Consider the following 57671-nt stretch of genomic DNA (forward strand, 5'->3'; position numbering starts at 1 on the left):
CCGGTAACCGCAGAGCATCGATAATCCAACCGGTCAGGGCGCCATACAGCGCGCCCAGCGCCAGCACAATAATGAAGGCCAGTCCGGGGGGAATGCCATATTCTCCAATCATTTTCGCCAGCAGTACGCCGGTAAACGCAATTGTCGACCCAACCGACAAATCAATACCGCCGGAGAGGATCACAAAGATCATTCCCACCGCCACAATCCCCAAAAACGCGTTATCCGTTAGCAGATCGCCAATGACCCGCGTGGAGGCAAAGCCCGGATATTGGCTCAGACAGTACAGGTAACCGGCAATGAAAACCAAGATAGTAAACGCCAACGGCAAATTACGTTTCAGCATTAGTGACGCCTCCGCAACATCGACAGCGACATCCGCGGCGACTGCACCATTAGAACCAGCAGCACCACAATCGCTTTCACGACCAGGTTGAATTCGGGCTGATAGCCGGAAAGCAAGATACCGGTATTCATGCCCTGAAGAATGAGCACCCCCACCAGCGATAGCAGCAAATGAAAACGGCCGCCCAACAGCGAGCCGCCGCCGATAACCACGGCTAATATGGCGTCCAGCTCCAGCCGCAGGCCGGCATTATTAGCATCCGCCCCCTGAATGTCGGCGGTAATGATAATACCGGCCGCGGCGGCACACAGCATATACACTACCATCAGCACCAGACGGGTATTGACCCCCGCGTTATGCACCGAACGGATGTTGATGCCGGCCGCCTCGATAAACAGCCCCAGCGCGGTTTTGCGGGTCAGCACCCATAACAACAACAGCATGGCGACGGCGATGATCATCGGTACCGGTAACCATAACAGCGCCCCGTGGCCGATTTTGCCAAACGCCGCATTATCGAAGGTCACGATTTGGCCTTCGGTAATCAGTTGCGCCACACCGCGGCCGGCAACCATCAGAATCAGCGTGGCGACGATGGGTTGCATCCCAAGTACGGCGATGAGAAAACCGTTCCAGAGCCCGCACGCGACCCCGGCGACTAAGGCCGCTCCCAGCGCCACCGGTAGCGATACGTGATGATCGATAAGCGTCGCCGCCACCGCCCCGGCGATTGCCATGACCGCCCCGACGGACAGGTCAATACCGCCGGTGGCGATAACCAGCGTCATGCCCAGCGCCAGAAGAGCCACCGGCGCGCCGCGATTGATGATGTCGATTACGCTACCGAACAGTCTGCCGTCTTGAATATGCAACGAGAAAAAATGCGGCGAGACCAAACCGTCAATAATCAAGATAGCCAGCAGCGCCAGGCATTGCGTGCTGCCAGAGGGCATGCTCCAGCGTATCTGCCGCGCGCCGGCCGGCGTGGACAAGGGTTTACTGCTCAAGGGCGGCCTCCTCGGGTTGCGCGGCGATGGCCTGCATAATACCGGCGACCGAGATTTGCTGGCACGCCAACTCGGCCACGTGCCGACGATCGCGTAGGACAATGATACGATCGGCGTACCCGGCCATCTCCTCCAGTTCCGACGAGATGACCAGTAGCGCCATCCCGTCAGCGCATAACGCCTCGATGGCCCGGCTAATATCCGCATGGGCGCCAAGATCGATACCGCGGGTGGGTTCATCAAGGATTAGAAAGCGCGGCTGCGTGGCCAACCAGCGCGATAGCAGCACTTTTTGCTGATTGCCGCCGGAAAGATACTGGATCTCCTGCTCGGGGCCGGGGGTGCGGATACTCAGCAGGAGAATAAACGAATCGCTGATGCGCAGTTGCTCACGCAGCGGCAGCAGCCGGAACCAGCCGCGCTGTGCCTGTAACGCTAGAATGATATTTTCACGCACCGTGGCGGAACCGATGATGCCCTCATTTTTTCGGTCTTCCGGACAATAACCGAAACCCAAATGAGCGGTCCGGCGCGGGTTTGATAGACGAATACGTGCCGGCCAAACGGGCCTCGCCGCTGTCCGCAGGCTTAATACCAAACAGCAGTTGCGCCGTTTCGGTACGGCCGGATCCCAGCAGCCCCGCCAGACCGACGATCTCGCCGGGCCGTACCTGTAAATTAAAGGGCGCCACCGTACCGCGGCGGCCGTATTGACGAAAAGACACCAGCGGGTCCGCGCGGCTTACCGGCCGAGCGGAACGTTTCAAGTCAGCCTCGTTAAACATTTTGCCCAACATCATTTGCACCAGTTCAAGCCGCGGCAGCGTCGCGGCGTCGCGGGTGCCAACCAACTGGCCGTTGCGCAGTACGGTGATACGATTGCTGATTTGGTAAACCTGATCGAGAAAATGCGTTACAAAAATCATTCCGACGCCGCTGTCGCGTAGTTGCCGCAGTATATCAAGCAGCATCGCCACTTCATTCGCGTCCAGGCTGGCGGTGGGCTCGTCGAGGATCAACACTTGAGCGGAAAGATCGACCGCCCGGGCAATAGCCACGATTTGCTGTATCGCGCTGGAATAATTGGCCAAGGGATGGCTACATCAACTGCCAGGCCATATTGAGCCAAAATCTGCCGGGCGCGGGCATTCATTTTCCGATGTGAGACCAAACCGAAACAAACAGGCTCACGGCCGATGAATAAGTTGGCTGACACCGACAGATTCGGCAGCAGATTCACCTCTTGGTAAACGGTGCCGATACCCATCGCTTGCGCGTCGGCGGTACCCTTGGGCTCCACCGCCCGGCCGGCAAGCAGGATCTCGCCGGCCGAGCGCCGGTATACGCCGGTCAGGACCCTGTACATGATTCTGTGTAAATGCCTTTTCTCAGAAGTGACCGTCCAGGCGGTCACCGAACTTGATAATAAAGCGGCTCATTGCCATGCGCCAGTCTCTCAAAGGCATTGTCCATTTCTGTGAGGCCGCCTGTATCGCCAGCCACACCACCTTTTTCACTGCGTCGTCGGTCGGGAACACCTTGCGCTTTTTGATGGCATGCCGGATCACGCTGTTTAACGACTCGATGGCGTTGGTCGTGTAGATCACCTTGCGGATATCCGTCGGGTAGGCAAAGAACGTGGCCAGATTGGCCCAGTTTGCCTGCCAGCTTCGACTTATTTGCGGGTAGCGGATGTCCCAGGCACTGGAGAACGCTTCCAGCGCCTGCAAGCCGGCTTCTTCCGTAGGGGCCTGATAATAGCTTTCAGGTCGCGGGTGACGGCCTTGTAGTCCTTCCAGGAGACGAACCGCAGGCTGTTGCGCACCATATGCACGATACACAGCTGGAGCCGCGCTTCCGGATACACCGCGTTAATAGCGTCAGGGAAACCTTTCAGCCCGTCTACGCAGGCGATAAGGATATCGTTCAGGCCGCGGTTTTTCAGCTCTGTCAGCACGTTCAGCCAGAACTTTGCGCCTTCATTTTCGGCCAGCCACATACCTAGCAACTCTTTCTGGCCTTCGATGTTGATGCCCTGCGCCAGGAACACAGATTTGTTGATGATGCGGCTGTCCTGCCGGACTTTTAGAACGATACAGTCAAGATAAACAATGGGATAGACTGCATCCAGAGGCCGGTTTTGCCATTCGACAACCTGCTCCATGACCGCATCGGTGACCTTTGAGACCAGCGCCGGCGAGACATCGGCGTCATACAGCTCTTTGAACGCGGCGGCGATCTCGCGGGTGGTCATCCCTTTAGCGTACAACGATAAAATCTGGTTATCCATCCCGGTAATCCGGGTCTGGTTCTTCTTCACCAGTTGCGGTTCAAAGGAACCGTCACGATCGCGCGGAGTACGCAGCGCCAGCGGGCCATCGCCAGTGGTAACGGTTTTTGTGGAATAGCCGTTGCGGGCGTTGGTCCCCGGTTTAGGCTGATTTTTATCGTAGCCGAGGTGATGGGTCATTTCGGCATTGAGAGCTGCTTCGACGCTAATTTTTTTCAGCAGCCGATCGAAGTGACTGAGATCTTCAGGGGTTTTGAGATTTTTGGCCAGTTCGTTAGTCAGAGCCTGCAACTGTTTTTCGTCCATAAATTAACCTGTTTTTGATGTTGGATTGAACATATCAAAATCAGGCAAATACACAAATTTCTAAACAGGCTCCTTTTCAGCAGGCCTTTTCAACTTATTGCGCTGATTTGTTAATGAGACGACAAAACAGCGCAAGCGACATGCATAAGGGCGCTTTGTTGAATAAATCCGAAATTTGTGACGACTTCCTCCCTATCAGGGCGATTGTTACATGATGCGGACGCTGTTTGGCATTCCTAACAGTGTGATCCGGTTAAGTGTTTTAACCATTGCCATTGCCTTACCTACCTGCGCGTCATAGTCATGCAGACTCAGATGACCACCCAGAAGTGTTTTAAACCGGAACATGGCCGTTTCAGCCAGTGAACGCCGGTGATAACCTACTTTCTTTTTCCAGGTATCGTTATTGCCGCTCAGATGCTGATTTGCCACCGCATGGTTACGCTCATGGTATCGAGCTGGCCAATATTGCGCACCACTTCGCGGTGGGATAAGCGGCTTTATTTTTTTCCTCAGCAGAGCATCATGACAGTAACGCGTATCGTAAGCACTGTCAGCCGACGCTTCCCTGATTTTCCGGTGGGTTTGGTTAATCAGCCCGGGCAGCGCCTGCGCATCTGTCGTACCGCTTAGCGATAAATCGGCACAGATAATTTCATGTGTCACGCTATCTACTGCCAGATGAAGCTTGCGCCATACTCTGCGCCTCTCAGCCCCATGCTGCCTGACTTTCCATTCGCCTTCGCCGAAGACTTTCAGGCCGGTGCCATCGATGACCAGGTGTGAGATTTCGCCGCGGGTTGGCGTTTTTATGCTGATGGCGACGGTTTTTGCTCGCCGGCTAACCAGAGAGTAATCTGGGCAGCGCAGCGACAGCCCCATCAGTTTAAAAATCGAGTCAACGAAACCCTGTAACGCCCGGAGCGAAAGGTTAAACACGCGCTTTATCATCAGAACCGTGGTAATGGCCATATCGGTGTAGTGAAGCGGCCGGCCACGATGTTCAGGTGGTGTACTCTCAGTCCATGCAGCAATGGCTGACTCATCAAGCCATACTGTCAGGTCCCCCCCGCTGCCTGAGCGCATTGTTGTATGCGGGCCAGTTGGTGATTTTAAACTTTTGCTTTGCCATGGGGACCTGATGTTGAAACGAATGTAGTGATCAGAGCCGTCAGTCACCTAAAAGTTCGATTTATTCAACAAAGCCGCATAAGGGTGAAATAACCGCGCTATAAGCTGATAAACGCCTAAGCCGATTAATCATGGAAATGCTAACATTACAAAAAAGTCTATTGCATGATATATGTCAAATTCCACGACCTTGATTTAAATGGAAGCTAAACGGAAAGAGATCTTTATTTAATAGAGGCTAAGCGGGGCTTTGTTGAATAAATCGAACTTTTAGGTGACTGACGGCTCTGATCACTACATTCGTTTCAACATCAGGTCCCCATGGCAAAGCAAAAGTTTAAAATCACCAACTGGCCCGCATACAACAATGCGCTCAGGCAGCGGGGGGACCTGACAGTATGGCTTGATGAGTCAGCCATTGCTGCATGGACTGAGAGTACACCACCTGAACATCGTGGCCGGCCGCTTCACTACACCGATATGGCCATTACCACGGTTCTGATGATAAAGCGCGTGTTTAACCTTTCGCTCCGGGCGTTACAGGGTTTCGTTGACTCGATTTTTAAACTGATGGGGCTGTCGCTGCGCTGCCCAGATTACTCTCTGGTTAGCCGGCGAGCAAAAACCGTCGACATCAGCATAAAAACGCCAACCCGCGGCGAAATCTCACACCTGGTCATCGATGGCACCGGCCTGAAAGTCTTCGGCGAAGGCGAATGGAAAGTCAGGCAGCATGGGGCTGAGAGGCGCAGAGTATGGCGCAAGCTTCATCTGGCAGTAGATAGCGCGACACATGAAATTATCTGTGCCGATTTATCGCTAAGCGGTACGACAGATGCGCAGGCGCTGCCCGGGCTGATTAACCAAACCCACCGGAAAATCAGGGAAGCGTCGGCTGACAGTGCTTACGATACGCGTTACTGTCATGATGCTCTGCTGAGGAAAAAAATAAAGCCGCTTATCCCACCGCGAAGTGGTGCGCAATATTGGCTAGCTCGATACCATGAGCGTAACCATGCGGTGGCAAATCAGCATCTGAGCGGCAATAACGATACCTGGAAAAAGAAAGTAGGTTATCACCGGCGTTCACTGGCTGAAACGGCCATGTTCCGGTTTAAAACACTTCTGGGTGGTCATCTGAGTCTGCATGACTATGACGCGCAGGTAGGTGAGGCAATGGCAATGGTTAAAGCACTTAACCGGATCACACTGTTAAGAATGCCAAACTGCTGGTTCCGGTCACATCCGATCACTGATTCCGGTCGCCCGATCAGCGATTCCGATTCTGTCCGATCGCTCATCTTCTGTTCCGCCATACTCTGGAGACTTTTAGCTTCCGGGGGCATGGCATGGCACGTAAAAAGAAGAAAACGAGAACGGAAATATGCATCTATATTAATGTCTTACGTATGAAATTCGAGCAGCGTCGCTCGAATCGCACTATCGCAGCAGCGCTCGGCATAGGCTGTACTACCGTGCACGATATCCTCGGCCGATTCACGGTAGCTAACCTGGTCTGGCCATTGCCGGCGGAACTGTCCCCCGTCGACCTCGACCGCCTGCTCTATCCCGGCAAATCCGGAAAAGTTATCAATACCTTACCCAGCTGGCTTGATATCGATACCGAGTTAAGCCGCAAGGGCATGACCAAGCAGCTGCTCTGGATGGAATATCAGTCCGCCGTGGGCGGTGATGCCCTCGGTTACTCACAGTTTTGTGCACTGTTCCGTGACTGGAAAAAGAAGCAGCGGCGTTCTATGCGCATGGAGCACAAGGCTGGCGAAAAGCTCTTCATCGACTTCTGTGGCCCCACCGTACCTATCGTCAACCCTGCGACCGGTAGCGTACGCCAGGTCGCTATCTTCGTCGCTGCCATGGGCGTGTCAGGCTATGCGTATATCGAAGCCTGCGAAGGCCAGGACATGGCATCGTGGCTCAACGCCAATAGCCGCTGTCTGCACTTCATGGGTGGGGTTCCGGAGCTGATGATACCTGATAATCTGCGCAGCGCTGTCAGCACCCCTGACCGCTATGAGCCGGTCATAAACCAGAGCTACCAGGCGCTGGCAAATCACTATGAGACAGTGGTGCTACCGGCGCGCCCGAGAAAACCGAAAGACAAGGCGAAGGCAGAATCAACTGTGCAGCTGGTAGAACGCTGGGTTTTGGCCCGGTTGCGTAAACGTAGGTTCTACTCGCTGGCCGAACTCAACCAGGTGATACGAGAACTCAATCATGAGTTGAATCTGCGCCCGATGCGTCATTACGGCGGACAAAGTCGCCTTGAACGCTTCGAGCAGCTGGACAAACCGGCTCTTGGGCCTCTACCGCCCACACAATGGGAATACAGTGAGTATCTCGTTGCCCGAGTGGGACCTGATTACCACATAGACTACGGCAAAAACTGGTACTCGGTGCCGCATCCGCTGGTTGGCGAGCGCGTTGACGTCATCGCCACCCAACGGCTGGTGCAAATCCACCATAAGGGCGTCTGCGTGGCTACGCACCCTCGCAGCGATAACGCCTATAGGCACACGACTCAGGCGGCGCACATGCCGGCTAATCATAAGGGGCAGAGTCAGTGGACGCCGGAAAGGCTGTGCAGTTGGGCGCTGTCGGTGGGTGTGTGCACACTGAAAGTGGTCGAGTCCATCCAAAAGAGCAAAGCCCATCCGGAGCAGGCTTACCGCTCCGTGCTGGGGCTACTCAATCTGCAACGGCGCTATGAGACGACGCGACTGGAGAAGGCCTGCGCGCTGGCGTTGGAGAAAGGGTGCATTAACCGCTCTTTCATAGCCAACGTATTGAAACACGGTCGTGAAAGTGAGGTCACCCAGGACGGAGCCGGCGTATCAATGCTGGTTCACGAAAACCTCCGAAGTCCGGACAGTTATCACTAAGGAGAATAAATATGGATACACTGTTAATGGCTCTGCGAGAGCTGAAGTTGTCGGCAATGGTCCAGGCGTTGGAGACGCAACGCGAACTCCCGGGGAGTTATGGGGAGCTGGGGTTCGAGGAGCGATTGTCGCTGATGGTAGAAGCGGAAAATTTGCATAGAAAAAAACAACCACATATGCCGTGTGCGACGGCAATCGCAAATGCGCTTGCAGGCAAAACCGGAAGATATCCGCTATATCCCTAGCCGAGGAGTGACACCGGAACAGATGCGAGATCTGCTAGGGAGACAATATCTGAAATATCAGAAAAGCATACTTATCACGGGGCCGACAGGTACGGGCAAAACCTGGCTCAGTTGTGCGCTTGGTGAGCAGGCATGCCGGCAGCAATATAGCGTGCGTTACTGGCGAGTGGGTCGGTTGCTGGCCCATCTTCACCAGTGTCAGGTAGACGGGACCTATCTAAAACAGCTTAAGCAGTTAGAAAAAATAGAGTTACTGATCTTGGACGACGTGGGCCTAGAATCAATAAGTCCGATGCAGGCAACGATGCTGTTGGAGGTGATGGAAGATCGCTACGACAAAAGCAGCAGCATCCTGATCAGTCAACTGCCGGTGAAAAAATGGTATGGACTGATCGGACCCTGTACACGATTCTGTGTAAATGCCTTTTCTCAGAAGTGGAGCCTGTTTAGAAATTTGTGTATTTGCCTGATTTTGATATGTTCAATCCAACATCAAAAACAGGTTAATTTATGGACGAAAAACAGTTGCAGGCTCTGGCTAACGAACTGGCCAAAAATCTCAAAACCCCTGAAGATCTCAGTCACTTCGATCGGCTGCTGAAAAAAATTAGCGTCGAAGCAGCTCTCAATGCCGAAATGACCCATCACCTCGGCTACGATAAAAATCAGCCTAAACCGGGGACCAACGCCCGCAACGGCTATTCCACAAAAACCGTTACCACTGGCGATGGCCCGCTGGCGCTGCGTACTCCGCGCGATCGTGACGGTTCCTTTGAACCGCAACTGGTGAAGAAGAACCAGACCCGGATTACCGGGATGGATAACCAGATTTTATCGTTGTACGCCAAAGGGATGACCACCCGCGAGATCGCCGCCGCGTTCAAAGAGCTGTATGACGCCGATGTCTCGCCGGCGCTGGTCTCAAAGGTCACCGATGCGGTCATGGAGCAGGTTGTCGAATGGCAAAACCGGCCTCTGGATGCAGTCTATCCCATTGTTTATCTTGACTGTATCGTTCTAAAAGTCCGGCAGGACAGCTGCATCATCAACAAATCTGTGTTCCTGGCGCTGGGCATCAACATCGAAGGCCAGAAAGAGTTGCTAGGTATGTGGCTGACCGAAAATGAAGGCGCAAAGTTCTGGCTGAACGTGCTGACAGAGCTGAAAAACCGCGGCCTGAACGATATCCTTATCGCCTGCGTAGACGGGCTGAAAGGTTTCCCTGACGCTATTAACGCGGTGTATCCGGAGGCGCGGCTCCAGCTGTGTATCGTACATATGGTGCGCAACAGCCTGCGGTTCGTCTCCTGGAAGGACTACAAGGCCGTCACCCGCGACCTGAAAGCTATCTATCAGGCCCCTACGGAAGAAGCCGGCTTGCAGGCGCTGGAAGCGTTCTCCAGTGCCTGGGACATCCGCTACCCGCAAATAAGTCGAAGCTGGCAGGCAAACTGGGCCAATCTGGCCACGTTCTTTGCCTATCCAACGGACATCCGCAAGGTGATCTACACGACCAACGCCATCGAGTCGTTAAACAGCGTGATCCGGCATGCCATCAAAAAGCGCAAGGTGTTCCCGACCGACGACGCAGTGAAAAAGGTGGTGTGGCTGGCGATACAGGCATTTACACAGAATCGTGTACAGGGTCGTTTTTCGTCCATAAATTAACCTGTTTTTGATGTTGGATTGAACATATCAAAATCAGGCAAATACACAAATTTCTAAACAGGCTCTAAACAGGCTCTGTCGAATGGACCCTGTACACGATTCTGTGTAAATGCCTTTTCTCAGAAGTGACCGTCCAGGCGGTCACCGAACTCGATAATAAAGCGGCTCATTGCCATGCGCCAGTCCCTCAAAGGCATTGTCCATTTCTGTGAGGCCGCCTGTATCGCCAGCCACACCACCTTTTTCACTGCGTCGTCGGTCGGGAACACCTTGCGCTTTTTGATGGCATGCCGGATCACGCTGTTTAACGACTTGATGGCGTTGGTCGTGTAGATCACCTTGCGGATGTCCGTTGGGTAGGCAAAGAACGTGGCCAGATTGGCCCAGTTTGCCTGCCAGCTTCGACTTATTTGCGGGTAGCGGATGTCCCAGGCACTGGAGAACGCTTCCAGCGCCTGCAAGCCGGCTTCTTCCGTAGGGGCCTGATAGATAGCTTTCAGGTCGCGGGTGACGGCCTTGTAGTCCTTCCAGGAGACGAACCGCAGGCTGTTGCGCACCATATGTACGATACACAGCTGGAGCCGCGCCTCCGGATACACCGCGTTAATAGCGTCAGGGAAACCTTTCAGCCCGTCTACGCAGGCGATAAGGATATCGTTCAGGCCGCGGTTTTTCAGCTCTGTCAGCACGTTCAGCCAGAACTTTGCGCCTTCATTTTCGGCCAGCCACATACCTAGCAACTCTTTCTGGCCTTCGATGTTGATGCCCAGCGCCAGGAACACAGATTTGTTGATGATGCGGCTGTCCTGCCGGACTTTTAGAACGATACAGTCAAGATAAACAATGGGATAGACTGCATCCAGAGGCCGGTTTTGCCATTCGACAACCTGCTCCATGACCGCATCGGTGACCTTTGAGACCAGCGCCGGCGAGACATCGGCGTCATACAGCTCTTTGAACGCGGCGGCGATCTCGCGGGTGGTCATCCCTTTGGCGTACAACGATAAAATCTGGTTATCCATCCCGGTAATCCGGGTCTGGTTCTTCTTCACCAGTTGCGGTTCAAAGGAACCGTCACGATCGCGCGGAGTACGCAGCGCCAGCGGGCCATCGCCAGTGGTAACGGTTTTTGTGGAATAGCCGTTGCGGGCGTTGGTCCCCGGTTTAGGCTGATTTTTATCGTAGCCGAGGTGATGGGTCATTTCGGCATTGAGAGCTGCTTCGACGCTGATTTTTTTCAGCAGCCGATCGAAGTGACTGAGATCTTCAGGGGTTTTGAGATTTTTGGCCAGTTCGTTAGCCAGAGCCTGCAACTGTTTTTCGTCCATAAATTAACCTGTTTTTGATGTTGGATTGAACATATCAAAATCAGGCAAATACACAAATTTCTAAACAGGCTCGTCGAATGGCAAAACCGGCCTCTGGATGCAGTCTATCCCATTGTTTATCTTGACTGTATCGTTCTAAAAGTCCGGCAGGACAGCCGCATCATCAACAAATCTGTGTTCCTTGCAGATTTCGACGTATCCGATCAGCTGTTCCAGCGACATCCGATCAGTTATTCCGATATTTTCCGATCACCCATTCCAGTGATATTCGTTCACGTGTTCGCTCATCTTCTGACTCGGGTTTAGTCTATTTTTCCTGTGCTGGCTACTCCTTGCTCTTTGCGTAGTGATTCGCCTTTAAGTTCCAGTCTATAGCTGGGGTGTACTAACCGATCGAGTAACGCGTCAGCTGTCGTGGGGTTTTCTATCAGTCCATACCATTTTTTCACCGGCAGTTGACTGATCAGGATGCTGCTGCTTTTGTCGTAGCGATCTTCCATCACCTCCAACAGCATCGTTGCCTGCATCGGACTTATTGATTCTAGGCCCACGTCGTCCAAGATCAGTAACTCTATTTTTTCTAACTGCTTAAGCTGTTTTAGATAGGTCCCGTCTACCTGACACTGGTGAAGATGGGCCAGCAACCGACCCACTCGCCAGTAACGCACGCTATATTGCTGCCGGCATGCTTGCTCACCAAGCGCACAACTGAGCCAGGTTTTGCCCGTACCTGTTGGCCCCGTGATGAGTATGCTTTTCTGATATTTCAGATATTGTCCCCCTAGCAGATCTCGCATCTGTTCCGGTGTCACTCCTCGGCTAGGGATATAGCGGATATCTTCCGGTTTTGCCTGCAAGCGCATTTGCGATTGCCGTCGCAGACGGCATATGTGGTTGTTTTTTCTATGCAAATTTTCCGATTCTACCATCAGCGACAACCGCTCCTCGAACCCCAGCTCCCCATAACTCCCCGGGAGTTCGCGTTGCGTCTCCAACGCCTGGACCATTGCCGACAACTTCAGCTCTCGCAGAGCCATTAACAGTGTATCCATATTTATTCTCCTTAGTGATAACTGTCCGGACCTCGGAGGTTTTCGTGAACCAGCATTGATACGCCGGCTCCGTCCTGGGTGACCTCACTTTCACGACCGTGTTTCAATACGTTGGCTATGAAAGAGCGGTTAATGCACCCTTTCTCCAACGCCAGCGCGCAGGCCTTCTCCAGTTGCGTCGTCTCATAGCGCCGTTGCAGATTGAGTAGCCCCAGCACGGAGCGGTAAGCCTGCTCCGGATGGGCTTTGCTCTTTTGGATGGACTCGACCACTTTCAGTGTGCACACACCCACCGACAGCGCCCAACTGCACAGCCTTTCCGGCGTCCACTGACTCTGCCCCTTATGGTTAGCCGGCATGTGCGCCGCCTGAGTCGTGTGCCTATAGGCGTTATCGCTGCGAGGGTGCGTAGCCACGCAGACGCCCTTATGGTGGATTTGCACCAGCCGTTGGGTGGCGATGACGTCAACGCGCTCGCCAACCAGCGGATGCGGCACCGAGTACCAGTTTTTGCCGTAGTCTATGTGGTAATCAGGTCCCACTCGGGCAACGAGATACTCACTGTATTCCCATTGTGTGGGCGGTAGAGGCCCAAGAGCCGGTTTGTCCAGCTGCTCGAAGCGTTCAAGGCGACTTTGTCCGCCGTAATGACGCATCGGGCGCAAATTCAACTCATGATTGAGTTCTCGTATCACCTGGTTGAGTTCGGCCAGCGAGTAGAACCTACGTTTACGCAACCGGGCCAAAACCCAGCGTTCTACCAGCTGCACCGTTGATTCTGCCTTCGCCTTGTCTTTCGGTTTTCTCGGGCGCGCCGGTAGCACCACTGTCTCATAGTGATTTGCCAGCGCCTGGTAGCTCTGGTTTATGACCGGCTCATAGCGGTCAGGTGGGCTGACAGCGCTGCGCAGATTATCAGGTATCATCAGCTCCGGAACCCCACCCATGAAGTGCAGGCAGCGGCTATTGGCGTTGAGCCACGATGCCATGTCCTGGCCTTCGCAGGCTTCGATATACGCATAGCCTGACACGCCCATGGCAGCGACGAAGATAGCGACCTGGCGTACGCTACCGGTCGCAGGGTTGACGATAGGTACGGTGGGGCCACAGAAGTCGATGAAGAGCTTTTCGCCAGCCTTGTGCTCCATGCGCATGGAACGCCGCTGCTTCTTTTTCCAGTCACGGAACAGTGCACAAAACTGTGAGTAACCGAGGGCATCACCGCCCACGGCGGACTGATATTCCATCCAGAGCAGCTGCTTGGTCATGCCCTTGCGGCTTAACTCGGTATCGATATCAAGCCAGCTGGGTAAGGTATTGATAACTTTTCCGGATTTGCCGGGATAGAGCAGGCGGTCGAGGTCGACGGGGGACAGTTCCGCCGGCAATGGCCAGACCAGGTTAGCTACCGTGAATCGGCCGAGGATATCGTGCACGGTAGTACAGCCTATGCCGAGCGCTGCTGCGATAGTGCGATTCGAGCGACGCTGCTCGAATTTCATACGTAACACATTAATATAGATGCACATTTCCGTTCTCTCTTTCTTCTTTTTACGTGTCATGCCATGCCCCCGGAAGCTAAAAGTCTCCAGAGTATGGCGGAACAGAAGATGAGCGATCGGACAGAATCGGAATCGCTGATCGAGCGACCGGAATCAGTGATCGGATGAAATCAGAATTAGTGATCGGGTGAAATCGGAATCAGTGATCGGATGTGACCGGAACCAGCATTCCTGGCGCTGGGCATCAACATCGAAGGCCAGAAAGAGTTGCTAGGTATGTGGCTGGCCGAAAATGAAGGCGCAAAGTTCTGGCTGAACGTGCTGACAGAGCTGAAAAACCGCGGCCTGAACGATATCCTTATCGCCTGCGTAGACGGGCTGAAAGGTTTCCCTGACGCTATTAACGCGGTGTATCCGGAGGCGCGGCTCCAGCTGTGTATCGTGCATATGGTGCGCAACAGCCTGCGGTTCGTCTCCTGGAAGGACTACAAGGCCGTCACCCGCGACCTGAAAGCTATCTATCAGGCCCCTACGGAAGAAGCCGGCTTGCAGGCGCTGGAAGCGTTCTCCAGTGCCTGGGACATCCGCTACCCGCAAATAAGTCGAAGCGGGCAGGCAAACTGGGCCAATCTGGCCACGTTCTTTGCCTACCCAACGGACATCCGCAAGGTGATCTACACGATCAGCGCCATCGAGTCGTTAAACAGCGTGATCCGGCATGCCATCAAAAAGCGCAAGGTGTTCCCGACCGACGACGCAGTGAAAAAGGTGGTGTGGCTGGCGATACAGGCGGCCTCACAGAAATGGACAATGCCTTTGAGGGACTGGCGCATGGCAATGAGCCGCTTTATTATCGAGTTCGGTGACCGCCTGGACGGTCACTTCTGAGAAAAGGCATTTACACAGAATCCGGTACGGGCTCGCGCTGACTGGAAAATGGTGTTCAACCGCAAGCTGGTGGGCGTGTATTTAGGGCAGTTCGCCGTCACCTCTACGTTGTGGTTTTTCCTGACCTGGTTCCCAAATTATTTAACCCAGGAAAAGCATATCGCCGCCCTGACGGCAGGTTTTATGACCACCGTGCCGTTCCTGGCCGCCTTTTTCGGCGTGATTTTGTCCGGTTACTTTGCCGATCGAATGGTGCGCGCCGGAAAATCACTGGGTTTTGCCCGTAAAACGCCGATTATCTGCGGGTTGTTGCTGTCCACCTGTATCATGGGGGCGAACTATACCAACGATCCTGTCTGGATTATGGCGCTGATGGCGCTGGCCTTCTTCGGCAATGGCTTCGATTCCATCACCTGGTCGCTGGTCTCGTCTCTGGCGCCGTTACGTCTGATTGGCCTGACCGACGGCGTGTTTAATTTTGTTGGCGGTTTGGGCGGCATCACCGTACCGCTGGTCGTGGGCTATCTGGCGCAGGATTACGGTTTCGCGCCGGCGCTGATTTACATCGCCGGGGTAGCGCTGTTGGGCGCGCTCTCCTATCTGCTGCTGGTGGGCGAAGTGAAACGCGTGGGGGAAGCTTAAGAGCCGTAGTCGCCGGCCTTGATGCCGGCCTGGCGTTAAAGCCGGCCTTGATACCGGCGTGAAAGCGACGGCGGGGTCGGCGACAGGTAAGGGTATCCGGCCACGCCGTTTTTCGTTCAGGGCGCCAGCGCGGGCAGAGCGAATTTCCTCAATTCAGCCGCCGCGTCGGCAGAGGCATCAGCGGTATTTTTTGCCGAAGGCGGTCAGTTAAGCAGATGATAACTGATCGCCCAGAGCTGCGCGACGCCGCCCAGCGCGCCGTGTTTGCGCACCAGGTCGGCGATGGCGAGATGGCCGCCGCGCACGGCATAATCTATCGCGTTCAAGCCCGCCCTATCGGTGAGATAGGGGGCGATATCCCGCCGGCGCAGCAATTGTCGCACAATATGGCGATGATCATTTGCCGCCGCCGCCATGAGCGCGGTTTTGCCCCGGTCGTCAGCGGCATTGACCGCCAGCAACCGATGGGCAAGCAGTAAGGCTACCGTTTGGCGCTGTCCTTGCTCGCAGGTGGCTAACAGGGGAGTGGCGCCGCGCGCGGTGGCCAGGTCGGGCATGATGGTTGGATGCGCCAGTAACAATCGTACCAGCGCTAATGAGCCGCTATGCGCAGCCCACATAAGTGCGCTGGCGCCAGTGCGATCGCGGGCGTTGACCGGCCCAGATTATCCCGGGCGTTGAGCTCGCTTTGCGGGCAAGGCAAAAGCGCCGTGAGCGCGCTGGTGTGATCTCCCGCCGCCGCCAGTCCCAGCGCCGTCTGGCCCTGATGATCTCGGTTGTTGCGATCCAGCCGCGTGCGCGTCAGCAGTATCCTGATGACCAGGCTACGGCCATACATTGCCGCCAGGTGCAGCAGGGGACAGCCTCTGGCGTCACGCTGCGCCACCGGCATGTGGGGATGAGCGAGCAGGGCATTCACCATCCGGTACTGGCCATCAATGACCGCCTGCTGTAACACGCAATAGCCGCGCGCGTTCCGGCGCCACAATGGCGATGGCGGGGTGCTTTAGCAGCACTTCGACCGTAAGAACATGATCGGCCGTCACCGCCAGCCACAGCGCGGAAAGGCCCTCCCGGTTGACCTAATTCACGCACTTGCGGCCGTCTTGGACCAATGTTGTCACCACGCTGACGTGACCCTGCGCCGCCGCCGACACCAGTGCGTTATTGCCCTGACGGCACACCGCGCCGAGGGCGCAATCGGGACGGCGCAGAAATGCGGCGACCAGCGCGCTATCGCCTTGCAACGCCGCCTGTATCAGCATCGTGCGGCCCTGGTTATCCGCGGCGTTCGCCGTCGTCAGTTCAGGGCGAGCCAATAGCGCCTGCGCCAGCGGCAAATGGCCCAGCCGCATCACTTTCATCAGCGGCGTCTCACCGCTGCGGTCGGGGGCGTTCACATCCTGTTGTGGATGGGTCAATAGCGCAAGGATACTGTTGGTCAGCGGCGACAGACAGTCTAAAAGTTCCAGCAGCAGCGTATCGCCGTTGGCGCCGCGCAGGCGGGCGCAGGTGTCGCCAACAGCTTGGCCAGCAGGTCGTCCTCACCATTGTACATCAAAAGCGTCATCAGGCGTCTGATGCCGACGTCCGGTTCATCACCCGGGTTAATATTCAATCCGCTGCGCTGGCAAAAGCGCAGTAGCGGCAGGCCATGCTGGTCGATGAGCGCGGCGATGACGCTCATGCCGATAGCGCCGGCAGGCTTGGCGGGCGGGGGCTCGCAGATGGGGATGCGCTTGCGATACCGCAAGCAGGCTGCCGAGATCGAGTTTGGCAAAAATGAGGCTCAAAAGTTCGGGCGGTAAGGTTAGCAGCGAGGAGGATAACTCAGGACAATTGGCGCAGCCCTGAAGCCTGGCCGCCATCGGTGAAGGCGCCGGCGGCGTGGCGTCCCTTGCGTTAAACCCCCCGCTGACAACCGAAGCAATGTCCATAAACTATCCCGGCGCTCGGCCGCGCAGGGGTCAGAGGACCATCAATGCCGGAAGGGCTATCATTATTCCCGTGCGCCTGCCGCCGCGCTAAACGAAAAGTAGAATGGCGATAGGATCATCTTAGCAGACATACAAGGGAAGCGGGGTCGCAAGGCACCGGCGTGAGCCGGCTTAGTCGCCCTTGGGTGGGGTTGCGCGCTCATGCATGGTGGCTGTGCAACATGCGCGAACGGGGAGACTCCTCATCGGTATTGCTATCGCGGCGGAAGTAGTCATAGGGTAACAACACCGTGTCCAACACCGCCGAGAAGGGTAAGTCTATGGCCGCCAGTGGGCGGATGCACCAGTTACTGTCTTTGTCGCGTAAAACCTGCATACTGGCGCGGGTGCCGGGATAATAGCCCTGATAGGGGCCGGTATGCGTCATGACGCTGGAGCAGCCGCTAGTGCCCAGCACGGTGCATCCTGCTGTTACGACAAACAAGACCTTTCTTAACATAACCTGTTCCGCATCCGTTGGGTTTACACTCGCAAAGCAACCTGCTCTCAGGATCGAATGAAATTGTGCTTGAACCACCCTGATGACACAAACTGTAACAAGTTAGTGTAATGGAGATTGAATAAACCCAACGTAAATTTTACGGAAATTCCGATATTTTTTTCTTATTGCCTCTTGAAAAACCCGGCGGCGATCCCATTTTATTTACGTGACCAGAAAAGGATACGCCGTATGGGTATTCTGGTTGCTGACCTGTCCAATGGGAAGATTATTGCACCCTCGCTAAATTTTGGAGGCTTTAAGCTATGCGTAATTTCGATTTTTCACCGCTGTATCGTTCCGCCATCGGTTTCGATCGCCTGGTTAATCTGCTGGAAGCAGGCCAGGGTCAGGGCAACGGCGGTTATCCCCCTTATAATGTTGAATTGGTCAGCGAAAATCAGTACCGTATCGCCATTGCGGTCGCCGGCTTTGCCGAAAGCGAACTGGAGATTACCGCCCATGACAACCTCCTAAGGGTAAAAGGCGCTCACGCCAGCGATCAAAACGGACGCCATTATTTATACCAAGGCATTGCCGAGCGCAATTTTGAGCGTAAATTCCAATTAGCTGAACATATACAAATAAAAGGCGCTCAGTTGGCGAACGGCCTGCTGTTTATAGATTTGGAACGCGTGGTACCGGAAACCTTAAAGCCACGCCGTATTGAAATAAAATAACGCCCGACGGCCACAATCTCATACGCCCGCCCGTGTAGGGGGGGGGCTAACTCAACCCGATTGGCGGGTTGAGTGAATTATCTCGCTTCATAGAAGGAGTTAATAACATGCGTAACTATGATCTTTCTCCATTATTCCGTCAGTGGATCGGCTTTGATAAATTGGCCAGCAATATACAAGACGATTTTCAGGGGGTGAGTTATCCCCCGTACAATATTGAAAAAGGCGATGATAACCATTATCGTATTACCCTGGCGCTAGCCGGTTTTACCCAGCAGGAATTGTCGATTGAGCTGGAAGGCCCGCGCCTGACCATTAAAGGTAAACCCGCGCTGGCGGACAAAGAGGTGCATTATTTGCATCAGGGGCTGGTCTGCAAAGAATTCTCCCTCAGCTTCACGCTGGCGGAGCATATGACGGTAACCCAAGCTGATTTTACCCACGGTCTGCTTAATATCGATTTGGAGCGGCATATTCCCGAATCTTTGCAGCTGCGGCGTGTGGCCATTGGGACCTCGGCGCAGCGCCCGGCGCTACAAGATCGTACGCTGGATGCTGAATAAGCCCGAACGGACCGCGTCGTTACGCTAGCGGCGCTCCGTTGCGCAATCCCTACCGCGATTGCCATTGCGGCGCAATAAGCCCGTCAGGCGAATGACGGGCTTTTTTAATGGCGCTTTTTACCCCACCGTCTCGCGATGGGCGCGCGCCACCTCTTCCGCCAGAATGGCAATGCCGTGCTCGATTTTTTCCGCTTCCGGCACATAATTCATACGCAGGCACTGATGGCTGTGATGCCACTCTTGATCAAGCCCGGGGAAAAAGTAGTGGCCAGGCACCATCAGCACGCCGCGCTGCTTTAGGCGCTGGTAGAGCGCGTCGGTGGAGATAGGCAGATCGGGAAACCACAGCCAAAGAAATATCGCGCCTTCCGGCTTATGGATCAGGCAGCGCGCCAGCGGCGTATACAGGCGATGGCCTCATCAACGCGGCGGCGATAAAACGGCCGGTTAACCTCTTCGCACAGGCGCAGCAGATCGCCCCGCCGAATCATGCTATTGAGCATTGCCGGCCCGATGCCGCCCGGCGCCAGGCTGATAATGCCGTTGATATTTCCCAATGCCTTGATAACGGCTTCACCGGCGATGATGATACCGCCGCGCACGCCCGGTAGTCCCAGCTTGGACAGGCTCATGCACAGGATAATATTGGGATTCCACAGCGGTCGGGCGTCGGTGAAAATCAGTCCCGGGAACGGCAGTCCGTATGCGTTATCAATCAGCAACGGTACCTGATGCTGCCGCGCCAGCGCGTCCAGCTTTAGCAGTTCCTCGTCGGTAATGACGTTGCCGGTCGGATTGGTCGGCCGCGAGACGCAGATAAGGCCAATATCTTCCTTCGCCCACCTTCAGATGCTCGAAATCCACATGGTATTTAAACTGGCCTTCAGGGAGCAGGGAGAGGGTCGGTTTTGTCGCAACGAACATGTTTTCCTCAAGCCCCGCATCGCTATAACCGAGATACTCCGGCGCCAGTGGAAACAGGACCCGGCGCAGCGTGCCGTCTTCACTGAGGCCGGCGAAGAGATTGAACAAATAGAAAAAGGCGCTCTGGCTGCCGTTGGTTAGCGCGATATTGGCCGCCGTAATGGGCCAGTCGAATTCCTTGCGCAGCAGGGCGGCCAGTGAGGTCAGGAGAGTATCCTTGCCCTGCGGACCGTCATAATTGCACAGCGCCTCGCTCATTGAACCGTCGTCGAGCATCTCGCGCCAGAAGGCGTGGAAGTAGTGCTCCATCGCGGGGATCGCCGCCGCCGAGCATGATGGCGCCGGGGGTGCGCAGACCCTCGTTCATGTCGTCCATGAGTTGGGCGATACTGGAATGTTGGGTAAATTTATTGCCGAATCGGGAAAAAGTCATAGCGTTTAACTGCGGATCCTAGCGGGCCAAACTGACACCTTACCTGCTAGTGTGCCACAGGCAACCCCCTTTTTTCCTAACGGCAGCACGCTACCGCGCAAGCAGGAGCATAAAGAGACGGCGCGCGTCCGCTGGTCGGGAGGCGCGCCGTGAGCGCTCAGATAAGTTCCCGCGCCCGTAATTCGGTTTTTAGATAGGCGTAATAAATCGGCGCCGCCACCAACCCTTCCAGACCAAACGCCGCCTCGAAGATAAGCATGGCCAGCAGCAGCTCCCAGGATTTGGCATTAATACGGCTACCGACGATCTCGGCATTGAGAAAATATTCCAGCTTGTGAATCAAAATGAGGTACAGCACCATCACGCCGCCCACGCTTAAGGAGATGGAGAGCGCCGAGATGATGATCATGAAATTGGAAATAAGATTACCAATAATCGGCAGCAGGCCGAAAATAAAGGTTGCCACAATCAGCGTCTTACCCAGCGGCAGATGTACGCCGAACAGCGGGAACAGGACCAGAATCATCATGGACGTCAGCAGGGTGTTGACTAGCGATACTTTGATTTGGGCGAAGACGATATTGCGAAACGCCTGAGAAAGATAATGCAGGCGTTCCAGCAGCTGCTGCGTGAAGTAGGTATTACGACCGGACGGTTTATTGAGCGAAATCACCGCGCCGATTATGAGGCCGATGAAAATAGTAATCAGTCCGTACAAGAAAGAGCGGCCCATATTGCGGATAATGATCAAATTGGATTCGACCAGGGCGAAGAGCTGATCTTTCAGTTCTTCCGCGCTTTCGGGCAGAAATGAGGGGAGATAATCGGGTATGCGGCTTTTCACATCGGAAAAGATGCGGTTGGTTTCGGCGGTAATGTCGATACCGCGCTGAATGTCCGAGGTCAAAAAGCTTACCAGGCTCACGATCCCCAGCGTCATGGTAATGACCACAAATGCGGCAATCAGCGTCACCACTACCCAGCGGGCGCGGCCGCTGCCGACCAGGCGTTCAAACCACGGCGTCAGAGATATGATCACCTCATACGCCAGAAAGCCGGCGATAAAGCAGGGAAACAAATGTAGCGGGATGATCAGGGTGATAAAAAGAAACATCAACAGGTAAGAGGTCGCTTTCAGCCGTGTCTCACTTACGCTCATTCTTCTTTCCTTTCATTACTGGCCGGTTCCTTTGTTGCGCGTTTAGCAAATAGCATAGACGGTAATCATAGCACCGATAGCTTAAACCGCAGCGTCATCGGTTTATGCCGGGCGGTTGAAAAAATGCCGCGGTCGTCGCGGGCGGCCACCGGCCCGGCGGTTTAATCTGCCCTCGTTGCCCTGCCTGGCGGTGGCCGGCGGACGCGATGGACTTCAAACTTGCCCGCGGGGTAATGCCTGGCGACGACCGGCGCCGGCGATCCTAACGGCCGGGGATAATTTCCGGATTAACGCAATTTTTTTCCACCCGGCCGGTAAGGGCGGTGATGAGATTATTCACCGCGTCGGCGGCCATATTGTGGCGGGTCTCATGAGTGGCGGAACCAATGTGCGGCAGCGCCACGCGACATTGGGCAGGCGCAGCAGCGGTGAGGTGGCCGGCAGCGGCTCTTGCTCGAACACATCGAGTCCGGCGGCGAGAAGACTGCGGTTTTCCAGTGCCGCAATCAGCGCCGCTTCATCCACCACCGGACCGCGGCCCGCATTGATAAGGATGGCGCCGGGCTTCATTTTCGCCAGTTTGCCGGCGTCGATTAAATGGTGCGTCTGTGCCGTCAACGGTAGGATCAGGCAGACGAAATCCGATTGCGCCAGCAAGGTATCTAGATCGCAGTAGCGGGCGTCGTAGCGCTTTTCCGCCTCGGGGTGCTGATGGCGCGCATAGTAAAGCACATTCATATCGAAACCGGCGCGCGCGCTGCGCCAGCGCCATGCCGATACGGCCCATGCCCACTACGCCGAGGGTCTTATGATGGACATTGACGCCGTACCAGTTTTCGTCAATGCTGCGCTGCCATTCGCCGGCTTTGACCCGCTCGGCCGATTCGACCACCCGCCGCGCGGTGGCGAGCACCAGCGCCATCAGCGTATCCGCCACGGTATCGGTCAGAACGGTCGGGGTATGCATCAGGAGCACACCGCGCGCGCTGAGCGCCTGCACATCGAAATTGTCGTAACCCACGGAAATCGTCGAGGCGGCTTTTAGCGCCGGCATACGGTCAAGCAGCGCGCTATCCACCTTACCGTCGGCGCCGATGAGGCCCACCGCGTTCGCCAGGGTTTGCGCGTGTTGCTGCATATTGTCGTCGGTGAGCCCGTCGAACGCCGTGACGCTGAAATGCTCATCGAGACGTTGGCGTAAATCTTCCGGGATGGGTTTATACAAAATCACAGCAGGCTTCATCGAAATCTCTATTTATCAGTGATTGCCTGGTTCATTATTAATCAGCATACCACTTTTCACCGCGGGGAACAGACGCGCCGCGGAGGAGGTCAAGACGAAGCGGGTAGCGCAGGACGCCTTGCGCAGTAGCGCTAGGGGACGATAGCGGAGTCGGTTGCGGGTTCATGAGGGAGGAGGCGTGCTGCTATGCATTATGCCGCCGGCGCGCCAGTGCAGGGTGAGGATGAGATGGCCGGTTTCAGCATTGAGCCGCTGCGCAATCGGGATGAATCCGCGGCGATGATAAAATCGGCAGGCGGGGCGGTTGAGCCAGTAAACTTCCAGCGTCAGCGCGGGATAAGCCTGCTGCGCCAGCGCCATCAGCGCTCGCCCCACCCCGGCGTGCTGTTGGGCGGGCACCACGAACAGCACCCCACCACCTTGTCGCGCAATACGCTGATAAAGCCGGCGAGGACGGATTCCCGCTCCGCCACCCAGGTACGGGCGGCGGGCAGATAGTCGTCGCGTACCGACGACAGACTCTCCTGCCAATAGGAGGGCGGAATGAAAGGATGCGCGCGGGTGGTGCTTTCCAGCCACAGCGTCAGCACCGCCGGCAGATCCTGCTGGCGCATAGGCCGGATCACCATGAGATATCGGCTGGCGCGGCATATTGCCGGCGGAAGTTGATACGGGCAATGTTCCGGTGCGAATAAGGTTGCATAGACCCCCCTGCCGTTCGGCGAATAAGCGCGACGCTGGCCCTTATGGTTAAATCTGCGGCGCGTATTCGCAGTTGTTGCCGGATCCGGGCTGTATATCTGAACGCCAGAGGGTATACTGGCGCCTTCTCATTACATCCACTTGCAACGCGTGCGAATTCAACATGCAAAAGTTTGATCCCAAGACCTTTCAGGGCCTGATCCTGACGCTCCAGGATTACTGGGCGCGTCAGGGCTGCACCATCGTCCAGCCGCTGGATATGGAAGTCGGCGCGGGGACTTCCCATCCCATGACCTGCCTGTGGGCGCTTGGCCCGGAGCCCATCGCCACCGCCTATGTACAGTCTTCGCGTCGTCCTACCGATGGCCGCTACGGTGAAAACCCCAACCGGCTGCAGCATTATTACCAGTTTCAGGTCATCATCAAACCTTCGCCGGAGAATATTCAGGAATTATATCTCGGTTCGCTGAGAGAAGTTGGCCTGGATCCCACCATTCACGATATCCGTTTTGTGGAGGACAACTGGGAAAACCCGACATTGGGGGCCTGGGGACTGGGCTGGGAAGTCTGGCTGAACGGCATGGAGGTGACGCAGTTTACCTATTTTCAGCAGGTGGGTGGGCTGGAATGCCGGCCGGTCACGGGGGAAATTACCTACGGGCTTGAGCGTTTGGCGATGTATTTGCAGGGCGTCGACAGCGTCTATGATCTGGTCTGGGGCGACGGCCCGCTGGGCCGTACCACCTATGGCGACGTATTCCACCAAAACGAAGTCGAGCAATCGACCTACAATTTTGAATATGCCGACGTGGATTTTCTGTTCACCTGCTTTGAACAGTACGAAAAAGAGGCGCAAACCCTGCTGGCCCTGGAAAAACCCCTGCCGCTGCCGGCCTATGAACGCATCCTCAAGGCGGCGCACAGCTTCAATTTGCTGGACGCCCGTAAGGCGATTTCGGTCACGGAACGCCAGCGCTATATTCTACGGATCCGCACCTTGACCAAAGCCGTGGCGGAAGCCTACTACGCTTCACGCGAAGCGCTGGGTTTCCCGATGTGCAAAAAGAATGAGAAATAAGAGGCAGCCATGACGCAACACACTTTTCTGGTGGAAATCGGCACGGAAGAGCTGCCGCCAAAGGCGCTGCGCGCTTTGGCTAGGGCCTTCGCCGCCCAAATTAGCGGTGAACTTGATGCGGCCAGCGTTCGCCACGGCGAGGTGAGCTGGTTTGCCGCGCCGCGCCGACTGGCGGTCAAGGTCGCCGAACTTGACGGCGCCCAGGCAGATAGCGACGTTGAGAAGCGCGGCCCCGCCGTCGCCCAGGCGTTCGACGCCGACGGCAACCCGACGAAAGCGGCCGAGGGCTGGGCGCGCGGCTGCGGCATTATGGTCAGCCAGGCCGAGCGTCTTGCGACCGAGAAAGGCGAATGGCTGGTTTACCGCGCCCGGGTAAAGGGGCAGCCTGTGCAGGCCCTGCTGTGCGATATGGTCAGCCGCGCGCTGGGTAAGCTGCCGATCCCGAAAATGATGCGCTGGGGCGACAATGAGACCCAATTCATTCGACCGGTGCATACGGTGACGATGCTGCTGGACGACAATGTGATACCGGGCAGAGTGCTTGGTATTGACGCCGATCGCCTTCTGCGCGGCCATCGCTTTATGGGCGAGCGGGAAATCAGCCTCGAACACGCGGACCAGTATGCGCAGGTACTGCTGGCGCGCGGCCGGGTAATGGCCGACTATTTGCAGCGTAAAGAAACGATTCGTCAAGACGCGGAAGCGGCGGCCAAACGGTTAGGCGGCGTGGCCGATCTGAGCGATAGCCTGCTGGAAGAGGTTACCTCGCTGGTGGAATGGCCGGTGGTGCTTACCGCCCGTTTTGAAGAGAAGTTCCTGGCGGTGCCGGCGGAAGCGCTGGTCTACACCATGAAAGGCGACCAAAAATACTTCCCGGTGTATGACGCCGCGGGCAATCTGATGCCGCACTTCATCTTCGTCGCCAATATCGAGTCGAAAGATCCGCAGCAGATTATCGCCGGCAATGAAAAAGTCGTGCGCCCGCGGTTGGCGGATGCGGAATTCTTCTTCAATACCGACCGCAAACAGCGGTTGGAAGATCGCCTGCCGCGCCTGGATACGGTGCTGTTCCAAAAGCAGCTTGGTACCCTGCGCGATAAAAGCGATCGCATCGAAGCCCTGGCGGCCTGGATAGCCGCCCGAATTGGCGCGGATGTGCCGCAGGCGGCGCGTGCCGGCCTGTTGTCCAAATGCGATCTGATGACCAATATGGTGTTTGAGTTTACCGACACCCAGGGCGTGATGGGCATGCATTACGCCCGCCATGACGGCGAGCCGGAAGCGGTGGCGCTGGCGCAAAAAGAGCAATATCAGCCGCGGTTCGCCGGCGATGCGCTGCCCACGACGCTGGTGTCCTGCGCGGTGGCCATCGCCGACAAGATGAACACGCTGGCCGGCATTTTTGGTATCGGCCAGCATCCTAAAGGGGATAAAGATCCTTTCGCCCTGCGCCGCGCCGCCCTCGGCGTGCTGCGTATTATCGTGGAAAAACAGCTGCCCCTCGACCTACAGACGTTGACGGAAGAAGCGGCGCGCCTGTACGGCGAAAAGCTGACCAACGGCGCGGTGGTGGAGGAGGTTATCGACTTCATGCTCGGCCGTTTCCGCGCCTGGTATCAAGAGCAGGGACACAGCGTCGACACCATTCAGGCGGTACTGGTGCGTCGCCCGACCCGCCCGGCGAATTTCGACTCCCGGGTGCGCGCGGTGAGCTATTTCCGCACCCTGGAGGAAGCCGCGGCGCTGGCGGCGGCCAATAAGCGGGTATCAAACATTTTGGCCAAAGCCGACGATCCGGTCCACGCGAGTCTGCAGGCCTCGTTACTTAAGGATCCGGCCGAAATCACGCTGGCGACCCATTTGGTGGTGCTACGCGAAAAGCTGCAGCCGATGTTCGAGGCCGGACGCTATCAGGACGCGCTGGTGGAGCTGGCGGCGCTGCGTGAGCCGGTGGATGCCTTCTTTGATAGCGTCATGGTGATGGCGGAGGATAATCAGGTGCGGGTGAATCGCCTGACGTTGCTGTCGCAGCTGCGCGAACTGTTCTTGCAGGTCGCGGATATTTCGCTGCTGCAATAGGCCGCGTGTTGCCGCCGGCTCGGCGCCCGACAGAGGGCGCCGAGTCCGCGGTTTTTGCCCGTCGCGAAACTGCACTATCATTGTTACTGAGTCAGGGAAGGCGAAGTGAATACCTAAACCGGGAAAATGAGTTTTCATTTACAGGAGTAAAGGTTATGACTTTAAGGGAGCGCATGGGCCTCTATCGACCGCTGCTGGCAATGCTGGTTTTGTTGCTTGGCGTCTTTCAACTGACCGGCGGCGGCGATAAAGAGCCGGAGCAGCGGCAAGCCTTTATACAATTCTTGCAAAATACGGTTTTGCCGGGCCGGGCGGTGAACGGATCCCCACGCTGAGCGCGGCGCAAAAGGAGCAGTTTGGCCCTTACGCCAATGACTACCAGATTTTGCAAACCTTTAGCGATAAATTCCTCAGCTCGGTTAACGGCTCGCTGGTACAGGTGCTCGATGAAATAAGCCAAATTCGCGTGCCGCAGGATTACGTGTCCCATCGGCAGACGCTTGCGCAGGCCGGCGGCGCGCTTAATATGCTGGCTCCCGATCTGGCGCGTGCCAAAAAACAGGCGGACGATGGCCGCGCCGCGCTTAAGCAACCGGAAGATTTGCAAAAGGTTTACAACCAGGCGTACGACAAGCTGGTGACAGGGCCGATACAGAAAGTCACTCCCGTGATCGGCGCCGCCTCCTCTCTGGCGGAGCAGCTGGTCCACGTGGGGGATTTTCTCGCCATGCAGACGGGACAGGGGCAGCCCAGCTATGAGGGGGGATCGGTAAGCTTCCCCACGCAGCTGCTACAGGCGCAAAACAGCGCAGGCGAGCTGCTGCCCTGAGGGCGCGGACCATGTGCCACCGCCCTTGGCCAGCTGTTGCCGGACGGGCGCACGGTTGGCCTTCGTCTTGCCGGCGGGTGCAAGACGAAGGCAACCGCAACCGCGCCGGCGTAGTTCGTTGGCGCTAGTCGCCCAGCGCGCGATGGTGGCGCATATTCCTCTTTTCTAACGGTAACTTTGTTACACCTTTCCCTGTTATTTTCACGGCATACCGCCGCGGCTGATGGCGCATAGTGCTAAGCTTCGCCGCCATAGGCGCTCCGCCAATAAGTTTTTTGTGATTTAAGTCACGTTTCTATTACAAATTCGCCGCCTTATGATGTGATGTATATCACCAAGATAGCCCTCTTTAGGGGGGATGTCCTCGTGATTAGCATCACAATAATTGACTTCGCTACGCTATCGCAAAAGAGCGTGGTAGAGTCGCGCTGCCAATAGTAATACCGGCGGATGATGCAACACTGCCGCAACAAATTTCACGCGCTCTTATTGTATAGCGCGTCTCAATAGGGGTGAGTTTTTATGTCTTCTTCGGATATAAAGGTCAGAGTGCAGAACTTTGGCCGCTTCCTGAGCAATATGGTGATGCCCAATATTGGCGCCTTTATCGCCTGGGGCATTATCACCGCGCTGTTTATTCCTACAGGCTGGACGCCAAACACGACGTTAGCCAAACTGGTCGCGCCAATGATCACCTACCTGCTACCGTTGCTGATTGGCTATACCGGCGGTAGGATGGTAAGGGGCGAGCGCGGTGGCGTCGTCGGCGCAATTACCACGATGGGGGTGATCGCCGGCGCCGATATGTCGATGTTCCTCGACTCGATGATTGCCGGTCCTCTGGGCAGCTGGGCTATCAAACGCTTCGACCGCCTTGTCGACGGTAAAATCAAAAGCGGCTTCGAGATGCTGGTGAACAACTTCTCGGCCGGTATTATCGGTATGTTGCTGGCGATTTTGGCCTTCCTGGCCATTGGTCCGCTGGTTGAAATGTTGTCAAAAGACCTGGCGGCCGGCGTTCACCTGATGGTGACCTATAACATGCTGCCGCTGACCTCCATCTTCGTCGAGCCGGCAAAAATCCTGTTCCTGAATAATACCATCAACCACGGCATCTTCTCGCCGCTGGGTATTCAGCAGGCAACGGAGACCGGCAAATCAATATTCTTCCTGATTGAAGCCAACCCCGGCCCGGGCATGGGCGTGCTGATGGCGTATATGCTGTTTGGCCGCGGTAACGCCAAGCAATCCGCCGGCGGCGCCGCCATCATCCATTTCCTGGGCGGTATTCACGAAATTTACTTCCCCTATGTGCTGATGAACCCGCGTTTACTGATTGCGGTGATTCTCGGCGGCATGACCGGCGTTTTCACGCTGAATCTGCTGGGCGGCGGTCTGGTTTCACCGGCGTCTCCCGGCTCCATTCTGGCCGTGCTGGCCATGACCCCCAAAGGCACCTATTTCACTAACCTGGCCGCCATCGTTGCCGCTTTCGCCGTCTCGTTCGTCATCTCTTCGATTCTGCTTAAGAGTTCACGCGCAACCGGCGATGAAGATAATCTCGCCGAGGCATCACGCCGCGTGCAGGATATGAAAGCCCAGTCGAAAGGCGTCGCCGCCCCCGTTAACACGGGCGCCACGGGTGATTTGAGCTCGGTGCGTAAAATTATCGTGGCCTGTACGCCGGTATGGGGTCGAGCGTGATGGGCGCTGGCGTGTTGCGTAAAAAGGTGAACGAGGCCGGGCTGAAGAACATCAGCGTGACCAACAGCGCCATCAATAATCTTCCCGATGATGTGGATTTGGTGATAACCCATCGCGACCTGACCGAGCGCGCGATGCGTCATGCGCCGCAGGCGCAGCATATTTCGCTGAATAACTTTCTCGACAGCCAGCTTTACAGCGATTTGACCGCGCGTCTGGTAGCGGTACAGAAAAGCGGGGATAATCAGCAAAGAGTTATGACCACGCTGGACGACAGCTTCGAGGACAGCGAACAAAACCTGTTCCGCCTCACCGCCGACAACGTTTTTCTCGGTCAACACGCGGATCATATAAAGAGCAAGCGATCCGTTTCGCCGGCGAGCAGTTGGTCAAAGGCGGTTATGTCCAGCCCGAATATGTACAGGCAATGCTGGATCGCGAAAAACTGACTTCGACTTACCTGGGTGAGTCCATCGCGGTGCCACATGGCACGATCGAGGCGAAGGACCGCGTTCTGCGTACCGGCGTCGTGTTCTGCCAGTACCCTGACGGCGTACTCTTTGGTGATGAGGAAGACGATATCGCCCGGTTGGTGATAGGTATTGCCGCGCGCAATAACGAGCATATTCAGGTCATCACCAGTTTAACCAATGCACTAGATGATGACGCAGTGATCGCGCGTTTAAGCCAAACCACCGATGTGCAGGAAGTCCTGGAACTGCTGGCGAGCGCTAAAGCGTCCTGACCAGGCACGGGGGCGGGTCACTCTGCGCAAGAAACGAGGGGGCCTGCCATGGCCCCTTTTTTGCTTAGATTTTTGCTGAGATAATTTAAGGTTAACGTTATGAAAGAATTACATTTCGGAGCAGGTAATATCGGCCGCGGGTTTATCGGTAAACTGTTGGCCGATGCCGGTGTAGAGGTTGTTTTCGCCGATGTGAACCAGCAGGTTCTTGATGCGCTTAATCAGCGCCACCAATACCCGGTGCGGGTGGTGGGCGAACAGGCGCAGGTAGAGACCGTAAGCGGGGTCAGCGCGGTTCACAGCGGCAGCGACGAGGTCGTGGCGCTGATCTCCAGCGTGGATTTGATCACCACCGCGGTGGGCCCGCAGATTCTTGAGCGCATCGCGCCGGCCGTTGCACGCGGACTGGTTAAGCGGCACGATGGCGGCAACACCCAGCCGCTGAACATCATCGCCTGCGAAAATATGGTGCGCGGCACCAGCCAGCTCAAACAGCACGTACTTAACGCGCTGGAGCCGCAATTTCATGCCTGGGTAGAGCAGCAGGTGGGTTTTGTCGATTCCGCCGTGGACCGTATTGTGCCGCCGGCGGAAGCGGGCAGTGACGATCCGTTAGCGGTGACGGTCGAAAGCTTCAGCGAGTGGATTGTGGATAAAACCCAGTTCAAAGGCGTCCCGCCCACCCTCGCCGGGATGGAACTGACCGACAATTTAATGGCGTTTGTTGAACGCAAGCTGTTTACGCTTAATACCGGCCACGCCATCACCGCTTATCTGGGCCAGCTCGCCGGCCACCAGACCATCCGCGATGCTATTCTCGATCCGGCCGTACGCCAGGTAGTCAAAGGCGCGATGGAGGAGAGCGGGGCAGTACTCATCAATCGTTATGGCTTCGATGCGCAAAAGCATGCTGCTTATATCAACAAAATTTTGCAGCGCTTCGAGAACCCCTATCTGCACGACGACGTAGAACGCGTGGGCCGGCAGCCGTTGCGTAAGCTTGGCGAAGGCGATCGGTTAATTAAACCTCTGCGCGGGACGTTGGAGTACGGCCTTGGCCATGCCAATCTGGTCAAAGGCATCGCCGCCGCCATGCACTATCGCAGCGATCAGGACCCGCAGGCCAAAGAGTGGGCGGCATTGCTGGCAGACGTTGGCGCTGCGGCGGCGTTGGCCAAAGTCTCTGGCCTTGATGAAGAAAGTGAAGTTGTCGCGCAAGTGGTGAATGCCTATAACGCCATGCAGTAATCGACAGAACCGAGGGCGGATGCGATGCCGCTCCCTGGCCCGCTACATGGTGTGCAACATGACGGAAAACACTCAGCTGCTGGAAAACAGCGTGCTCGAACGCCTGAATGCCGGGACCACGGTGCGGGAGTTTTTGCGGGCGGCGATTACGCTGCTGGCGGAAGCCGTGGCCATTCTGGTGACGCAGGTGTTCCGCAAGGATGGCTATGCGGTTAAATACGCCGTGGAGCCGTTACTGGTGGGCGCAGGTCCGCTGGCGGAGCTGTCGGTGCGTTTGAAATTGGTTTATGCGTTAGGGGTGATAAGCCGCCAGGAGTATGAAGACGCCGAACTGCTGATGGCGCTGCATGAGGAATTGCAGCAGGATCCGGGCGATTACCGCTTTACCGATGATGAAATTATGGGGCCGTTTGGCGAGCTGCATTGTGTCGCCGTGTTCCCGCCGTCGCCGCAGATCGCCCATGCGCCGGGAGATGAAGCGCTGGCGAAGATGCAACGGCAGCGCTACCAGCAAATGGTGCGCTCGACGGTGGTCCTTTCCGCCACCGAATATCTGGTGCGGATCAGCGCTAAAAAAGCGTTCTCCGATCGGCTGCTGCTGAAATAAACGCCGCGCGGGGGTTCGTGCGCCCGCGTTATCCGCCGAAAGGGCAGTGCTAAACCTACATACTTACACCTTCTTCCCGAGCGTGCGCGTTATTTGCTGGCGGCGCGCGGGCAAAAAAATCCCCGCCGTGGGCGGGGATGGGGCCGGCGTTATCCCGATGCTCGGGCGCGCGGCAGGGATAAATCAGGCGTGGCTAAAACGCGCGGCCGCTTCATCCCAGTTCACCACGTTCCAGAATGACTTGATGTAGTCCGGGCGGCGGTTCTGATATTTCAAGTAATAAGCGTGCTCCCAAACGTCCAGACCCAAAATCGGGTAGCCGGAGATACCGGAAATCGCTTCGCCCATCAGCGGGTTGTCCTGGTTGGCGGTGGACACCACGGCCAATTTGCCGTCTTTTTTCACAAGCCAGGCCCAGCCGGAACCGAAACGGGTCGCGGCGGCTTTCCCGAACGCCTCTTTAAAAGCGTCAACGCTGCCGAAATCACGCTCGATAGCGCTTTTCAATTCGCCCTGCAAGGTGGTGCCTTGCTTCAGGCCCTTCCAGAACAGACTATGGTTGGCATGACCACCGGCGTTATTGCGCAGTACGGTCTTTTTGTCCGCTGGAAGCTGGTCTAGTTTTTGAATCAGGTCGTCGACCGGCAAATTGGCGAATTCCGGCAGGCTTTTCAGGGCGCCGTTGGCGTTGTTGACATAGGTCTGATGGTGTTTAGTGTGATGAATTTCCATCGTTTCTTTGTCGAAATGCGGTTCCAGGGCGTCATAGCCATAAGGCAGGGAAGGTAGCGTAAAGCTCATAACAATCTCTCCATTTCTAGTTGAACCGGCCCCCTTTAAAAGCATGTTAGGGTCGCGTAAGCAATCCGATCATTATAGTTAATTAAACGTTTATCGGTTACTTTAAAAAGAACATGTTTAACTTATGTCTTCAACAATCCGCGTTGGATGGGTAAAGACCATAGCGCGCCCCGGTTTACTGAATCCCATCAGCGTCAGGCCGCAGCGCTCGGCGACCTCTACCGCCAGCGAGGTGGCGGCGGAAACGGCGAACAGGATTTCTACCCCGCACATGGCCGCTTTCTGAACCATTTCATAGCTGGCGCGGCTGGAAACCAGGACCGCCCCGGGCGTTTCACCCCGGCGCGCGCGCATGCCGAGCAGTTTATCCAGCGCCACGTGGCGACCGACGTCTTCGGCGCCATAGCTTAAATCCCCCTCCGGCGAGATCCAGGCCGCAGCATGAGTGTAGCCCGTGAGCCGGCCGATGGGCTGCACCTCTGGCAATTGCGCCAACGCCCGATCCAACTGTGCCAAGGGCCAACGTTGCGTGAAGGGTAATGACAGCAGCGGCTTGCCGATTTCATCCAGTTGCTCCACGTCGCAGATACCGCAACCGGTGCGCCCGGCCAGCGCTCGACGCGGCGCTTTCAAGGCCATAAAACGGCGGCTGGAAAGCTTGACCTGCACCTCTAGGCCCTAACGGGCAGGCACGATATCAATACCGTAAATATCCGTCGGCGAGGCGATTATGCCTTCGGATAACGAGAAGCCAAGGGCGAAAACGTCCAGTTCTTTCGGCGACGCCATCATCACCACATGAGAGATGCCGTTATAGACCAGCGCGACCGGCACTTCCTCGGCCAGCCAGTCCGGCTCCGTTTGATGGAGCCGGCCGCGCCGGCGGACGCTGGACTGGCAAATGCCCGGTTGGGCGTCATCGGCGTGAAAAGTGGCGTGTTTCACCAGGGGTTTCTCCCGTAATGTGGTAGGGCGCTATTATTCGCCGCTACGGCCAGCGATGCAAATTCTCGACCCAAGCGAGCGGGCACCATAATGTAAACAGTTTTCTTTTTTAGTCAGTTGCGTAATCCTCCGGCCGTTGCTACGGTTAATGGAACATCATTGCGGATAAGAATTGAGGGCTATGACCAGGCATTATTTCAAGATCGCGCTATTCCTTATGCTGTCGGCCGGCGGGCTGGCAGGCACGGCGGCGTCGGCGGCCGACAGCGGGACGGGCAACGCGTCCGCGCCGCCGGTCAACGGCATCGACGTCGCCGCGCTGAACGGCAAAGTGACGCTGCAAGTGCCGGGGGCTTTCGTTAATCAAACCCGCGAAGACACCACCTCGCAAAATCCCGGCGTGAAGATCCAGGTGTTCACCGACCGGCAGCGCCAGCAGGTGATAGGGGTAAGCGAGGTGCCGACCGCGGCCGGCGATGCCAATGATACCAGCGCCGATGCCTTTAACAAGATGGCTCAGGGCAGCTTGTCCGGTCTGAAAACCCAATATAAGGATGTGCAGAAAACCGGTCAAAGCACCGAAATCGTCGCTGGCCGTAAATTCCTGCGTCTGGATACCCGTCAATCGGTGGAAGGCAATGCCATGCTCGGTTCCACTATCACCACGCCGTATGCGGGTAATGTGCTAACCATTCAGGTGCTGACGCCAGCCAAAAATGAGGTGCAGCACAATCGGTTGGTGAAGCAAGTGCTGGGGACGGTGGCGTTTCATTAACTCTGGTGTTGGGCCGACGACGGTGTTCCCCCTGCGCTCACCCGAGACAGCGCATAGGCACTCCGCGGTTGCATTCGCCGGGTGGCCTGTGCCGGCACCTTGCCGTCATTCACCCGGGGGCGCACGCCGGCATGATCCCTCGTGACCCTATCGACGCGCTAAGGTTAAATCTACTGGACGAGCCGCAAAGGCCGCTTTTATTCTGGTTAAAGATCGGGCGGGCAAGACCGCTTTTATTTCCCGTTGTTGCCCCCTTTGCGCCATACTGATTATTCCGTAACCGGCAACCGGAGGTGTATCATGAAACTCATCGGCAGCTATTCCTGTCCCTTTGTGCGCAAAATTTCGGTAATTCTGCTTGAGAAAAACTTGCCGTTTACATTGGTTCACGCGGTGGATAATACGCTATCCACCGAGATAAATCCGCTAGGCAGTGCACCGGTATTGATTGACGCGCAAGGTGAAAGTCACAGCCACCCCTCGCTGATTGCCGAGTATCTGGAATGGCTACAGCCCGAACCGGCACTTCTGCCGGCCGACGCCCGTGATGCCCTAAGGGTGAAGGAGTGGGCGGCGCTGGCCGATGGCGTCACGTCGGCGGCGCTGGAGCAGGGGGCGGCGGAAGGCCGCTGGCTGAACGCATCCATGCTGTCGGTGGCGGATGTGGCCGTCGCCTGCATGCTGGGTTTTATCAACGTCCGGCGCCTGATGCCCAACTGGTGCGTTGCCCATCCTGCGCTGGTGGCCATGGCCGACCGGCTCTTCAGCCGTGAGAGTTTCGCTCGAACTCTGCCGCCGGCGACGGCCGGATTGTATAGCGATGAAACCATCGCCGCCAGAGTGTGAAGCCGCTCCGATAACCGCGATTTTCCTTCCCGTCGGCCCTGTTCATCGTCTCGGCGCGGTGTTAACGTTACGGATATAGCGTTCAGACCGCTCATCGCCGCGTGTCGATGTTGTTCGCTGACATCGGTCGACCGACCGGTAAAGCAACCAGCGTGAAGGAGAGAGCCATGGCGCACAATCCCCCTATCACAAACCTGATTCCCGGCGAATACGGGTATCCTTTTCAGCTAAAAGCACGTTATGCAAATTTTATCGGCGGCGAGTGGGTGCTGCCGCTGTGCGAGGTCGCCAGCTCCGGTCGAGACGACATCGATCTGGCGCTTGACGCCGCCCATGCTGCTCGCCCCGGCTGGGGGGCGACGTCGGTGCAGGAGCGGGCCGCGATACTGTATCGCATTGCCGATCGCATGGAGCGAAACCTTGAGCTGCTGGCGGCGGTGGAAACCTGGGATAACGGCAAGCCCATCCGCGAAACCCTGGGTGCCGCTGGCGATTGACCATTTCCGTTATTTCGCCGCCTGTATCCGCGCGCAGGAGGGCGGAATCAGCGAAATCGATAATGAAACGGTGGCTTACCACTTCCATGAGCCGTTGGGGGTAGTGGCGCAAATTATCCCCTGGAATTTCCCGCTGCTGATGGCCTGCTGGAAAATGGCGCCAGCGCTGGCCGCCGGTAACTGTATTGTACTGAAAGCCGGCCAAGCTAACGCCGCTGTCGGTGTTGGTGTTGATGGAGCTCATTCACGATCTGCTGCCGTCGGGTGTGGTAAATGTGGTCAACGGAGCAGGGAGCGAAATCGGCGAATATCTGGCGACCTCGGGGCGGGTGGCCAAAATTGCCTTTACCGGTTCCACCGAGGTCGGACAGCAGATAATGAGCTACGCGGCCCGCAACGTTATCCCGGTGACCCTTGAGCTGGGTGGCAAATCCCCGAACATTTTCTTTGCCGATGTTATGGCCAAAGAGGATGCCTTCTTTGACAAGACGCTGGAGGGGTTTGCGCTATTCGCTTTCAACCAGGGCGAGGTCTGTACCTGCCCCAGCAGAGCGCTGGTGCAGGAATCGATTTACGAACGCTTTATGGAGCGCGCTATCAAGCGGGTGGAGGCCATCAAAACCGGTAACCCGCTCGACCGCGGCACAATGATGGGCGCGCAGGTTTCCACCGGCCAGCAGGAAACCATCCTCAACTATATTGATATCGGCAAGCGAGAGGGGGCGGAAGTGCTTACCGGCGGCCGCTGCAAGCCGATGGCGGGCGATCTGGCGGCGGGATATTATCTGGAGCCGACAATTTTGTTCGGCAACAACAGCATGCGGGTTTTCCAGGAAGAAATCTTTGGTCCGGTACTGGCGGTCACGACTTTTAAGGATATGGATGAAGCGCTGGCCCTGGCCAACGACTCCGATTATGGCCTTGGCGCCGGGGTCTGGAGTCGTGACATCAATACCGCCTACCGAATGGGGCGCGGTATTCAGGCGGGGCGCGTCTGGACCAACTGCTATCATACCTATCCGGTCCACGCCGCCTTTGGCGGCTCTAAATCAGCAAACGAAATGCCTGCTGGTCAGCTATGCTGATAGCGCGACAGGTCTGTTCTGAGCCCAAACGGCACCCTTGCTGATGTTGCAGGAAAACAGCGTCAGCCTATAAAGACCGGCGTTGGCAACGCCGACGCCGAAAGCGTAGAAACTCATCCCGGCGGTCATCCACAAATAGGCGCCGGGAGACAGCAGCGTGGCGGCGGTGGCAAGCAGCAAACCGCCGAGGATGGGGACGGCGCCTAACTTTATCAGCCGCTCAACCGTGCGCCGGCCACTGTAGCGTGCCAGCGTGACGTTACCCACGATTAGCCCGCCAAATACCGGCAGCTGTAAAAGCCCGTATTCCACGGCGGTGAGGCCGTGATCGCCCATCAGGATCACCGGTGACTGCGCCAGCTGCTGGTTCCGGTCACATCCGATCACTGATTCCGATTTCACCCGATCACTAATTCTGATTTCATCCGATCACTGATTCCGGTCGCCCGATCAACGATTCCGATTCTGTCCGATCGCTCATCTTCTGTTCCGCCATACTCTGGAGACTTTTAGCTTCCGGGGGCATGGCATGGCACGTAAAAAGAAGAAAGCGAGAACGGAAATGTGCATCTATATTAATGTATTACGTATAAAATTCGAGCAGCGTCGCTCGAATCGCACTATCGCAGCAGCGCTCGGCATAGGCTGTACTACCGTGCACGATATCCTCGGCCGATTCACGGTAGCTAACCTGGTCTGGCCATTGCCGGCGGAACTGTCCCCCGTCGACCTCGACCGCCTGCTCTATCCCGGCAAATCCGGAAAAGTTATCAATACCTTACCCAGCTGGCTTGATATCGATACCGAGTTAAGCCGCAAGGGCATGACCAAGCAGCTGCTCTGGATGGAATATCAGTCCGCCGTGGGCGGTGATGCCCTCGGTTACTCACAGTTTTGTGCACTGCTCCGTGACTGAAAAAAGAAGCAGCGGCGTTCCATGCGCATGGAGCACAAGGCTGGCGAAAGCTCTTCATCGACTTCTGTGGCCCCACCGTACCTATCGTCAACCCTGCGACCGGTAGCGTACGCCAGGTCGCTATCTTCGTCGCTGCCATGGGCGTGTCAGGCTATGCGTATATCGAAGCCTGCGAAGGCCAGGACATGGCATCGTGGCTCAACGCCAATAGCCGCTGCCTGCACTTCATGGGTGGGGTTCCGGAGCTGATGATACCTGATAATCTGCGCAGCGCTGTCAGCACCCCTGACCGCTATGAGCCGGTCATAAACCAGAGCTACCAGGCGCTGGCAAATCACTATGAGACAGTGGTGCTACCGGCGCGCCCGAGAAAACCGAAAGACAAGGCGAAGGCAGAATCAACTGTGCAGCTGGTAGAACGCTGGGTTTTGGCCCGGTTGCGTAAACGTAGGTTCTACTCGCTGGCCGAACTCAACCAGGTGATACGAGAACTCAATCATGAGTTGAATTTGCGCCCGATGCGTCATTACGGCGGACAAAGTCGCCTTGAACGCTTCGAGCAGCTGGACAAACCGGCTCTTGGGCCTCTACCGCCCACACAATGGGAATACAGTGAGTATCTCGTTGCCCGAGTGGGACCTGATTACCACATAGACTACGGCAAAAACTGGTACTCGGTGCCGCATCCGCTGGTTGGCGAGCGCGTTGACGTCATCGCCACCCAACGGCTGGTGCAAATCCACCATAAGGGCGTCTGCGTGGCTACGCACCCTCGCAGCGATAACGCCTATAGGCACACGACTCAGGCGGCGCACATGCCGGCTAACCATAAGGGGCAGAGTCAGTGGACGCCGGAAAGGCTGTGCAGTTGGGCGCTGTCGGTGGGTGTGTGCACACTGAAAGTGGTCGAGTCCATCCAAAAGAGCAAAGCCCATCCGGAGCAGGCTTACCGCTCCGTGCTGGGGCTACTCAATCTGCAACGGCGCTATGAGACGACGCGACTGGAGAAGGCCTGCGCGCTGGCGTTGGAGAAAGGGTGCATTAACCGCTCTTTCATAGCCAACGTATTGAAACACGGTCGTGAAAGTGACGTCACCCAGGACGGAGCCGGCGTATCAATGCTGGTTCACGAAAACCTCCGAGGTCCGGACAGTTATCACTAAGGAGAATAAATATGGATACACTGTTAATGGCTCTGCGAGAGCTGAAGTTGTCGGCAATGGTCCAGGCGTTGGAGACGCAACGCGAACTCCCGGGGAGTTATGGGGAGCTGGGGTTCGAGGAGCGGTTGTCGCTGATGGTAGAAGCGGAAAATTTGCATAGAAAAAATAACTACATATGCCGTCTGCGACGGCAATCGCAAATGCGCTTGCAGGCAAAACCGGAAGATATCCGCTATATCCCTAGCCGAGGAGTGACACCGGAACAGATGCGAGATCTGCTAGGGGGACAATATCTGAAATATCAGAAAAGCATACTCATCACGGGGCCAACAGGTACGGGCAAAACCTGGCTCAGTTGTGCGCTTGGTGAGCAGGCATGCCGGCAGCAATATAGCGTGCGTTACTGGCGAGTGGGTCGGTTGCTGGCCCATCTTCACCAGTGTCAGGTAGACGGGACCTATCTAAAACAGCTTAAGCAGTTAGAAAAAATAGAGTTACTGATCTTGGACGACGTGGGCCTAGAATCAATAAGTCCGATGCAGGCAACGATGCTGTTGGAGGTGATGGAAGATCGCTACGACAAAAGCAGCAGCATCCTGATCAGTCAACTGCCGGTGAAAAAATGGTATGGACTGATAGAAAACCCCACGACAGCTGACGCGTTACTCGATCGGTTAGTACACCCCATCTATAGACTGGAACTTAAAGGCGAATCACTATGCAAAGAGCAAGGAGTAGCCAGCACAGGAAAAATAGACTAAACCCGAGTCAGAAGATGAGCGAACACGTGAACGAATATCACTGGAATGGGTGATCGGAAAATATCGGAATAACTGATCGGATGTCGCCGGAACAGCTGATCGGATACGTCGGAATCTGCACCAGCCACGACAGCAGCGGCAGACAGGCGCAGCCGATGGCCATGGCACCGCACAGAAACTGGCGGTTAGTGAGGATGACGCGGTAATCGTGCCACAACGACGCCGGCGAAAGCGGCTCGCCCAGCCGGGTGGCGGTCTCGGGCATCGCGCGCCATAGTCCTACCAGAGCGACAGCGGCCAGGAGAGCGAAGAGCACGAACATCATTTTCCAGGAGAAATAAGCCACGATCACCGAACCGGCCAAGGGGCCGAGCAGCGGTGCAATCAGCGCGACATTGGCCATCAATGCGGTGATTTTGATGCAAACCGCTTCCGCAAAAGATTCCTGAATGGCGGCGTATCCTACCGCGCCGATAAAACATAAGCCAAAGCCCTGCAAGAAACGCATGGCGATAAACTGTTCGATGGTATTGACCAGTAAAATACCCAGGCAGGCGCTAATGAAGAGGATCACGCCCGCCAGCATCACTGGACGGCGTCCGCGGCGATCGGACAGCGGCCCCAATACCACTGTAGCACCATGCCGCCCGCCAAATAGGCGGTCATTGACGTCGGCACCCATTCATGGCTGGCGTTAAAGCTTTCCACAACGGCCATCATGCCCGGTTGTATTATGTTGTTTGCGATATAGACGGCAAATTCAAACAGCACCAGGCACAGGGGAAACAACAGCGCCCCCCCGACCTAAACGGGTGGAGGAAGAGTTAAAAGACTTTATGATATAACCAATTGAAATTAAATGATAAAAAACAACATCTAACTGCATCAGCGGGACAGGTTGGTTATTTTGCAACCAATTTCGCCAAGTCGCAAGCCCCAACGTTGCCGTGGACACATTTCGGATAAAGATTTATTCTTTAACCTTCAATAATAAGCCAAGTTAATCTAATCTAACTCTCTGATGATCAAGCTGTTGACCGGCGGCCGGGGAAAAGGATGACGCAGATAGCCACTGAAAAAAAATTCACCTGGATAGATAATCTGCGCGGCTGTGCCTGCATGATGGTGGTAATGATACATACCACAACGTATTACGTTACTCACGGCAATACCGTAGGTGAACATAATTGGATGTTCGCCAATATGCTTAATTCGGCCTCCCGGGTAGCGGTGCCGCTGTTTATGATGATTTCTGGGTATCTGTTTTACGGCGAGCGTGCGGCGACTAAAAAACACCTGCTCAGGCTGGTGGGCTGTTTACTGTTTTACAGTGCGGTGGGGCTGATATATATGGCTTTGCTCACCCCAATCAGCGCGCACCAGGCGCTGTCAGGTATGTTGCAAAAGCCGGCGTTTTATCATCTATGGTATTTCTATGCCGTCATTGTCCTTTATTTGCTCTCACCGTTAATTCAGGTCAAAGCATTAAGCGCCAGCCACCTGGCGGTGATTATCCTGCTGGCGGCGGTACTGGCCAACCCCCATAGCCCGGCGCTTCATCTGGCAGGCGTAAAATTCGAGCCGATAAATTTATTTATTAATGGCGACATGATTTATTATTTGCTGTACGCCATTCTCGGGCGCGCCATTGGTATGCTGACGCTGGATAACAAACGCGTACTGCTGTTGTCGGCGCTGGTATTCCTGCTTGCCGTTGCGCTGATCGCGGCGGGCACCAAAAAGTAGCTTATTATTAACGGCGACTTCGCCGATACGTTTTACGAGTTTTGCGGACCCTTGGTCTTTATCGCCGCGGTGAGTTTGTTTATCTGGTTTAAATCCGCCCTGGACCATCGGCCGCTGGCGCTGCTGTCTTGGGTCTCGCGTCATTCGCTGGGCATTTACGGATTCCACGCCTTTATTATTCATTTTCTTCGCACACATGGCCTGGATATGAAACGGTGGCCGATGCTGGATATTCCGCTGATTTTTACGGTCACGTTGCTGCTAAGTCTGCGGCTGGCGGTGGCGGTGGAAAAGATAGACACCCGACGGCGCATCAGTTGAGGCCGCGGACGGTCGCCGGCGGCGTCTGCGTTGTCGGTGCAGAAGATATCGCTATTGCTTGCCGATGCGCCGTCCGTTCAGGTAGCAAACCGCAACTGCCGTTCAGGGTGCGCCGTCCGTTTATGCAGCGTACGGGCAGTCGCCGCTCAGCGTTACGAGTCTTTCAATGCGTTTGCCGGCGCGCCTGCGCGCGCCGCAGTTGACGACCGGAAGTAAAACCGGCGCAAAGCGCCGCTTTTTCGATTCCCATCCCTTGTTGTAGCCGTTGCTCGGCCACCGCCAGTCGCAACTGCTCATGATAGGCGCGTACGCTAAGGCCGAGATGAACGCGAAACAGCCTGCTAAGATGGCGGCCGCTCATGAAAACCTGCTGCGCCAGTTGCTCAAGATGCCAATCGGTCTCCGGCTCGCGGGCAAGAATATCCTGGGCCTGATGCACTGCCGGATGCAAATGATTGCGATAGCGCAGCCAGGGCGACAGTTGCGGATCATCGCCACCGCGCCGGAAATACACCACCATTTCCCGCGCCACCGACATCGCCACCTGCGGCCTCGCGTATTGGCTCACGAGATGCAGCGCCAGATCGATGCCGGCGGTAATGCCGGCGCTAGTATAGAGCCCTCTGTCCCCGACAAAAATGCGATTGTCTCGGGGCAGGGCCGCCGGCGTCTGTTGACGCAGGCGCGCCATCACCTGGTGGTGCGTCGTGCAGCAATAGCCATCAAGCAAACCGGCGCGCGCCGCCAAAAGCGCGCCGGAGCAGATGCAGACCAGCGTCCAAAGCCGTGAGTGAAAGCGCGTCCGGTGCTATTGCAACCATCGCTGGGCTGATTGCGCCTGCGGGGTCTCAAGCTGTCTGCTGGAGTCGCTGACGCCGGGCACAAACACCAGACTGTCGTCAGGCAGCGTCGCGGGCAACGGCTCGTTAGGCCGGTGGAGGTCACCACGTCCGGCTGCGGACCGATGGACCGATATAGTGCAGACGGAACCCGCCGGCCAGGGTCAGCACCTCCGCCGGCCCGGTGATATCCAGCGACATGACATGCGGCAGCAACAGGAAATAGACCTCGCGCATCACCTTCACTCCGCGTCGCTACGCAGGGTGCGCGCCAGCCAGGCGTCCACATTAGGCTGTCGGCATAGCATGGTGCTGACGTAGGCGTCACGTTCAAACGCCAGCACCTGCATATCCCAGACGCAGAACGATACGTTGCGCGCCAGCCGCCAGCTCCCGCTGTCGGTCACCCAGATCTTGATACGCAGCTCGTTCTCATTGTCCCACAACCCAACACAAGATAGTCGCGTTCCCGGCCCTGATGTTCAATCATGACGCCGATCCCGGCGCTGTCCGCACGCTGCGCATCAGGAGGCAGCCAGACGGTGAGCTGTGGCAATACCGCCTCGAAGCAGGAAACGCCGCCGGCCAGAGGGTAGTGCAGGCGATAGCGCTTCAGCCGCCAACCGCTCAGGGTAAGCGGTTCCTGCGGCGTAATCGACCGCGGTTGATAAGGCTGGGGACGAAAGGCCACCGGCGTCGGCGGCGCATCGGCGCTGGCGGCATCCAAATCGGCTAGACAGTCTGCGACATCGCGGATGGCGGCAAAGCGGTCGACGAGCACGGTTTCGGTACGGTGTTTTAACTCGGCGCTGCTGAGGGTTTGACCGCCATGGCGCATAGAAAATGTGAGTGTTGCAGATTCCGAGAGCCTGTTTAGAAATTTGTGTATTTGCCTGATTTTGATATGTTCAATCCAACATCAAAAACAGGTTAATTTATGGACGAAAAACAGTTGCAGGCTCTGGCTAACGAACTGGCCAAAAATCTCAAAACCCCTGAAGATCTCAGTCACTTCGATCGGCTGCTGAAAAAAATCAGCGTCGAAGCAGCTCTCAATGCCGAAATGACCCATCACCTCGGCTACGATAAAAATCAGCCTAAACCGGGGACCAACGCCCGCAACGGCTATTCCACAAAAACCGTTACCACTGGCGATGGCCCGCTGGCGCTGCGTACTCCGCGCGATCGTGACGGTTCCTTTGAACCGCAACTGGTGAAGAAGAACCAGACCCGGATTACCGGGATGGATAACCAGATTTTATCGTTGTACGCCAAAGGGATGACCACCCGCGAGATCGCCGCCGCGTTCAAAGAGCTGTATGACGCCGATGTCTCGCCGGCGCTGGTCTCAAAGGTCACCGATGCGGTCATGGAGCAGGTTGTTGAATGGCAAAACCGGCCTCTGGATGCAGTCTATCCCATTGTTTATCTTGACTGTATCGTTCTAAAAGTCCGGCAGGACAGCCGCATCATCAACAAATCTGTGTTCCTGGCGCTGGGCATCAACATCGAAGGCCAGAAAGAGTTGCTAGGTATGTGGCTGGCCGAAAATGAAGGCGCAAAGTTCTGGCTGAACGTGCTGACAGAGCTGAAAAACCGCGGCCTGAACGATATCCTTATCGCCTGCGTAGACGGGCTGAAAGGTTTCCCTGACGCTATTAACGCGGTGTATCCGGAGGCGCGGCTCCAGCTGTGTATCGTACATATGGTGCGCAACAGCCTGCGGTTCGTCTCCTGGAAGGACTACAAGGCCGTCACCCGCGACCTGAAAGCTATCTATCAGGCCCCTACGGAAGAAGCCGGCTTGCAGGCGCTGGAAGCGTTCTCCAGTGCCTGGGACATCCGCTACCCGCAAATAAGTCGAAGCTGGTAGGCAAACTGGGCCAATCTGGCCACGTTCTTTGCCTACCCAACGGACATCCGCAAGGTGATCTACACGACCAACGCCATCGAGTCGTTAAACAGCGTGATCCGGCATGCCATCAAAAAGCGCAAGGTGTTCCCGACCGACGACGCAGTGAAAAAGGTGGTGTGGCTGGCGATACAGGCGGCCTCACAGAAATGGACAATGCCTTTGAGGGACTGGCGCATGGCAATGAGCCGCTTTATTATCGAGTTCGGTGACCGCCTGGACGGTCACTTCTGAGAAAAGGCATTTACACAGAATCGTGTACAGGGTCACTGGTGTAGCTGTTTTCTGTGCCGCCTTCGGCACCGGAGCGGAAAACGGTGAATTTGCGCGTGTAGTGAAAGGCCTCCGGCGCAGCAACATCGGCGTCAAAGCTATACAACACCCCGCGTTTGCTGCCGTTGATTTCCACCCGACGACTGTGAATGGTCAGCTCGTCGCGCAGTTTTTCGATAGCCTGTGGCGCACGGATAAGCAGCAGCCGAAACGGCAATTCGTAGCTCGTCACATACGGCAGGCTGTGCAGCGCCAGTCTGACGCGGGCAATTTCCCCGGCGTGCTGTTGCTGCACGATGAGCCACTGCTTGGCCTGATGCGGGGTTTCGCTGACCTCGGTGATGTGGTTGAGTGCGATCTGATAATCAATGCGTTGCACTAGTGACTGTCATCGAACAGGGAAGCCAGTTCGTCGTCTGAAAGACCCTTCGACATTTTGACGATAGCGCGATCGACGCCGTTGGCGATAAGTTGCCTTGCAATTTTCAGAGGCGGACCCTGTACACGATTCTGTGTAAATGCCTTTTCTCAGAAGTGACCGTCCAGGCGGTCACCGAACTCGATAATAAAGCGGCTCATTGCCATGCGCCAGTCCCTCAAAGGCATTGTCCATTTCTGTGAGGCCGCCTGTATCGCCAGCCACACCACCTTTTTCACTGCGTCGTCGGTCGGGAACACCTTGCGCTTTTTGATGGCATGCCGGATCACGCTGTTTAACGACTCGATGGCGTTGGTCGTGTAGATCACCATGCGGATGTCCGTTGGGTAGGCAAAGAACGTGGCCAGATTGGCCCAGTTTGCCTGCCAGCTTCGACTTATTTGCGGGTAGCGGATGTCCCAGGCACTGGAGAACGCTTCCAGCGCCTGCAAGCCGGCTTCTTCCGTAGGGGCCTGATAGATAGCTTTCAGGTCGCGGGTGACGGCCTTGTAGTCCTTCCAGGAGACGAACCGCAGGCTGTTGCGCACCATATGTACGATACACAGCTGGAGCCGCGCCTCCGGATACACCGCGTTAATAGCGTCAGGGAAACCTTTCAGCCCGTCTACGCAGGCGATAAGGATATCGTTCAGGCCGCGGTTTTTCAGCTCTGTCAGCACGTTCAGCCAGAACTTTGCGCCTTCATTTTCGGCCAGCCACATACCTAGCAACTCTTTCTGGCCTTCGATGTTGATGCCCAGCGCCAGGAACACAGATTTGTTGATGATGCGGCTGTCCTGCCGGACTTTTAGAACGATACAGTCAAGATAAACAATGGGATAGACTGCATCCAGAGGCCGGTTTTGCCATTCAACAACCTGCTCCATGACCGCATCGGTGACCTTTGAGACCAGCGCCGGCGAGACATCGGCGTCATACAGCTCTTTGAACGCGGCGGCGATCTCGCGGGTGGTCATCCCTTTGGCGTACAACGATAAAATCTGGTTATCCATCCCGGTAATCCGGGTCTGGTTCTTCTTCACCAGTTGCGGTTCAAAGGAACCGTCACGATCGCGCGGAGTACGCAGCGCCAGCGGGCCATCGCCAGTGGTAACGGTTTTTGTGGAATAGCCGTTGCGGGCGTTGGTCCCCGGTTTAGGCTGATTTTTATCGTAGCCGAGGTGATGGGTCATTTCGGCATTGAGAGCTGCTTCGACGCTGATTTTTTTCAGCAGCCGATCGAAGTGACTGAGATCTTCAGGGGTTTTGAGATTTTTGGCCAGTTCGTTAGCCAGAGCCTGCAACTGCTTTTCGTCCATAAATTAACCTGTTTTTGATGTTGGATTGAACATATCAAAATCAGGCAAATACACAAATTTCTAAACAGGCTCCATGATGCGGACGCTGTTTGGCATTCCTAACAGTGTGATCCGGTTAAGTGCTTTAACCATTGCCATTGCCTCACCTACCTGCGCGTCATAGTCATGCAGACTCAGATGACCACCCAGAAGTGTTTTAAACCGGAACATGGCCGTTTCAGCCAGTGAACGCCGGTGATAACCTACTTTCTTTTTCCAGGTATCGTTATTGCCGCTCAGATGCTGATTTGCCACCGCATGGTTACGCTCATGGTATCGAGCTGGCCAATATTGCGCACCACTTCGCGGTGGGATAAGCGGCTTTATTTTTTTCCTCAGCAGAGCATCATGACAGTAACGCGTATCGTAAGCACTGTCAGCCGACGCTTCCCTGATTTTCCGGTGGGTTTGGTTAATCAGCCCGGGCAGCGCCTGCGCATCTGTCGTACCGCTTAGCGATAAATCGGCACAGATAATTTCATGTGTCACGCTATCTACTGCCAGATGAAGCTTGCGCCATACTCTGCGCCTCTCAGCCCCATGCTGCCTGACTTTCCATTCGCCTTCGCCGAAGACTTTCAGGCCGGTGCCATCGATGACCAGGTGTGAGATTTCGCCGCGGGTTGGCGTTTTTATGCTGATGTCGACGGTTTTTGCTCGCCGGCTGACCAAAGAGTAATCTGGGCAGCGCAGCGACAGCCCCATCAGTTTAAAAATTGAGTCAACGAAACCCTGTAACGCCCGGAGTGAAAGGTTAAACACGCGCTTTATCATCAGAACCGTGGTAATGGCCATATCGGTGTAGTGAAGCGGCCGGCCACGATGTTCAGGTGGTGTACTCTCAGTCCATGCAGCAATGGCTGACTCATCAAGCCATACTGTCAGGTCCCCCCGCTGCCTGAGCGCATTGTTGTATGCGGGCCAGTTGGTAATTTTAAACTTTTGCTTTGCCATGGGGACTTGATGTTGAAACGAATGTAGTGATCAGAGCCGCCAGTCACCTAAAAGTTCGATTTATTCAACAAAGCCTGGACTGATAGAAAACCCCACGACAGCTGACGCGTTACTCGATCGGTTAGTACACCCCAGCTATAGACTGGAACTTAAAGACGAATCACTACGCAAAGAGCAAGGAGTAGCCAGCACAGGAAAAATAGACTAAACCCGAGTTAGAAGATGAGCGAACACGTGATCGAATATCACTGGAATGGGTGATCGGAAAATATCGGAATAACTGATCGGATGTCGCCGGAACAGCTGATCGGATACGTCGGAATCTGCACTTAAGCCAGAAACGGACCGGGCGGGTATTTTCCTTCCGCAAAAATCCCTCGTCACACAGCTGATTGAGATAAAGGCTTATCACGCTGCGGCTGGCGGAGGTAAAACGTTCGCAGTCCTGCGTGGTAAACCCTTCGCTCTCGTGGTGATAGCACGCGCTTATTTGTCGGTAAAGATCGTTTTTCGCGGACATGGGGTACCTTTTCGCATTGAATCGATTACAGGGTACCTTGTTGCTTTCACGCGGGTTTCGCAAGCGCCGGAGCGGGCGAAAGTCAACCACCTCACAGAATTGACCGCTGTGCCTCATCGCGCCCCGCTGCGGGGCCGGATAGCAGGCTGTATCTCACTGGACCAGGGCGACGCTTAGGCAGAAATAGTTTTCATATTCCCCGGCGCGCTGGCGCCAAAAGGGGTGTTTGCTGCTGCGCGGCAGCATTTTCGGGCCCGATAAGCGGCTATTTCTGCTCGTACAGGTTATTGAGATATCTCGGCAGGGATAATGCCTTTCAGCGTCATAGTGAGGCGCCTGGATGTCGGTTGGGGCTGGCACATCCAACCGTGAATCTTATGGAGTGAGAGAAAGGGAGCGGACGTTACTAACCAGATTCATTTGCCGATACAGAAACTAGAAAAAATCCTGCCGAGCAGGTCGTCGGAGCTGAATTCACCGGTAATTTCACTCAGCGCCTGTTGCGCCAGCCGTAACTCTTCCGCCAGCAGCTCTCCTGAGTAAGCGCTCACTAACTGTTCTTTCCCCTGCTGCAAATGCACGGCGGCGGTTTCCAGCGCGTCTAGATGGCGTCGGCGGGCCAAAAAACCCCCCTCGGTGCTGCCGGTAAAGCCCATGCTCTGCTTCAAATGGGTACGCAGCAGGTCCACGCCCACGCCGGACTGGGCGGAAAGGGTAATGAGTGAGTAACTGCTCACCTCACTAATAGCGACGCTTTCGCCGGTGAGGTCGGCTTTATTGCGCACTACCGTAACCGGCATACCGGAAGGCAAACGGGCGATAAACGCCGGCCAAAGCATATCCGGGTCACTGAGTGGGGTGGCGGCGCCGTCCACCATCAGCAGCACATGGTCGGCCTGTTCAATTTCACGCCAGGCACGCTCAATGCCGATCCGCTCCACCTCGTCGCCGGCGTCGCGCAGGCCGGCGGTATCGATAATATGCAGCGGCATACCGTCCAGGTGGATATGTTCACGCAGCACGTCGCGCGTCGTGCCCGCGATGGCGGTGACGATGGCGGCCTCGCGCCCCGCAAGCGCGTTCAGCAGGCTGGATTTACCGGCGTTCGGTTTACCGGCAATCACCACTTTCATGCCTTCGCGCAGCAGGCTGCCCTGGCGCGCTTCGATGCGTACTCCATCAAGGCAGGCGATGACGTCGTTCAGGCTGGCTTCAATTTTACCGTCGGAGAGGAAATCGATTTCTTCATCGGGAAAGTCGATAGCCGCTTCGACGTAGATGCGCAGGTTAGTGAGCGCTTCCACTAATTCATGAATTCGCCCGGAAAACGCGCCCTGTAGCGAATTGATCGCCGAGCGGGCGGCCTGCTCAGAGCTAGCGTCAATGAGGTCGGCAATCGCCTCTGCCTGAACGAGGTCCAGTTTGTCATTGAGAAAGGCGCGCTCGGAAAACTCGCCGGGGCGGGCAATGCGCACGCCGGGCAGCGATACGATACGTTGCAGCAACAGATCCAAGATGACCGGGCCGCCATGCCCTTGCAGTTCCAGGACATCTTCACCGGTAAAGGAATGGGGGCCAGGGAAGAACAGGGCAATACCCTGATCAAGCGTAGCGCCGCCGTCATCGTGAAAGGGCAGGTATTCCGCCTGACGCGCCCGCGGCAGCTTACCCAGCAGCGAGCGGGCCACCGTGGCGGCCTGGGGGCCCGAGACGCGCAGAATGCCGACGCCGCCGCGTCCGGGGGGGGTGGCAAGGGCTGTGATGGTATCCGTCTGGCTCATTGAAACGCTCGCTTGGCGCCGCGGGGCGCGGTTGAAAAAATTAAGGCGGTCATAACCATGACCGCCTTATCAGCGTGGCTCGGGCCGGGCGCGCGCCGTTATTTGGCTTTTTTATCCCTGCTGTGCAGGCCGCGCTTTTCCAGGCCGCGATAAATAAGCTGCTGCTGGATAATGGTCACCAGGTTGCTGACGATATAGTACAACACCAGACCCGACGGGAACCACAGGAAGAACACGGTGAAAATCACCGGCATAAAGGTCATGATCTTCTGCTGCATCGGGTCAGTGACGGTGGTGGGCGACATCTTCTGGATGAAGAACATGGTAATGCCCATCAGTACCGGCAGGATGTAGTAGGGATCCTGGGCCGAGAGGTCATGGATCCACAGGGCGAACGGCACATGGCGCAATTCGATCGAGCCTGACAGCATGTAATACAGCGCCAGGAAGATCGGCATCTGAATCACCAGCGGCAGGCAGCCACCCAGTGGATTAACCTTTTCCGCCTTGTACAGCGCCATCATTTCCTGGCTTTGGCGCTGTTTATCGTCACCCAGGCGCTCACGCATCGCCGCCAGTTTCGGCTGCAGCATGCGCATCTTGGCCATCGAGGTGTACTGCGCCTTGGTCAGCGGGTACATGATGCCGCGCACGATAAAGGTAATGATAATAATGGAGAAGCCCCAGTTGCCGATATAGCTGTGGATGAATTTCAGCAGCTTGAACAGCGGTTGGGAAATGAACCATAGCCAGCCGTAATCGACCGCCAAATCCAGATGCGGGGCGATGGCCGCCATCTTGTCCTGGATTTCCGGGCCGAGCCACAGCGTGGCTTTCAGCTCGCTTTGGCCGCCGGCCGCGACGGTGACAGGAGCGGATTTGAAGCCGACCGCCGCCTGGCCGTTGCCCAGGTCCGTGGTATAGAAAGTGTTTTTGCCCTGGGTGAAAGGCACCCAGGCCGTGGCAAAATACTGCTGCAGCATGGCGACCCAGCCGCCCTCGGTGCTGACGGAGAGATTCTCGCCCTTGATATCTTTGAAGCTGTACTTCTGATATTTGTCGTCGGTAGTGGAGTACGCCGCGCCACGGTAAGTGTGTAACGCGAAGTTGCTGCTGCCGGTATCGCGCGCCTTGGGCAAATCAATGGATTGTTTCAGTTGACCGAACAACGTCAGCTCAAGCGGTTGCGCGCTGGCGTTATTGATATCGTAATTGACGTTTAACGCAAAATCGCCGCGTTTCAAGATGAAGGTCTTGGTGTACACCGCGCCGTCGGGCGCGGTATAGGTCAGCGGCACGCGCAATTCGCTCTGGTTATCCGCCAGAACATAGGTGTCCTGGTTGGTGGTATACAGCGGGCGTTCGCCGTTGGCGGGATTATCCGGGCCGTTTTTGCCGGTCAGGCCGCTTTGCGCCTGATAGACGAACTCCGGGGAGGTTTCCAGCAAATGGAAAGGCTGCGGCGAACCCAGTTTATCGGGATAGGACAGCAGGAAAGCCTGCTCGATGTCACCGCCGCGGGTATTGATTTTCAGCGACAGCACGTCGGTTTTCACCGTAATGAGCTGGCCCTGTCCGCTGTCCGGCACGCCCTGGCTGTCCGGGTCTGCCGCTGTGGTGTTCGCGTTCTGTTGCGTGGTCTGGGCGGTAGGCTTGGGAGCATGGTCCGTCTGCCAGGCCTGCCAGATCATGAAAGACACGAATAGCAGAGCGATGACAAGAAGATTGCGTTGCGAATCCATTGTTAGTGTTCTCTGTTGTCAAAGGTTTTTGGCGGCACGGGAGCTTCGCCACCTGGGTTCAAAGGGTGGCATTTTAATACGCGTTTTAATGTCAACCAACTGCCTTTTAACATACCAAACCTGCGTATCGCCTCAATTCCATACTGCGAACAAGTGGGCCGGAACCGGCAATGAGGTCCCAGCAACGGGCTGATCACGAGTTGATAACCGCGTATCAACCCGATCAGCAGCTTTGAGACTGGCGACAATGGCGGCGCCATAATTTTTCTAACGCTTCCGTCAGGGCATGGTTATCCAGATCGGCCACGCCTTTTTTGGCGATGACCACAAAATCCATGGCGGGCAGGGCGTGCTGATGTAGGCGGAAACTTTCGCGCGTCAGGCGCTTGATCCTGTTTCGTTCATGGGCCCGTTTTACATGTTTTTTGGCGACCGTGAGACCGACGCGGGGATGCCCCAGCGTGTTCAGGCGGCCGAGGATGGTGACATGCGGCGTGCCGGCCCGTTGAGGCTGCTGGAAGACGAAAGTAAAATGATTGGGAGTTAACAACCGTAACTCCCGGGGAAATGCGAGCTTAACCACCCGGTGGGCAAGCTTTCTTACTTGGAAGATACGGTCAGGCGTGTACGGCCTTTTGCACGGCGACGTGCCAAAACCTGACGACCGTTCTTCGTTGCCATACGAGCACGGAAACCGTGGGTACGGTTGCGTTTCAATACGGACGGTTGGAAAGTGCGTTTCATAGCGATTTCTACCTAAACTTTGATAATTACTGATCAGTAAACGCGTTTGGCCGCTCGGCGTGAAAACGACCGACGCCTCAATCGCATAACGATGATAAAAGAGGCGAAATTGTAATAATTGTACAGTCCCGAGTCAATTCACATCGCGCATACCCGCCTGAATACCCGTGTTCATGCCAGAATCTCCGTCCGGTAAGTCGGACAGGACAACAGACGTCACGCGTAGGCTGAGAATTATACGGGGTTCGCGCCAAAGCGCAAGGATCATGCGGGATTTACTCTATTCCTGGCAGGATCACATGTCCGCGATCCCGGCCGAAAAATTCAGACTATGCTTAATTTCGTCGATCATAAGGCTTACTTTTTATCCAGCGGGGACAGAATCAGGTACACTCCCAAGCGCCCGGTTACCCTGTGGATAAAAAGGTTGAAAACTGTGTAGAAGAGGAGGATCTGCGGCGCGGTTTGCGTTATGATCCGCACTCCCTGACGGGATCCTCACCAAGATCCGTTGCGGGAAAAACCGTTTAAGGCGGTTCGCAGGTTGCATCACGGTAATCTGTGTCAAAAAGATGATCCTGAATCATACAGTTTTGTTTCTTTTCTTTTGTTGATCTTGTTCGATTGGAGTCCGCCGTGTCACTTTCGCTTTGGCAGCAATGTCTTGCCCGGTTACAGGATGAGTTACCTGCCACAGAATTCAGTATGTGGATACGCCCCCTACAGGCGGAACTGAGTGACAACACTCTGGCGCTTTACGCCCCTAATCGGTTCGTGCTGGATTGGGTGCGGGATAAGTATTTGAACAACATCAACGGGTTGCTGAATGACTTCTGCGGCACCGATGCGCCGCTGCTGCGCTTTGAGGTGGGCAGCAAGCCGCCGCAAATGGCGGTGCTTCAGCCCGCGAGCCATCACGCCAGCGAGGCGCCGTCCCAAGCGGCGGTCGCACGTCCGCGGCCCAGCCGGCCGAGCTGGGATAACGCTCCGCTGCAACCGGAGCTCTCTTATCGCTCCAATGTGAATCCCAAACATAACTTTGACAATTTCGTTGAAGGTAAATCGAACCAGCTGGCGCGCGCCGCGGCGCGGCAGGTCGCCGACAATCCCGGCGGCGCTTATAATCCGCTGTTCCTTTATGGTGGCACCGGGCTGGGCAAGACCCATCTGCTGCACGCGGTGGGCAATGGCATCATGGCGCGCAAGGCCAATGCCAAAGTGGTATATATGCATTCAGAGCGTTTTGTCCAGGATATGGTCAAGGCATTACAAAATAATGCCATTGAGGAATTTAAACGCTATTACCGGTCGGTGGACGCGTTGCTTATCGATGACATTCAGTTTTTCGCCAATAAAGAGCGCTCGCAGGAGGAGTTTTTCCATACCTTCAATGCGCTGCTGGAAGGCAATCAGCAGATTATTCTGACCTCCGATCGCTATCCTAAGGAAATAAACGGCGTCGAAGACCGATTGAAGTCGCGCTTTGGCTGGGGGCTGACGGTGGCGATTGAGCCGCCGGAGCTTGAGACGCGCGTGGCGATATTAATGAAGAAAGCCGATGAGAACGCGATCCGCCTGCCGGGGGAAGTGGCCTTTTTTATCGCCAAGCGTTTACGTTCCAACGTCCGCGAGCTCGAAGGAGCGTTGAACCGCGTCATTGCCAACGCCAACTTCACCGGCCGGGCGATTACCATTGACTTTGTGCGCGAAGCGCTGCGGGATCTCCTGGCGCTGCAGGAAAAGCTGGTCACCATTGATAATATTCAGAAAACCGTCGCGGAATACTATAAAATCAAGGTGGCCGATTTGCTCTCCAAGCGGCGTTCACGCTCGGTAGCCCGCCCCCGACAGATGGCGATGGCGTTATCGAAAGAATTAACCAACCATAGTCTGCCCGAAATCGGCGACGCGTTCGGCGGGCGCGATCATACTACGGTGCTGCACGCCTGCCGGAAAATCGAGCAATTGCGTGAAGAGAGCCACGATATTAAAGAAGATTTCTCTAACTTAATCAGAACATTGTCTTCCTAACTATGAAATTTATCGTTGAACGTGAGCATCTGCTTAAGCCCCTGCAACAGGTCAGCAGCCCGTTGGGAGGCCGCCCCACATTACCGATTCTGGGTAACCTGCTATTGCAGGTGACGGAAGACCGCTTGCATCTGACCGGTACCGATTTGGAAATGGAAATGGTTGCGCGGGTGGCGCTGAGCGCCGTTCATGAGCCGGGTGCCACCACGGTGCCGGCGCGCAAGTTTTTTGATATTTGTCGCGGCTTGCCGGAAGGGGCGGAAATCGCCGTGACGTTGGAAGGTGAACGGATGCTGATTCGCTCGGGGCGCAGCCGCTATTCTCTTTCCACGCTGCCCGCCTCCGACTTTCCCAATCTGGATGATTGGCAAAGCGAGGTGGAATTCACCCTGTCGCAGTCAATTCTGAAACGATTAATCGAATCGACGCAGTTCTCGATGGCTCATCAGGATGTGCGTTACTATCTCAACGGTATGCTTTTTGAAACCGAAGGCGAGGAACTGCGTACCGTGGCCACCGACGGGCACCGCCTGGCGGTCTGCGCCATGTCCGTTGGCGAGGCGCTGCCGTCCCATTCTGTCATTGTGCCGCGCAAAGGGGTGATGGAGCTGGTGCGCATGCTGGACGGCGGCGAAAACCCCGTCAAGCTGCAAATCGGCAGCAACAATATTCGCGCCAGCGTCGGTGATTATATCTTCACTTCTAAGCTGGTCGACGGCCGTTTCCCTGATTATCGCCGCGTGTTGCCGAAGAATCCCGATAAAACTCTTGAGGCGGGCTGTGATGTGCTCAAGCAAGCCTTCGCCCGGGCCGCCATCCTCTCCAATGAAAAGTTTCGCGGCGTGCGGCTTTATCTCAGCGCCAACCAGCTGAAAATCACCGCCAATAATCCCGAACAGGAAGAAGCGGAAGAGATCCTCGATGTCGTTTATCAGGGCGGCGAGATGGAAATCGGTTTCAACGTCAGCTATGTACTTGACGTGCTAAACGCTCTGAAATGCGAGGAAGTGCGGCTGCTGCTGATCGATGGGGTGTCCAGCGTGCAGATTGAAGACAGCGCCAGCCAGGCGACCGCCTATGTCGTTATGCCGATGCGTCTGTAGCCAATGTGGTAAGGTAGTGTGAGATAATGGCTCTGTCGCGCCTGTTGATTCGTGATTTTCGTAACATCGCCTCCGCCGATTTGTCCTTGGCCGCCGATTTCAACTTTCTGGTGGGCGCCAACGGCAGCGGGAAAACCAGCGTTTTGGAGGCGATCTACACGCTTGGCCACGGCCGTGCGTTGCGCAGTTTGCAATCCGGGTGCGTTATTCGCCATGAACAGCCGGAATTCGTGCTGCACGGGCGTATTGACGCCGGAGAGACCGATGCGCGCGCGACCTCTGTGGGGCTGTCGCGCAATCGACTGGGCGACAGCACGGTGCGTATTGACGGCAGCGATGGCCATAAAGTGGCGGAACTGGCCCAACTCTTACCGATGCAGCTGATTACGCCTGAGGGGTTTACGCTGCTCAACGGCGGCCCCAAATACCGGCACGCATTTATGGATTGGGGCTGTTTCCATAATGAACCGGGTTTCTTTACCGCCTGGAGCAACCTGCGTCGGTTGCTAAAACAGCGCAATGCCGCTCTGCGTCAGGTCAGCCGTTATCAGCAGCTGCGCGCGTGGGATCAGGAGTTGATACCGCTGGCGAATCGTATCAGTCAATGGCGCGCCGACTACAGCAAGTATTAGCGCCACCTGCGCGCAATTTTTGCCGGAGTTTCGCCTCGATTTCAGCTTCCAGCGCGGCTGGGACAAAGAAAGCGATTTTGGCGAGCTGCTGGAACGCCAGTTCGAGCGCGATCGCGCACTGACCTACACCGCGTCGGGACCGCATAAAGCGGATTTCCGTATCCGCGCCGAAGGCGTACCGGTGGAGGATATCCTCTCGCGCAGTCAGCTGAAATTATTAATGTGCGCTCTGCGTTTGGCGCAGGGCGAATTCCTTACCCACCGGAACGGCCGGCATTGTCTGTATCTTATCGATGACTTCGTCTCCGAACTGGACACCGGACGCCGCCGCTTATTGGCGGAGCGTCTAAAAGCCACCCACGCCCAGGTTTTCGTCAGCGCGGATCAAATCCGTGATATTACCGATGAAAAGGGCAAGATGTTCAAGGTGGAACAGGGTAAAATAAGCCTCCAATCCGAAGTTTAAAATGAGCGGGAAACGTTGATGTCGAATTCTTATGACTCCTCAAGTATCAAAGTACTCAAAGGACTGGACGCGGTGCGTAAGCGCCCGGGTATGTATATCGGCGATACCGATGATGGTACCGGTCTGCATCATATGGTATTCGAGGTTGTGGACAACGCTATCGACGAAGCCCTTGCCGGTCACTGTAAAGAAATCGTGGTCATGATCCACGAGGACAATTCGGTTTCCGTCCAGGATGATGGTCGCGGTATTCCGACCGGCATTCACGAAGAAGAGGGCGTCTCCGCCGCCGAAGTCATCATGACCGTGCTGCACGCGGGTGGGAAATTCGACGACAACTCCTATAAGGTGTCGGGCGGCCTGCACGGCGTCGGCGTGTCGGTGGTGAACGCCCTGTCAGAAAAACTCGAGCTGATGATCAAACGCGAAGGCAAAATGCATCAGCAGACCTATCATGGCGGCGTGCCCCAATCGCCGCTGGAAGTGGTGGGCGCGACCGACCAGACCGGCACCACCGTGCGGTTCTGGCCGAGCTTTGCCACTTTCACCAATAATACCGAATTCCAATACGAAATCCTGGCTAAGCGGTTGCGTGAGTTGTCCTTCCTCAACTCCGGGGTGTCTATCCGTTTGCAGGACAAGCGCAACGACAAAGAAGATCACTTCCATTACGAAGGCGGCATTAAGGCTTTCGTGGAATATTTGAACAAGAACAAAACCCCTATCCACCCGAACGTGTTCTATTTTTCCACTGAAAAAGACAGTATCGGCGTGGAAATCGCGCTGCAATGGAACGACGGGTTCCAGGAAAATATCTACTGCTTCACCAACAATATTCCCCAGCGCGATGGCGGTACCCATCTGGCCGGCTTCCGCGCCGCCATGACCCGTACGCTGAATTCCTATATGGATAAAGAAGGCTACAGTAAGAAGGCCAAAGTCAGCGCTACCGGCGACGACGCCCGTGAAGGCCTTATCGCCGTCGTTTCGGTCAAGGTGCCGGATCCCAAGTTCTCTTCCCAAACCAAGGACAAGCTGGTTTCCTCGGAGGTGAAATCCGCGGTGGAGTCGCTGATGAACGAACGGCTAGTGGAATATCTGCTGGAAAATCCCAACGATGCCAAAATCGTGGTGGGTAAAATCATCGATGCCGCCCGCGCCCGTGAAGCCGCCCGTAAAGCGCGCGAGATGACCCGCCGTAAGGGGGCGCTGGATCTGGCCGGTTTGCCCGGTAAGCTGGCCGACTGCCAGGAGCGTGATCCGGCGCT

The 57671-nt window shown here is 56.1% G+C and carries 38 protein-coding genes and 25 pseudogenes (2 of these 63 cut by a window edge); 29 read left to right on the forward strand and 34 right to left on the reverse strand.

The features are described 5' to 3' along the window. The 5 genes and pseudogenes from yjfF to SOPEG_RS21940 form a co-directional block, all read right to left on the reverse strand. Positions 1 to 346, reverse strand: a pseudogene (gene yjfF, locus SOPEG_RS21920) (galactofuranose ABC transporter, permease protein YjfF) (it extends 684 nt beyond the left edge of the window). Continuing rightward, positions 346 to 1299 (reverse strand): ABC transporter permease, encoded by a 954-nt coding sequence (locus SOPEG_RS21925; RefSeq protein ID WP_051420017.1) that lies wholly within the window; start codon positions 1297 to 1299, stop codon positions 346 to 348. The pseudogene yjfF and the gene SOPEG_RS21925 overlap by 1 nt, the downstream one beginning before the upstream one ends. Positions 1300 to 1342: 43 nt before the next feature. Continuing rightward, positions 1343 to 2719: pseudogene (locus SOPEG_RS21930) on the reverse strand (sugar ABC transporter ATP-binding protein); the annotation flags it as partial. 22 nt (positions 2720 to 2741) lie between these two features. Continuing rightward, positions 2742 to 3949: pseudogene (locus tag SOPEG_RS21935) on the reverse strand (IS256-like element ISSoEn2 family transposase). Positions 3950 to 4156: 207 nt separating this feature from the next. After that, positions 4157 to 5081: pseudogene (locus SOPEG_RS21940) on the reverse strand (IS5 family transposase). 320 nt (positions 5082 to 5401) lie between these two features. Between SOPEG_RS21940 and SOPEG_RS21945 the strand changes: the two are divergent. From SOPEG_RS21945 to SOPEG_RS21960, 4 genes and pseudogenes are all read left to right on the forward strand, one after another. Further along, positions 5402 to 6307 (forward strand): annotated as a pseudogene (locus tag SOPEG_RS21945) (IS5-like element ISSoEn1 family transposase); the annotation flags it as partial. A 122-nt stretch (positions 6308 to 6429) separates the two neighbouring features. Then, on the forward strand, positions 6430 to 7980 hold the full coding sequence (istA, locus tag SOPEG_RS21950) for an IS21-like element ISSoEn3 family transposase (RefSeq protein WP_025246949.1): 1551 nt from the start codon (positions 6430 to 6432) through the stop codon (positions 7978 to 7980). An 11-nt stretch (positions 7981 to 7991) separates the two neighbouring features. After that, positions 7992 to 8619, forward strand: a pseudogene (istB, locus tag SOPEG_RS28980) (IS21-like element ISSoEn3 family helper ATPase IstB); the annotation flags it as partial. A 116-nt stretch (positions 8620 to 8735) separates the two neighbouring features. Continuing rightward, positions 8736 to 9857 (forward strand): annotated as a pseudogene (locus SOPEG_RS21960) (IS256-like element ISSoEn2 family transposase); the annotation flags it as partial. A 155-nt stretch (positions 9858 to 10012) separates the two neighbouring features. Here the strand turns inward: SOPEG_RS21960 and SOPEG_RS21965 are convergent. Beyond that, positions 10013 to 11221: an IS256-like element ISSoEn2 family transposase gene (locus SOPEG_RS21965; RefSeq protein ID WP_025246951.1), complete on the reverse strand. Its 1209-nt coding sequence runs from the start codon at positions 11219 to 11221 to the stop codon at positions 10013 to 10015. A 72-nt stretch (positions 11222 to 11293) separates the two neighbouring features. Here SOPEG_RS21965 and SOPEG_RS28120 point away from each other — a divergent pair. Continuing rightward, positions 11294 to 11407: pseudogene (locus SOPEG_RS28120) on the forward strand (transposase); the annotation flags it as partial. Between the two features lie 116 nt (positions 11408 to 11523). On the opposite strand, the gene istB (SOPEG_RS21970) reads toward SOPEG_RS28120, so the two are convergent. Then, positions 11524 to 12273 carry an IS21-like element ISSoEn3 family helper ATPase IstB gene (istB, locus tag SOPEG_RS21970; protein WP_025245871.1) on the reverse strand — a complete coding sequence of 250 codons (750 nt, stop codon included), beginning with the start codon at positions 12271 to 12273 and terminating at the stop codon, positions 11524 to 11526. An 11-nt stretch (positions 12274 to 12284) separates the two neighbouring features. Next, the gene (istA, locus tag SOPEG_RS21975) at positions 12285 to 13835 is read right to left on the reverse strand and encodes an IS21-like element ISSoEn3 family transposase (RefSeq protein ID WP_071882290.1); all 1551 of its coding nucleotides are present in this window, start codon (positions 13833 to 13835) and stop codon (positions 12285 to 12287) included. 168 nt (positions 13836 to 14003) lie between these two features. Between istA (SOPEG_RS21975) and SOPEG_RS26885 the strand changes: the two are divergent. Both SOPEG_RS26885 and SOPEG_RS26890 read left to right on the forward strand, forming a co-directional pair. Continuing rightward, a pseudogene (locus SOPEG_RS26885) lies at positions 14004 to 14663 on the forward strand (IS256 family transposase); the annotation flags it as partial. A 33-nt stretch (positions 14664 to 14696) separates the two neighbouring features. Further along, a pseudogene (locus SOPEG_RS26890) lies at positions 14697 to 15305 on the forward strand (MFS transporter); the annotation flags it as partial. 203 nt (positions 15306 to 15508) lie between these two features. Here SOPEG_RS26890 and SOPEG_RS21990 read toward each other — a convergent pair. The 6 genes and pseudogenes from SOPEG_RS21990 to SOPEG_RS22010 form a co-directional block, all read right to left on the reverse strand. Further along, positions 15509 to 15781 carry an ankyrin repeat domain-containing protein gene (locus SOPEG_RS21990; RefSeq protein WP_257720399.1) on the reverse strand — a complete coding sequence of 91 codons (273 nt, stop codon included), beginning with the start codon at positions 15779 to 15781 and terminating at the stop codon, positions 15509 to 15511. Beyond that, positions 15782 to 15946, reverse strand: a pseudogene (locus SOPEG_RS30430) (ankyrin repeat domain-containing protein); the annotation flags it as partial. Continuing rightward, entirely contained in the window at positions 15898 to 16227 is a 330-nt protein-coding gene (locus SOPEG_RS31090) for an ankyrin repeat domain-containing protein (protein ID WP_417903460.1), read from the reverse strand. The pseudogene SOPEG_RS30430 and the gene SOPEG_RS31090, both read right to left, overlap by 49 nt. A gap of 160 nt (positions 16228 to 16387) precedes the next feature. Then, positions 16388 to 16726 (reverse strand): ankyrin repeat domain-containing protein, encoded by a 339-nt coding sequence (locus SOPEG_RS22000; RefSeq protein ID WP_038469228.1) that lies wholly within the window; start codon positions 16724 to 16726, stop codon positions 16388 to 16390. Positions 16727 to 16764: 38 nt separating this feature from the next. Further along, a complete protein-coding gene (locus tag SOPEG_RS22005) occupies positions 16765 to 17085 on the reverse strand; it encodes a hypothetical protein (protein WP_148297168.1) in 321 nt (106 codons plus the stop codon). 356 nt (positions 17086 to 17441) lie between these two features. Next, positions 17442 to 17741, reverse strand: coding sequence for a YceK/YidQ family lipoprotein (locus tag SOPEG_RS22010; RefSeq protein ID WP_051419978.1), 300 nt, complete (start codon positions 17739 to 17741; stop codon positions 17442 to 17444). A 305-nt stretch (positions 17742 to 18046) separates the two neighbouring features. Here SOPEG_RS22010 and ibpA point away from each other — a divergent pair, with 305 nt between their 5' ends. Further along, positions 18047 to 18460 (forward strand): small heat shock chaperone IbpA, encoded by a 414-nt coding sequence (gene ibpA, locus SOPEG_RS22015; protein WP_025246957.1) that lies wholly within the window; start codon positions 18047 to 18049, stop codon positions 18458 to 18460. Between the two features lie 107 nt (positions 18461 to 18567). After that, positions 18568 to 19023, forward strand: a complete 456-nt coding sequence (gene ibpB / locus SOPEG_RS22020) for a small heat shock chaperone IbpB (RefSeq protein WP_025246958.1) — start codon at positions 18568 to 18570, stop codon at positions 19021 to 19023. 117 nt (positions 19024 to 19140) lie between these two features. On the opposite strand, the pseudogene SOPEG_RS22025 reads toward ibpB, so the two are convergent. The 5 genes and pseudogenes from SOPEG_RS22025 to SOPEG_RS22040 all read right to left on the reverse strand — a co-directional run bounded on the left by SOPEG_RS22025 (position 19141) and on the right by SOPEG_RS22040 (position 23408). Next, a pseudogene (locus SOPEG_RS22025) lies at positions 19141 to 20380 on the reverse strand (valine--pyruvate transaminase). A 157-nt stretch (positions 20381 to 20537) separates the two neighbouring features. Further along, positions 20538 to 21539: an AI-2E family transporter gene (locus SOPEG_RS22030; RefSeq protein WP_025246961.1), complete on the reverse strand. Its 1002-nt coding sequence runs from the start codon at positions 21537 to 21539 to the stop codon at positions 20538 to 20540. Positions 21540 to 21875: 336 nt separating this feature from the next. Then, positions 21876 to 22277, reverse strand: coding sequence for an NAD(P)-dependent oxidoreductase (locus SOPEG_RS30435; protein ID WP_257720366.1), 402 nt, complete (start codon positions 22275 to 22277; stop codon positions 21876 to 21878). Position 22278: 1 nt separating this feature from the next. Next, positions 22279 to 22782, reverse strand: a pseudogene (locus tag SOPEG_RS30440) (NAD(P)-dependent oxidoreductase); the annotation flags it as partial. A gap of 162 nt (positions 22783 to 22944) precedes the next feature. Then, positions 22945 to 23408 (reverse strand): annotated as a pseudogene (locus SOPEG_RS22040) (N-acetyltransferase). Between the two features lie 239 nt (positions 23409 to 23647). Here SOPEG_RS22040 and glyQ point away from each other — a divergent pair. From glyQ to SOPEG_RS22070, 7 genes and pseudogenes are all read left to right on the forward strand, one after another. Continuing rightward, entirely contained in the window at positions 23648 to 24562 is a 915-nt protein-coding gene (gene glyQ, locus SOPEG_RS22045) for a glycine--tRNA ligase subunit alpha (protein ID WP_025246962.1), read from the forward strand. 9 nt (positions 24563 to 24571) lie between these two features. Further along, positions 24572 to 26641 carry a glycine--tRNA ligase subunit beta gene (gene glyS, locus SOPEG_RS22050; RefSeq protein WP_025246963.1) on the forward strand — a complete coding sequence of 690 codons (2070 nt, stop codon included), beginning with the start codon at positions 24572 to 24574 and terminating at the stop codon, positions 26639 to 26641. Between the two features lie 173 nt (positions 26642 to 26814). Further along, positions 26815 to 26976: a DUF3053 family protein gene (locus SOPEG_RS30330; RefSeq protein ID WP_158382511.1), complete on the forward strand. Its 162-nt coding sequence runs from the start codon at positions 26815 to 26817 to the stop codon at positions 26974 to 26976. Beyond that, the gene (locus tag SOPEG_RS23635) at positions 26973 to 27470 is read left to right on the forward strand and encodes a DUF3053 family protein (RefSeq protein WP_250635987.1); all 498 of its coding nucleotides are present in this window, start codon (positions 26973 to 26975) and stop codon (positions 27468 to 27470) included. Before SOPEG_RS30330 ends, SOPEG_RS23635 begins: the two co-directional genes overlap by 4 nt. Before the next feature lie 522 nt (positions 27471 to 27992). After that, positions 27993 to 29919 (forward strand): annotated as a pseudogene (locus tag SOPEG_RS22060) (PTS mannitol transporter subunit IICBA). 99 nt (positions 29920 to 30018) lie between these two features. Continuing rightward, positions 30019 to 31167, forward strand: a complete 1149-nt coding sequence (locus tag SOPEG_RS22065; protein ID WP_025246964.1) for a mannitol-1-phosphate 5-dehydrogenase — start codon at positions 30019 to 30021, stop codon at positions 31165 to 31167. A 58-nt stretch (positions 31168 to 31225) separates the two neighbouring features. Then, positions 31226 to 31774 carry an MltR family transcriptional regulator gene (locus SOPEG_RS22070; protein ID WP_025246965.1) on the forward strand — a complete coding sequence of 183 codons (549 nt, stop codon included), beginning with the start codon at positions 31226 to 31228 and terminating at the stop codon, positions 31772 to 31774. A 183-nt stretch (positions 31775 to 31957) separates the two neighbouring features. Here SOPEG_RS22070 and sodA read toward each other — a convergent pair whose 3' ends face one another. Further along, positions 31958 to 32575 carry a superoxide dismutase [Mn] gene (sodA, locus tag SOPEG_RS22075; protein WP_025246966.1) on the reverse strand — a complete coding sequence of 206 codons (618 nt, stop codon included), beginning with the start codon at positions 32573 to 32575 and terminating at the stop codon, positions 31958 to 31960. Between the two features lie 117 nt (positions 32576 to 32692). Then, positions 32693 to 33520: pseudogene (fdhD, locus tag SOPEG_RS22080) on the reverse strand (formate dehydrogenase accessory sulfurtransferase FdhD). Between the two features lie 181 nt (positions 33521 to 33701). Between fdhD and SOPEG_RS22085 the strand changes: the two are divergent. The 4 genes and pseudogenes from SOPEG_RS22085 (at position 33702) to SOPEG_RS31100 (ending at position 36723) form a co-directional block, all read left to right on the forward strand. Continuing rightward, on the forward strand, positions 33702 to 34295 hold the full coding sequence (locus SOPEG_RS22085; protein ID WP_025246967.1) for a DcrB/PsbP domain-containing protein: 594 nt from the start codon (positions 33702 to 33704) through the stop codon (positions 34293 to 34295). Between the two features lie 300 nt (positions 34296 to 34595). Continuing rightward, on the forward strand, positions 34596 to 35141 hold the full coding sequence (locus tag SOPEG_RS22090; RefSeq protein WP_025246968.1) for a glutathione S-transferase N-terminal domain-containing protein: 546 nt from the start codon (positions 34596 to 34598) through the stop codon (positions 35139 to 35141). Between the two features lie 167 nt (positions 35142 to 35308). Further along, a pseudogene (locus tag SOPEG_RS31095) lies at positions 35309 to 35771 on the forward strand (aldehyde dehydrogenase family protein); the annotation flags it as partial. 88 nt (positions 35772 to 35859) lie between these two features. Next, positions 35860 to 36723, forward strand: a complete 864-nt coding sequence (locus SOPEG_RS31100; protein ID WP_417903429.1) for an aldehyde dehydrogenase family protein — start codon at positions 35860 to 35862, stop codon at positions 36721 to 36723. A gap of 21 nt (positions 36724 to 36744) precedes the next feature. On the opposite strand, the pseudogene SOPEG_RS22100 reads toward SOPEG_RS31100, so the two are convergent. Next, positions 36745 to 37083 (reverse strand): annotated as a pseudogene (locus SOPEG_RS22100) (multidrug transporter MdfA); the annotation flags it as partial. A 169-nt stretch (positions 37084 to 37252) separates the two neighbouring features. Between SOPEG_RS22100 and istA (SOPEG_RS22105) the strand changes: the two are divergent. Both istA (SOPEG_RS22105) and istB (SOPEG_RS22110) read left to right on the forward strand, forming a co-directional pair. Continuing rightward, positions 37253 to 38802: pseudogene (gene istA / locus SOPEG_RS22105) on the forward strand (IS21 family transposase). Positions 38803 to 38813: 11 nt separating this feature from the next. Further along, on the forward strand, positions 38814 to 39563 hold the full coding sequence (gene istB, locus SOPEG_RS22110) for an IS21-like element ISSoEn3 family helper ATPase IstB (RefSeq protein WP_038469234.1): 750 nt from the start codon (positions 38814 to 38816) through the stop codon (positions 39561 to 39563). Positions 39564 to 39657: 94 nt separating this feature from the next. On the opposite strand, the pseudogene SOPEG_RS22115 reads toward istB (SOPEG_RS22110), so the two are convergent. Continuing rightward, positions 39658 to 40401, reverse strand: a pseudogene (locus SOPEG_RS22115) (MFS transporter); the annotation flags it as partial. A 218-nt stretch (positions 40402 to 40619) separates the two neighbouring features. Here SOPEG_RS22115 and SOPEG_RS22120 point away from each other — a divergent pair. Next, positions 40620 to 41630, forward strand: a pseudogene (locus SOPEG_RS22120) (acyltransferase). Positions 41631 to 41793: 163 nt separating this feature from the next. Here SOPEG_RS22120 and SOPEG_RS22125 read toward each other — a convergent pair. The 3 genes and pseudogenes from SOPEG_RS22125 to SOPEG_RS30150 all read right to left on the reverse strand — a co-directional run bounded on the left by SOPEG_RS22125 (position 41794) and on the right by SOPEG_RS30150 (position 43307). Beyond that, positions 41794 to 42709 (reverse strand): annotated as a pseudogene (locus SOPEG_RS22125) (GlxA family transcriptional regulator). A gap of 2 nt (positions 42710 to 42711) precedes the next feature. After that, a complete protein-coding gene (locus SOPEG_RS28470; RefSeq protein WP_158382513.1) occupies positions 42712 to 42876 on the reverse strand; it encodes a hypothetical protein in 165 nt (54 codons plus the stop codon). After that, on the reverse strand, positions 42873 to 43307 hold the full coding sequence (locus tag SOPEG_RS30150; RefSeq protein ID WP_051419980.1) for a hypothetical protein: 435 nt from the start codon (positions 43305 to 43307) through the stop codon (positions 42873 to 42875). The genes SOPEG_RS28470 and SOPEG_RS30150 overlap by 4 nt, the downstream gene beginning before the upstream one ends. Before the next feature lie 99 nt (positions 43308 to 43406). Between SOPEG_RS30150 and SOPEG_RS22135 the strand changes: the two are divergent. Then, a pseudogene (locus tag SOPEG_RS22135) lies at positions 43407 to 44615 on the forward strand (IS256-like element ISSoEn2 family transposase). 10 nt (positions 44616 to 44625) lie between these two features. On the opposite strand, the gene SOPEG_RS22145 reads toward SOPEG_RS22135, so the two are convergent. From SOPEG_RS22145 to SOPEG_RS22155, 3 genes are all read right to left on the reverse strand, one after another. Then, positions 44626 to 45033: a hypothetical protein gene (locus SOPEG_RS22145; RefSeq protein ID WP_025246972.1), complete on the reverse strand. Its 408-nt coding sequence runs from the start codon at positions 45031 to 45033 to the stop codon at positions 44626 to 44628. Between the two features lie 149 nt (positions 45034 to 45182). After that, entirely contained in the window at positions 45183 to 46391 is a 1209-nt protein-coding gene (locus SOPEG_RS22150; RefSeq protein ID WP_025246973.1) for an IS256-like element ISSoEn2 family transposase, read from the reverse strand. Positions 46392 to 46451: 60 nt separating this feature from the next. Continuing rightward, positions 46452 to 47384, reverse strand: coding sequence for an IS5-like element ISSoEn1 family transposase (locus SOPEG_RS22155; RefSeq protein WP_025246974.1), 933 nt, complete (start codon positions 47382 to 47384; stop codon positions 46452 to 46454). Between the two features lie 76 nt (positions 47385 to 47460). Here SOPEG_RS22155 and SOPEG_RS28985 point away from each other — a divergent pair. Further along, a pseudogene (locus SOPEG_RS28985) lies at positions 47461 to 47592 on the forward strand (AAA family ATPase); the annotation flags it as partial. Between the two features lie 728 nt (positions 47593 to 48320). On the opposite strand, the gene mnmE reads toward SOPEG_RS28985, so the two are convergent. From mnmE to rpmH, 5 genes are all read right to left on the reverse strand, one after another. Beyond that, the gene (mnmE, locus tag SOPEG_RS22160; RefSeq protein WP_025246975.1) at positions 48321 to 49685 is read right to left on the reverse strand and encodes a tRNA uridine-5-carboxymethylaminomethyl(34) synthesis GTPase MnmE; all 1365 of its coding nucleotides are present in this window, start codon (positions 49683 to 49685) and stop codon (positions 48321 to 48323) included. A 98-nt stretch (positions 49686 to 49783) separates the two neighbouring features. After that, a complete protein-coding gene (yidC, locus tag SOPEG_RS22165; protein ID WP_025246976.1) occupies positions 49784 to 51427 on the reverse strand; it encodes a membrane protein insertase YidC in 1644 nt (547 codons plus the stop codon). A 2-nt stretch (positions 51428 to 51429) separates the two neighbouring features. Beyond that, the gene (yidD, locus tag SOPEG_RS25780; protein WP_071882291.1) at positions 51430 to 51687 is read right to left on the reverse strand and encodes a membrane protein insertion efficiency factor YidD; all 258 of its coding nucleotides are present in this window, start codon (positions 51685 to 51687) and stop codon (positions 51430 to 51432) included. After that, positions 51651 to 52010, reverse strand: a complete 360-nt coding sequence (gene rnpA / locus SOPEG_RS22170) for a ribonuclease P protein component (RefSeq protein WP_071881985.1) — start codon at positions 52008 to 52010, stop codon at positions 51651 to 51653. Before rnpA ends, yidD begins: the two co-directional genes overlap by 37 nt. 17 nt (positions 52011 to 52027) lie before the next feature. Further along, positions 52028 to 52171, reverse strand: coding sequence for a 50S ribosomal protein L34 (gene rpmH, locus SOPEG_RS25785; RefSeq protein ID WP_071881986.1), 144 nt, complete (start codon positions 52169 to 52171; stop codon positions 52028 to 52030). A 636-nt stretch (positions 52172 to 52807) separates the two neighbouring features. Between rpmH and dnaA the strand changes: the two genes are divergently transcribed. The 4 genes and pseudogenes from dnaA to gyrB form a co-directional block, all read left to right on the forward strand. Further along, positions 52808 to 54202, forward strand: coding sequence for a chromosomal replication initiator protein DnaA (gene dnaA / locus SOPEG_RS22175; RefSeq protein ID WP_025246978.1), 1395 nt, complete (start codon positions 52808 to 52810; stop codon positions 54200 to 54202). Positions 54203 to 54204: 2 nt separating this feature from the next. Then, positions 54205 to 55305: a DNA polymerase III subunit beta gene (dnaN, locus tag SOPEG_RS22180; protein WP_025246979.1), complete on the forward strand. Its 1101-nt coding sequence runs from the start codon at positions 54205 to 54207 to the stop codon at positions 55303 to 55305. Positions 55306 to 55331: 26 nt separating this feature from the next. After that, positions 55332 to 56403, forward strand: a pseudogene (gene recF / locus SOPEG_RS22185) (DNA replication/repair protein RecF). 18 nt (positions 56404 to 56421) lie between these two features. Beyond that, a protein-coding gene (gene gyrB / locus SOPEG_RS22190; protein ID WP_025246980.1) for a DNA topoisomerase (ATP-hydrolyzing) subunit B crosses the window boundary here: on the forward strand, positions 56422 to 57671 show its 5' portion. It continues 1177 nt past the right edge of the window; only the first 1250 of its 2427 coding nucleotides appear in the window; it begins with the start codon at positions 56422 to 56424; its stop codon lies off the right edge, out of view.

It is taken from the genome of Candidatus Sodalis pierantonius str. SOPE (assembly GCF_000517405.1).
Taxonomy (GTDB): Bacteria; Pseudomonadota; Gammaproteobacteria; order Enterobacterales; family Enterobacteriaceae; genus Sodalis_C; species Sodalis_C pierantonii.

Excerpts from the sequence above, each read along its gene's own strand:
- istA (WP_071882290.1), bottom strand. The coding sequence starts at position 13,835 with ATGACACGTAAAAAGAAGAAAGAGAGAACGGAAATGTGCATCTATATT.
- SOPEG_RS21965 (WP_025246951.1), bottom strand. The coding sequence starts at position 11,221 with ATGGACGAAAAACAGTTGCAGGCTCTGGCTAACGAACTGGCCAAAAAT.
- SOPEG_RS22155 (WP_025246974.1), bottom strand. The coding sequence starts at position 47,384 with ATGGCAAAGCAAAAGTTTAAAATTACCAACTGGCCCGCATACAACAAT.
- SOPEG_RS30150 (WP_051419980.1), bottom strand. The coding sequence starts at position 43,307 with ATGCGCCATGGCGGTCAAACCCTCAGCAGCGCCGAGTTAAAACACCGT.
- SOPEG_RS21925 (WP_051420017.1), bottom strand. The coding sequence starts at position 1,299 with ATGCCCTCTGGCAGCACGCAATGCCTGGCGCTGCTGGCTATCTTGATT.
- SOPEG_RS22030 (WP_025246961.1), bottom strand. The coding sequence starts at position 21,539 with ATGAGCGTAAGTGAGACACGGCTGAAAGCGACCTCTTACCTGTTGATG.
- SOPEG_RS22090 (WP_025246968.1), top strand. The coding sequence starts at position 34,596 with ATGAAACTCATCGGCAGCTATTCCTGTCCCTTTGTGCGCAAAATTTCG.
- istB (WP_025245871.1), bottom strand. The coding sequence starts at position 12,273 with ATGGATACACTGTTAATGGCTCTGCGAGAGCTGAAGTTGTCGGCAATG.
- SOPEG_RS22150 (WP_025246973.1), bottom strand. The coding sequence starts at position 46,391 with ATGGACGAAAAGCAGTTGCAGGCTCTGGCTAACGAACTGGCCAAAAAT.
- sodA (WP_025246966.1), bottom strand. The coding sequence starts at position 32,575 with ATGAGCTTTACGCTACCTTCCCTGCCTTATGGCTATGACGCCCTGGAA.
- SOPEG_RS31090 (WP_417903460.1), bottom strand. The coding sequence starts at position 16,227 with ATGGTGAATGCCCTGCTCGCTCATCCCCACATGCCGGTGGCGCAGCGT.
- SOPEG_RS30330 (WP_158382511.1), top strand. The coding sequence starts at position 26,815 with ATGGGCCTCTATCGACCGCTGCTGGCAATGCTGGTTTTGTTGCTTGGC.
- SOPEG_RS22085 (WP_025246967.1), top strand. The coding sequence starts at position 33,702 with ATGACCAGGCATTATTTCAAGATCGCGCTATTCCTTATGCTGTCGGCC.
- yidD (WP_071882291.1), bottom strand. The coding sequence starts at position 51,687 with ATGGCGCCGCCATTGTCGCCAGTCTCAAAGCTGCTGATCGGGTTGATA.
- rpmH (WP_071881986.1), bottom strand. The coding sequence starts at position 52,171 with ATGAAACGCACTTTCCAACCGTCCGTATTGAAACGCAACCGTACCCAC.
- SOPEG_RS22070 (WP_025246965.1), top strand. The coding sequence starts at position 31,226 with ATGACGGAAAACACTCAGCTGCTGGAAAACAGCGTGCTCGAACGCCTG.
- istA (WP_025246949.1), top strand. The coding sequence starts at position 6,430 with ATGGCACGTAAAAAGAAGAAAACGAGAACGGAAATATGCATCTATATT.
- ibpA (WP_025246957.1), top strand. The coding sequence starts at position 18,047 with ATGCGTAATTTCGATTTTTCACCGCTGTATCGTTCCGCCATCGGTTTC.
- ibpB (WP_025246958.1), top strand. The coding sequence starts at position 18,568 with ATGCGTAACTATGATCTTTCTCCATTATTCCGTCAGTGGATCGGCTTT.
- mnmE (WP_025246975.1), bottom strand. The coding sequence starts at position 49,685 with ATGAGCCAGACGGATACCATCACAGCCCTTGCCACCCCCCCCGGACGC.
- SOPEG_RS22010 (WP_051419978.1), bottom strand. The coding sequence starts at position 17,741 with ATGTTAAGAAAGGTCTTGTTTGTCGTAACAGCAGGATGCACCGTGCTG.
- SOPEG_RS22065 (WP_025246964.1), top strand. The coding sequence starts at position 30,019 with ATGAAAGAATTACATTTCGGAGCAGGTAATATCGGCCGCGGGTTTATC.
- yidC (WP_025246976.1), bottom strand. The coding sequence starts at position 51,427 with ATGGATTCGCAACGCAATCTTCTTGTCATCGCTCTGCTATTCGTGTCT.
- dnaN (WP_025246979.1), top strand. The coding sequence starts at position 54,205 with ATGAAATTTATCGTTGAACGTGAGCATCTGCTTAAGCCCCTGCAACAG.
- glyS (WP_025246963.1), top strand. The coding sequence starts at position 24,572 with ATGACGCAACACACTTTTCTGGTGGAAATCGGCACGGAAGAGCTGCCG.
- SOPEG_RS30435 (WP_257720366.1), bottom strand. The coding sequence starts at position 22,277 with ATGAATGTGCTTTACTATGCGCGCCATCAGCACCCCGAGGCGGAAAAG.
- istB (WP_038469234.1), top strand. The coding sequence starts at position 38,814 with ATGGATACACTGTTAATGGCTCTGCGAGAGCTGAAGTTGTCGGCAATG.
- glyQ (WP_025246962.1), top strand. The coding sequence starts at position 23,648 with ATGCAAAAGTTTGATCCCAAGACCTTTCAGGGCCTGATCCTGACGCTC.